We start from the raw sequence: 41068 nt of genomic DNA on the forward strand, positions 1-41068 counted from the left end.
GGAGCAGCTGTACGAGCGCTACGGACGGTTGGACGCGGTCGTCGACCTGACGGACCTCTCCGGTGACGGCACCGGGGAGCCGGTTCCCCTGGCCCGTGAGGCGGCCCGGATCGGGCTGCTCCAGGAGCTGGTCCGTCGCGCCACCGCAGCCGGGCACGAGCTGTCGGTCCTGCACGCCACGCGCGGACGCCAGGCCCTGCGGCACACCGCGCCCCGGGCCCGCGGTGCGGCGATGGCCGGGCTGGTGCGGGCCGTGGGCGCCGAGTACCGGACGGTCCGAGCGGCCTCCGTCGACCTGGACCCGGCGGTCACCGCCCCGGACGCGGTGCTCGCCACGCTGCGCGCCGAGCTCGCCGCGATTCCAAAGACGCCCACCGAGGTGTGCCTGCGCGGCTCGGACCGCCATGTCCCCGGGCCGCTGCAGGTGCTGCCTGCCCGGGCGGGGCGTGTCGAGCTGGACCCCGACCGGGTCTACCTGGTGAGCGGTGGCACCGCGGGCCTGGGTCTCGCCGCCGCCGAACGGCTGGCCGAGCTCGGCGCCCGCAGGCTGGCGCTGTTCGGACGGCGCCCGGTGCCACCGCGCGCCGAGTGGGAGCGGATCACGGCAGCCGCGGACACCACGGGAGACGAGAGCGACCTGCGGATCGCCGAGCTGGCCCGCGCCGTCGGCCGCCTGGAGGCCCGCGGGGTGCGGGTGCTGGTGCACACCGGCCCGCTCACGGACCGCCCCGCCCTGGCCGCGTTCCTCGACCGCGTGCGCGGTGGCCTCGGCCCGGTCGCCGGGGTGCTGCACTGCGCCGGCTCGGTCGACCGCCGGCAGCCCGCGTTCGTCCGGCGCCCGCCGCAGGCCGTCGCGGCCACCTGGGAACCGAAGACGGCCGGGCTGCGGACGCTGGACGAGCTCGTCCGGGTGGACCGCCCGGACTTCTTCGTCCTGTACTCCTCGGTCTCCGCGGTCCTGCCGCCCCTGGGGGTCGGGCTCGGGGACTACGCCGCCGCCAACGCGCACCTGGCGGCCTACGCGGCCGAGCGCAACGCGGCCGAGGGCCCGGGCGGCACCCGCTACCTCTCCATCGCCTGGGGCAGCTGGAGTGGCCTCGGTATGGGCGAGGTCAAGGCCGACGCCTACCGGGCGGCCGGCTTCGGCGCCCTCACCCGCGACACCGGCCTGGCCCTGCTGGAGCAGGTGCTGGCGCAGGGGGTGGACGGGGCGGTGGCGGCCGCCGTACGCCCCGGCCACTTCCCGCCCGCGCCGGATGCCGGAACGGATCACGACGAGAAGAAGGAGCACCAGGTGACGACCTCGGACAGCGCGCCGGGCGCTGCCGTCAGAGCGGCGGTCGAGGAGTTCCTCCTCGACCTCATGGCACAGGAACTGATGCTGCCGAAGGGCGCGGTGACCATGGACGCCCCGTTCGCGGAGCTGGGCGTGGACTCCATCCTGATCGCCGGGATGGTGGGCAGGCTCGAGGAGCTGACGGACGCCCCGCTGGATCCGTCGGTGGTGCTGGAGAATCCCACCGCCGCACGGCTCGCCACCTTCCTGACCAGCCAGTACCCGGACGGCGTCGAACGGTGGGCGGCCGGACGGGGCATCGGCGCGGCCTCTCCGGTGCCCGCCGGTACGGCCACCGTGCCCCGGACGCAGGACGGCCGTACCGCCGACGCGGTGCCCGGGCCCCGGCCGCTGGCCGTCATCGGCATGGCGAGCCGTTTCCCCGGAGCGCCCGACACCGAGGCCTACTGGACCCTGCTGGCCGAGGGCCGCAGCGCGATCCGCGAGGTGCCGGCCTCCCGCTGGAACACCGCCGAGCTGTGCGCACCGGACCGGCGGCCGGGCCGCTCCGTTTCCCGCTGGGGCGGATTCATCGACGGCATCGAGGAGTTCGATCCGGAGCCGTTCGGCATCGCGCCGGAGGACGCCGCGCACGTCGACCCGCTGATCCGGCTCGTGCTGGAGTGCGCCGAGCAGGCGTTCCGCGACGCCGGATACGAGCGCTCCGAGCTGGCCGGCACCCGCACCGGGGTGTTCGCGGCGGTTCAGACGGGCGCCTACGCTCCACGGATCCGCGTTCCGCACCGCAACACAGTCACGGGCCTCAACCAGAACTTCGCGGCCGCCCAGCTCGCCCAGGTCTACGACCTGCGCGGCCCGCACCTCGTGATCGACACCGCGTGCTCGTCGTCGCTGGCCGCGCTGGCCCTGGCCGAACAGTCGCTGCGGCTCGGCGAGTGCGACACGGCGTTGGTCGCCGCGGCCGATCTGCTCCTGGACGAGATGCCGTATCTGAAGCTGAGTGCGTCCGGCGCGCTCTCCCCGGACGCCGAGTGCCGGGTGTTCGACGCGCGGGCCAACGGTCTGGTGCTCGGCGAGGGTGCGGGTGCGCTGCTGCTGAAGCCGCTCGACGCCGCGCTCGCCGACGGCGACCAGGTGTACGCGGTCGTGGAGTCGGTCGCGGTCAACAACGACGGCCGCACCATGGGACTGACGACGCCGAACCCGGACGCCCAGGAGGACGTGGTACGCCGCGCACAGCGGGCCGCGGGAGTCGACCCTGGCGTGATCGGCCTCGTCGAGGCACACGGGACCGGCACGATGATCGGCGACCCGATGGAACTGCGCGCCCTGACCAAGGCGTTCGGAGATGCCGGTGAGCGCACCGGATACTGCGCCGTGGGCAGCGTGAAGTCCAACATCGGGCACACGCTGATAGCCGCCGGCATGGCCGGGCTGCAGAAGGTCGTGCTGGCTCTCAGGAAGCGCAGGATCCCGCCGACCCTGCATTGCGAGACGCCCAACCCCCGCTTCGCCTTCGACCGATCCCCCTTCTACCCGAACACCGAGCTGCGCGACTTCACGCCGATCGACGGTGTCCGCCGCGCCGGCATCAGTGCGTTCGGCTTCGGCGGGGTCAACTGCCACGCCATCCTGCGCGAGCCGACGGCCGCCGAGCTCACGGTCCGGCCCGCCGAGCGGACGAGTCTGCCGCCCGCCGTATTCCGCCGTACCCGCCACTGGGTGGAGCGCGAAACGCACCCGGCCACGGCCCCGTCCGCCCGGCCGTCCCTCGTCCCCGTCTCCCCCGCCGTCCCGGTACCCGCCGCGTCCGCCGCCGACCGCCCGATCCTGCCGCTTGAGGAGTTGAACTGACGATGTCCGACACCCATCGGTCCTTCGACGCGGAAGCCCTGCGCCACGCGCTCGCCGGGCGCCGGTTCGCCACCCAGGTGACCGCACAGGACGCGGCCGTGCGCGACCATCTCGTCCACCGCACCCCCGTGTTGCCCGGTGTCTTCCACCTCGACCTGGTCCTGCGGCTGATCCGCCACCTGGGCGTCGACCCGGCCCTCGTGGAGCTCAGACGCTGTGTGTTCATCCGCCCGCTGATCGCGGTCGGAGAACTCGACCGCCAGCTGGAGGTCACGGCCGGCGAGCCCGGCCCGCGCGGCGGAGTGCCGGTCACGGTCCGCAGCCGTCCGCTGCTGGGCGGCGAGGTCGCCGACGAGAGATGGCAGACCAACTTCCAGGCGGAGATCCACGTCGTGGGTCCCTGGCAGCCACGGCCGGTGCCCGCCGGACGGCTGGAGGCCGCCTCGGGACCGGGCTCACTGGACGCGGACGACCTCTACGCGCTCGCCCGCCAGCTGGACATCGAACACGGCCCGTTCATGAAGGTGCAGGGCCGGGTCGGCGCCGGTGACGGCTTCTCGGTCGCCGACGTCCGCCTGGACCCGAGCGCGGCCGGGGCAATCGAGCACTTCCACGTCCATCCCGTGTTCATGGACTTCTCGGTGCTGGTTCCGTTCCTGCAGTTCCCGGAACCGGTACGCCGCAGCATCGTCCAGCCGTTCATTCCGATCTACGTCGACTCCTTCCGCGCGCGCCGCTCCCTGCAGGCCCGCACGTTGGTGCACTCACCGCGGCTGCCGAACCTCCACGTCGACGACAGCACCCAGGCCGTCGTCGCGGACATCGACCTGTGCACCCCGGACGGGGAGGTCGCGGTCCGCCTCACCGGCTACCGGGCGAAGCGGGTGCGCAGCACGGAGGACATCCGCAAACACGCCGAGGAAGGCGAGCGGCTCGCGGCGACGAAGGCGGCACGGAAGGAAGTGCCGGCGGCCGGTGAGGACGCCCGGCAGCCCGGTGCGTCCTCCGCGCCCGCGGGCGGCCTGACGGCCCTGGTCACCAGGCTGATCGCCGAGCAGACCGGCAACCCGGCCACCACCGTCCACCCCGACCAGAACTTCTACGACGAACTCGGCCTCACCTCCGTCGACCTCCTCACCATCGCCGGAAAACTCGAAACCGCACTGAACACCGAGCTCTACCCCACCCTCCTCTTCGAACACCCCACCATCAGCCAACTCGTCGACCACCTCCACGGCAAAGGCACCCACACCCCCACCGACACCGCACCCACCGCACAGACGCCGACAACCCCCGCCGCACAGACACCGATAGCCCTGCCTGCGCCCCGGGCCGGTTCCGAGCCCCCGGCCGCGCCGGGTGACACCCCCATCGCGATCGTCGGCGTGGCCGGCCGCTACCCGGGCGCACGGACGCTCGACGAGTTCTGGGAGGTGCTGCGCACCGGCCGGGACTGCCTGAGCGACGTACCGGCCGAGCGCTGGGACGTGGACGCCTGGTACGCGCCGGAACCGCGCACGGCGGGACGCTCGTACCTCACGCGCGGCGGTTTCATCGACGACGTCGACCGGTTCGACGCGCTGTTCTTCAACGTCCCGCCCCAGCAGGCGAAGCTGATGGACCCGCATGAGCGGCAGTTCCTGGAGGTGGCCTGGTCCGCGCTGGAGGACGCCGGATACACGCCGGAGTCCCTCTCGGCTGCGGCCCGCGGCCCCGTGGGGGTGTTCGCCGGCTCCATGTGGGCGGACTACCACCTCCACGGCCTGGACAGCGTCCGGGCTGACGGCACCGATGTGGCGCTGAGCTGGCTCGGCGGCATCCCCAACCGGGTCAGCCACGCGTTCGACTTCCGTGGTCCCAGCGTCCTGGTGGACACCGCCTGCTCATCCTCGCTGACGGCCCTGCACCAGGCGTGCGAGGCGATCCGCCGCGGCGAGTGCCGGGCCGCGCTGGTGGGCGGCGTCAGCCTGTCACTGCATCCGTACAAGTATGTCCGCTCGGCGGCCAACGGCCTGCTGGCGAAGGACGGCACCAGCCGTCCCTTCGGCGCCGACGCCTCGGGATACGTCCCGGCGGACGGCGCGGGCGCGCTCGTCGTGCGCCCCCTCGCCGAGGCCGAGGCGGACGGCGACCGGATCCTCGCCGTCGTACGCGGATCTGCCGTGAACCACACCGGCCGCACCCCCGGCTACACGATCACCAGCCTGGAGGCGCAGGGCAGGGTGGTCGGGGAAGCCCTGGCTCGCGCCGGTGTCCCGGCCTCCACCGTGACACTGCTGGAGGCGCACGGTGCGGCGACCGCACTGGGGGACCAGCTGGAGGTCGATGCGCTGACGCGGACCTTCCGCAGGGAGACGGATGCGCGCGGCTTCTGCGCCATCGGCTCGGTGAAGGCGAACATAGGCCACACGGAGGCCGCCGCCGGCCTGGCATCGCTGACCAAGATCCTGCTGTGCCTGCGCCACCGCACCCTGGTGCCGATGCCGCACTCGGAGCGCCCCAACCCCGCCATCGACTTCGCCGCGTCCCCGTTCCGGCTGGTTCGCGCCGAGGAGCCCTGGACACCGGTCACCGATCCGGCGACCGGGCGTGCGGCGCCGCTGCGCGCGGCGGTCAGCGCGTTCGGTTTCGGCGGCGCCAACGCTCATGTCGTCCTGGAGGAGTACGCGCCCGCGCAGTCCCCGCCCGCCGAGCCGGAGACGTCCCCGACCCACCAGGTCGTCGCGCTGTCGGCCCGCACCGGCGAGCAGCTGACGCGCCGGGCGGCCGAGCTGGCGGACGCGCTGCGCGACCGGCCCGCCCCCCGGCTCGCCGACGTCGCGCACACTCTCGCGGTGGGCCGGCGCCATCTGGGCGAGCGGCTCGCGCTCGTCGTCACCTCGACCGCGGAACTGGCCGAGGCGCTGGACGCCTTCACGGCCGGCCGTACGCCGGCGGTACCCCACTTCCGCGGCACGGCTCGGCGAGCCGTCACCGGTGTGCGGCCTTCCTCGGAGCCCCCGGAGGCTGTCGCCGAGGCATGGGCCGGCGGCACGGCCGACGCGCTCGCCCCGGTCCCGGGCGGGCGGCGCATCGCACTGCCCACCTACCCGTTCGGCGGTGAGCGGCACTGGATCGCCCCCGTCGGCGGGCCGCAGGCGACTCCTCCGGCCCCTTCGCCGGCTCCGGAACCGGAACCGGAGCCGGAGCCGGGCGCACGCCCCGGCCCGACGGTCGCCGCCCCCGGTGCGGGTACCGTTCCGCTGCAGGATCTCACCAAGGTCATGCTGTACGAACCCGCCTGGGCGGCACGCCCGGCACCGCACCCCGGCGTGGTGCTCGACGGTGAGACGGTCCTGGTCCTCGACACCTCCGACGCGCGCTGCTCGGCCCTGCGCAGCCGGGTCCGCCCGGTACTCGTCACACCGGGCAGCGGTTTCGCCCGGCTGTCCGCCGACCACTTCACGATCACCCCGGACTCCCTGGAGGACCACAAGGCCCTCCGCGGGACTCTGGAGCAGGAGGGACGCGTGCCGAGCGCGCTCCTGCACCTGTGGCACCTGGACGGGGCGGAACCGGGCGGTGATCCCGGCCGGCCGACCGGACTGCTGTCGGTGTACGCGCTGTGCCAGGCCTGGGCCGTGGGCCGCCGCACCGCCCTGCCCGTCGTCCACGCCTACCACTCCCCCGTGGAGAGCCCGCCGGACGCCTGCGTGGGCGGGCTGGCCCGGGGTCTGCGCCTGGAACAGCCCAAGCTGCCGCTGAGCACCGTCCGGTTCGCCGCACCGCAGAACGATCCGCGATGCACGGCCGACGCACTGCTCGCGGAGGCCTCCGCGCCCGGTGACCTCGAGGTCCGCCACACGGTGGCCGGAGCCCGGGAGGTGCGCGGGTTCGCCCCGACCCGTGCGCTGCCCGCCGGCACACCGCTGGCCCGCCCCGGCGGCACCTACCTGATCAGCGGCGGCACCGGGGGCATCGCCCGCCATGTCGCCCGGCACATGGCACGCGCGGCACAGCCGGACATCGTGCTGTTCGGCCGCTCGCCCGAGTCAGAGGCGCAGCGGGAGTTCCTCGCCGAACTCGTCGCGCTGGGCTCCCGGGCCGCGTACGTCCAGGCCGACGTGACCCGGTTGGACGACGTACGGCGGCTGGTGACGACCTCGGAGGAGCGGTTCGGCACCGTCACCGGCGTGATCCACACCGCGGGCGTGGTCGAGGACGCCCTGCTGATCAACAAGGGGGCGGACTCCGTTCGCCGGGTGCTGGCGCCCAAGCTCGCCGGCGCCCGGAACCTGGATCTGGCGACCGCCGATCGTCCGCTGGACTACCTGGTGCTGTTCTCGTCCACCTCAGCCGTCCTCGGCTCGATCGGCACCACCGACTACACCGCCGCCAACGCCTACCTGGACTCGTTCGCGGCCCGGCGTGAGGAACTGGTGGTCCGGGGCGAGCGCAGCGGGCGCAGTGTCTCGGTCAACTGGCCGCTGTGGGACGAGGGCGGCATGCGCATCAACCCGGCCGTGGAGGCACAGGTACTGGAGAGCACCGGGCTGGTGCCGCTGAAGACGGCTCACGGCCTGGCCGCGCTGAGAGCCGGTCTCACCCACGACGGGCCGCAGCTGGCGGTCTTCGAGGGCGACCGCGCCAAGGTGGAGCGGCTGCTCTCGGTCATCTGGCCCGAACGTGAGCGCACGGCCGTACCGCCCCGGCCCTCCCCCGGCGGCCCCGACCCCACGGACACCGAGGTCGCCGCCGAGCTGGAAGCCATGATCGCCGAGACGGTGACAGGAGTGCTGCCGCAGACCGCCGGGCTGTCCGGAGAACTGGCCGACTGGACCTTCATGGAGCTGGGCCTGTCCTCGGTCGACGTGGTGACCCTCGGTACCCGGCTGGGGCGCCAGCTGGGCGTCGAGATCGTGCCCACCGTCTTCTTCCGGTACACCCGCATACCCGAGCTGGCGGCCCACCTCGCCGACGAGCACGGCGACGCGGTACGCGCCTGGTACAGGTCGTTCCGGGGCGGGGCGCCGGGGGCGGGCCGGGCCGGCACGCCGACCACCGGGAGCACCACGCACACCGGGTCCGGGGACGACGCGCCCCCGTCCGCCGTTACGGTGGCCGAACCCGCCCCGCTGCCGGATCGGTCCGACCGCGACATCGCCGTGATCGGTGTCGCGGGCCGCTTCCCGGGCGCGGCCGGCGTCCAGGAGTTCTGGCAGGCGCTGCTCGCCGGACGCGACCTCGTCCGCGACGTGCCGGCCGACCGCTGGGACCACACCGGGTACCTGGACTCGGAGGGCGCTGCCGGAACCACCGAGTGCCCGGCCGGCGGCTTCGTCGACGACGTGAGCCGGTTCGACGCCGCGTTCTTCGGTATCCCCCGCGCCGAGGCCGAGGCCATGGACCCGCAGCTGCGCCTCCTGCTCGAGGTCATGTACGGCGCGGCGGAGGACGCGGCCGTGCTGCCCGCGCTCCGCGGCAGCGACACCGGTGTCTTCGTCGGCGAGTGCTTCCGTGACTACGAGGGCGAGATGATCGCCCGGGGACGCAGACCCGGCCCGTACGACGCGACCGGCATCGCCACCACAATGGCGGCCAACCGCCCCTCGCACTACTTCGACCTGTCGGGGCCCAGCCTGACCGTCGACACCGCCTGCTCCTCGTCGCTGCACGCGCTGCAGCTGGCGGTGGAGTCGCTGCGTCGCGGCGAGTGCTCCATGGCCTTCGCCGCCGGCGCCAATCTGATGCTCAGCCCGCGTCACTACCTGTCGCTGTCCGGTACGGGCGCCCTGTCGCCCAGCGGCCGCTGCCACGCCTTCGACGAGCGGGCCGACGGCTACGTCCCGGCGGAGGCGGTCGCCGCGGTCCTGCTCAAGCCGCTGTCCGCGGCGCTCGCCGACGGGGACCCGATCCGGGCCGTCGTGAAGGGGGCCGCGGTCGGCCATGGCGGCCACGCGGGCGCCGTCACCGCTCCGAACCCGCAACGGCAGACCGAGCTCATCGAGCGCGCCTGGCGCGATGCCGGTGTCCCGGTGCACACGATGGGCCTGCTGGAGGCACACGGCACCGGCACCAGGCTCGGCGACCCCATCGAGATCGAGGGGGTGCGCGGTGCGCTCACCGGCCGTCCCGCAGGCTCTCCGCCCATCCTCGTCGGGACCGCCAAAGCCCATCTGGGGCATGCCGAGGGCGCCGCGGGCGTCGTCGGCGTCGTCAAGGCGGTGCTGTCCCTGCAGCACGGCCGGATCCCGGCGATGCCCGACTTCCGCGAGGCCAACCCCTACCTGGATCTGAACGGCGGCCCGCTGACGATTCCCATGCGGACCGTCGACTGGCCGGACCGGCCGGGTGTGCCGCGCCGGGCGGGCGTGAGCTCCTTCGGCTTCGGCGGTGCCAACGCCCACGTCGTCCTGGAGGAGGCGCCGCACCGCACCCGCCCGCAGTGGGACGGCACCCGCAGCCTGGTCGTGCCGTTCTCCGCCGCCTCCGCCAAGGACCTGTCGGAGGTGCTGCACCGGCAGCGCACTGCCCTCGACACGCGACCGGACCTCGCGGCTGTGGCCGCGACGCTCCAGCAGGGCCGCGATGCGCTGCCCGCCCGGGTCGCGGTGGTCGCCGCAACGGACCGTGAGCTGCGCACGGAACTGGACACGTTGCTTGCCGACGCCGTCGTGGCCGGAACAGTCCGTGTGGCACCCGGCTCCGACACCGGGGCCGTGGCAGCCGCGCGGCGGTGGGCGGCCGGGGAGTCCGTGGCCTGGACAGCGGACAACGGCGGCGGCGCCGCGCCACGGCTGAATCTGCCCGGGCGTCCGTTCCGGGGGGAACGCTACTGGCTGCGTGAAGCCGAGGAGAGCACCGCACTCACACCCGCGCCCGCCCCCGCAGCACGGACGCCGGTCGGTGCCGCGCCCGGCGCGACGGGTCCGACAGCCCGCGCCCTGTCCTCCGCCCGGACCTTCATGAACGCCTCCGGATACGACGCCGTCGGTGTGCGCCGCGGCCTCGAGCGGCTGGGCGCCGTCGGCTCACGCTTCGCCGCGCTGTCGGTGCGTGAGCACCTGGGCGTCAGCGGCGAGCTGTCCGGCGCCGATGTCCTCGCCGGACTCCCGGCCGTGGAGCCGTACGAGCGCTACGTGGCCCGGCTTGCGGACGTGGTGAGCACCGCGCCGCGTCCGCTGCCCGACGCGGCTGCCGAACGTGCCCTCATCGAGCAGGAGCTCACGGATCTGGTGCTCGACCACCCGGAGGTGTGTGACCTCGTGGCGCTGGCCCGGGCCGTGATCCCGCACATCCCGCGCGTCGTGACGGGCGGCATCCCGGCGCTCGAACTGTACTTCGGAGGAGAGATCGCCGACCTGCTCATCCGCGTCTACCACGGCAATGCCATCGCCGACCACTACAACGCCACGGTCGCGCACCTCGCCGACGGCTATGTGCGCGAGCGCCTGGCACTGAATCCCGGTCGACCGGTACGGATCCTGGAAGTCGGCGCGGGCACGGGAGGCACCACGGTTCCGGTCCTGGACCGGCTGGCCGGGCACGGTTCCGGGGTCGAGTACACCTTCACCGACATCTCCTCCTCCTACTTCCGCCAGGCACGCCGGAGGTTCGCCGACACGGGCGTGCCGATGGTGTTCACCCCGTTCGACCTGGAGGGCGACCCCGCGTCGCAGGGCCTCCGGGAGGGCGCCTACGACCTGCTCATCGCGTCCAACGTGGTCCACGCGACGGCGGACGTAACCCGCTCCGCGGCCCATCTGCGGCGGCTACTGGCCGACGGCGGGTTGCTGCTCCTGAACGAGATCACCTCCAACATCGACTACCAGTTCCTGCTGTTCGGAATGATCCCGAGCTGGTGGACGTGCCGGGACACCGAGCGGATGCCGGGTGCCCCGCTGCTTGCGCAGGAGCGCTGGCAGGAGATCCTGAAGCGGGCCGGTTTCACCGAGAGCTGGGTGCAGACCCATGACAACGGCGTGCCGGACGAGGACGACCAGTGCGTGATCGTGGCCCGCGCGGAGGACGGTGCACCACGCCCCGCCGACGACGCGGCGGCAACCCGGGCGTCCGGACAGCAGTCGCCGTCGGCGGTTCCCGCCGAGCCCACCGCTCCGACGGGCGATCCGGTCACCCCCGAGGCCTCGGTGCGCACCCACGTGCGGGAGGTCGTCGCCTCTTTCCTGTCCGTCCCGGCGGACACGGTCGACGACGACACCTCGTTCACCGATCTGGGTGTCGACTCGCTCGGCACCATCCAGCTGGTGCGGGAGCTTGAGGAGGACTTCGGGAAGCTGCCCAAGGTCCTGCTCTACGAGGCCGGTACGGTCGCCGCGCTCGCCCGGGAACTCACGGCCCGCGCGCCGGAGGCATGCGCTCGTCTGGCACGGGAGGCGGCGCCCGCGTCCGTCCAGCGATCCGCCGTCCCCGCCGCACCGGCGCCCGCCCCGGACGCTTCGTCCGCGGCGGCCGAGCCCGCCGTACAGGGTGACCCCGTCGCCGTCGTCGGCATGGCGGTCCGCGTGCCGGGTGCGCGCACCACGGACGAGCTGTGGCGGAACCTGCTGGCAGGCACCGACCACATGACCGAGATCCCGGCGGACCGCTGGGACTGGCGCCCGCTGCTCGGCGACCCGCACCGTGAACCGGGCAAGACCAACAGCAGGTGGGGTGCCTTCGTCGACGGGGTCACCGAGTTCGACGCCGAGTTCTTCGGGATCTCCGGGCGCGAGGCCGAGGTGATGGATCCGCAGCAGCGGCTGATGCTGCAGACCGCGTGGCATGCGGTGGAGGACGCCGGGCACGCCCCGTCATCACTGCACGGCACCGACACCGGTGTGTTCGTCGGCGCCACATCGCACGACTACACGGCGCACCTGGCCCGGGTCGGCCGCTACCGGGAGCCGTACTCCGTCAACGGCAACGCCAAGACGGTGCTGGCGAACCGCATCTCGTTCGAGCTCGGCCTGCACGGGCCCAGCGAGGCCGTCGACACGGCCTGCTCCAGCTCCCTGACCGCGCTGCACCGTGCGGTGCGGGCCATCGAGGCCGGCGAGTGCCGGGCCGCCCTCGTCGGCGGAGTGCATCTGCTGCTGACGCCCGACATGTACGTCGCACTGGGCCAGATGGGCGCCCTGTCCCCCGACGGCAAGTGCCACGCCTTCGACCGGTCCGCGAACGGTTTCAGCCGGGGCGAAGGAGTCGTCGCGCTGTACCTCAAGCCGCTGTCCCGGGCGCTGGCCGACGGCGACACCGTGCACGCGCTGGTGCGCGGCAGCGGTGTCAACCACGGCGGCCGGGCCCGGTCACTGCCGGTTCCCAATCCGGCCGCGCAGGCCGCGCTGATCTCCCGGGTGCTGCGGGACTCGGACACCGATCCGCACACCGTCGGCTACGTCGAGGCTCACGGCACCGGCACGGAGGTGGGCGACCCGATCGAACTGCGCGGTCTGCGCAAGGCGTTCGCCGAGCGCGCGGGGATCGGCGAGGACGACCGGGTGGACGCCTGGTGCGCGGTGGGCTCCATCAAGTCCAACATGGGCCACCTGGAGGCCGCCGCCGGCCTGGCCGGCGTTGTCAAGGCCGTACTGGCCCTGCGTCACGGGCTGATTCCGCCCAGCATCCACTTCCACGAGGCCAACCCGCTCCTCGACCTCGACGGCAGCCCGTTCCGCATCGCCGACCGGTGTGAGGAGTGGGCCGCGCCCCTCGACGAGCAGGGCAGGCCGCTGCCGCGCAGGGCCGCGGTGAGCTCCATGGGGTTCGGGGGTTCCAACGCCCACGTGGTCTTGGAGGAGTACCCCGAGCACGCCCCACGCACCGCGGCCCCCGCCCCCGGATCCGGCCGGCCGGAGCTGTTCGTACTGTCGGCGCGGACCGAGGACCGGCTGGTGGAGGCGGCGCGGGCGCTGGTGGACCGGCTCGACGGCGACCGGACCGTGACGGCGGCCGAAGTGGCACACACCCTGCGCGTCGGGCGGGACGCCATGGAGTGCCGGCTGGCCGTGGTCGCCGAGGACCTGGCCGGATTCGTCACGGCGCTGCGCTCGTACGTGGCCGGCCGCCCCGCCGGCAGCCTTCTCACCGGCCGGGCCCGGACCACCGGACCGGCCGCGGTGCCCACCGACGACCCTCATGCGCTGGGCCACCGGTGGGTGGAGGGCGGGGCCGGAGCCGAAGCGCTCGTGGCGCTCACCACGCCGGGTGTGCGGCGCGTGGGGCTGCCGGGCTATCCGTTCGCGCCCACGCGCTTCTGGGCGGAGGCCGACAGCCGTGCCGAACGGCCCGCGCCCGCGGCACGGGACGACAACGCCCCGCAGGAACTGATCGCCCTGCTCGATGCCCTGAGCAAGGGCGAACTGACCGTTGACGACGTGGACCTGAGCCTGGTCCGGAACGACGGGATGGAACGATGACACCGAACACCGAAACGGTCCGCCGACTCGTCCTCGAGCGCGTGCGCGCGGGACAGCTCGATCCGGCCGTGGCCGCCCGGCTCCTCGCCCGTGCGGGAGCCTCCACGCCCGAGGCCACCGACGGTGAGCTCGTCGGCTACAGCCCCTGCTGGGAGCCGGCTACCGCACACCCGGCTGCTCGGCCCGCCGTCGCCGCCCGGGATGTGCTGCTGGTCGTGGACGGTGACCGCCCGGGCCTTCCGGCCGGGGTGCGGGTCGTCCGGGTGGGACAGGACCTCGACGACGACACCGCGTCGTGGACGGCCTACCTGAACACCCTGCGCGGGCGGGGCTCGGCACCCCGCGGTCTCGTCTTCGACCTGCCGTCCGAAACCGTCCGGCCAGGCCGGGCTCTCGAGCTCGTGCTCCCCGCACTGCGCGCACTGATCGCCGCCCCGGAGACGGGTGCGACGTCCATCGCGTTCCTCGTCACCGGCCGAGCGCGCCCCGAACTGGCCCCCGCGCTCGGCGCGCTAGCGCAGGTCGCGAACGCCGAGGACCGCCGGCTGCGGGCCGTAGCGGTCGAGGTCCACGAGTTGCCTGCGTGGGCCGGGAGTCCCTTCCATGTCGCCCTGGCCGAGCTGTCCGCGGCCCGGCCGGGACTCGCCGAGGTGCGCCACGGCGCCGAGGGCCGCCAGGTGCGGGTCCTGCGTCCCTCCGGCCCGGCCGTCCGGAGGACGGAATCCGTGTTCCGCGACGGCGGCCGGTACCTGGTCACCGGTGGCGCCAAGGGCATCGGCCTGCGCCTTGCGGCGCTGCTCGCCCGCGATCACCGGGCCCGGCTGGTGCTGACGGGTCGCTCCCGGCCGGACGAGGCGCAGCTGGCCGAGTTCCGCCGCCTTGAACAGGCCGGTGCCCGCGTGGTCTACGTACGCGGGGACATCACCCGCTACGAGGACGCGCGGGAGGCGGTCGACACCGCCCGCCGCGAGTTCGGCGGTCTGGACGGTGTGCTGCACTCTGCGGGCCTGAACGAGGACGCCTACCTGGTGAACAAGGACCCCGGCTCCGCCCGCCGGGTGCTGTCGGTGAAGCTCGACGGCGCGGCGCATCTGGACCGGGCCACCTCGGACCTGCCGCTCGACTTCTTCGTGCTGTTCTCCTCGACGTCGGCCTACTTCGGCGCCCCGGGGCAGGCCGACTACGCCGCCGCCAACCGTGCGATGGGCGCGCTCGCCGCCACCCGGGCCCGGCGTGCGGCGTCAGGTTCGCCGCACGGTGCCTCGGTGGCGGTCGCCTGGCCGCTGTGGGCGGAGGGCGGCATGGAGATCTCCGAGGCGAACCGGTCGGTGCTCAGGGAGATGCAGGGCATGCTCGCGATGCCCACCGACGTGGGCCTGCGCGCCCTGTCGGACGCGATCGCCGCCGCAGACCCCGAGCCCCTCGTGGTGTACGGGCAGCCGCAGCGGATCGATGCCTGGATCACCAGGGTGAACGCCGAGGAAGCCGCGGTGGACGCGGGACCGGCTGCCGGCCAGGGGCCGACGTCCGCAGCGAGCGCCGAGGACCTGCTCCATGCCGCGGAGTCCTATCTGCTGGACCTCGTCACCGAGGCGGCCAGACTGCCCGCCGGGCGGCTCCGCGCCGACCAGGAGTTCTCCACCTTCGGTATCGACTCGATCCTCATCAAGAAGCTCACCGCCGTCCTGGAGGACCGTTTCGGTGAGCTCCCCGTCACGCTCCTCTTCGAGTACCGGACCGTCGCCGAACTGGCCCGCTTCCTCGCGGACCGGCGGGCGGACGCCCTGCGCTCGGTGCTCGGCCTCGACGACGACCGCGCGCCGGAGTCCGCCGCGCCCACGAACGCGACTCCGGCGGCCGCGCCGGGCACGGAACGCTCCACTGCGGGCACTGGCCGTGGTGGCGGCGGTCAACTCGCCGGAGGTCTGCCCCACGACCGGGCGATCGCCGTCGTGGGCATCGGCGGCCGCTATCCGGGCGGTGCGGACCTCGCTCAGTTCTGGGAGTCGCTGTCCGCCGGCGCCGACCTGATCGGTGAGATTCCCGGGGACCGGTGGGACAATTCCCGGTATCTGGCCGCCGAGCGCGGAGCACCCGGCGCGATCACCGGCAAGTGGGGCGGCTTCCTCGACGACGTGGCCCGCTTCGACCCGCTGTTCTTCGCCATCTCCCCGGGTGAGGCTGCCAAGCTCGACCCCAATGAGCGGATCTTCCTGGAGGTCGCCTGGGCCGCTCTGGAGCACGCCGGGTACTCGCGGCGCAGACTGCACGAGACCACCCGCACCGGCGACATCCACTCCGTGGGGGTCTTCGTCGGGGTGACGGGCTCCCAGTACGGGCTGGTCGGCGCAGAGCAGTGGGGGCGCGGGAACAGGGTGTTCGCCCACTCCATGGACTACTCGATCGCCAACCGGCTCAGCTACGTCCTCGACGTGCACGGACCCAGCATGGTTCTCGACACGGCGTGCTCCGGCTCCCTGACCGCACTGCACCTGGCCTGCCGCAGCCTGCTGTCGGGCGAGACGAAGACGGCGATCGCCGGCGGGGTCAACGTCAACATCCATCCGATCAAGTACGCGACGCTCACCGACATGCGGCTGCTGGCCTCCGACGGCCGCTGCCGGGCGTTCGGGGAGGGCGGCGACGGCTTCGTACCGGGCGAGGGCGCGGGAGCGCTGATCCTCAAGAGGCTGTCCGACGCCCTCGCCGACGGCGACCGCGTCCACGCCGTCGTCCGCGGCACCGCCGTGAACCACGGCGGACGCAGCAACGGCTACACCGTGCCCGCTCCGCGTGCCCAGGGCGCGGTCGTCGCCGAGGCGCTGCGTGCCGCCCGCGTCGACGCGCGCACCGTCACGTACGTCGAGGCCCACGGCACCGGCACCGCCCTGGGCGATCCGGTCGAGGTCGAGGGTCTGAAGCGGGCGTTCGCCGAGTACACCGACGACACCGGCTTCTGCGCGATCGGGTCGGTGAAGTCCAACGTCGGACACCTGGAGGCGGCGGCCGGCGTGTGCGGCGTCACCAAGGTGGTGCTGCAGTTCGCACACCGCACCCTCGTCCCGACGCTGCACAGCGACCCGGTCAACCCCAAGCTGAACCTCCAGGCCACGCCCTTCCGTCCGCAGCGGGCCACCGAGCCCTGGCGGACACCGGAGGGAGTGCCCCGCCGTGCCGCGGTCAGCTCCTTCGGTGCCGGCGGCGCCAACGGCCACGTGGTCCTGGAGGAGTGGACCGGCCCGCAGGGCTCCCCGGACGACGGTCTGCCGTATGCGGTGGGCCTGTCGGCGCGGACACCGGAGCAGTTGCGCCGGGTCGCCGAGCGGCTCGTCACGGATCTCACCCGTGACGGGGACCGTTCCCTGCGCGACATCGCCTTCACCCTCCTGACGGGCCGCGACGAGTGGGACCACCGGCTGGCGGTCGTTGCCGCCTCGGTGGAGGAGCTGAACCGCCTGCTGCGCAGCCACCTCGCCGGTGAGACGGCAGCGACCGTCCGCACCGGCCGCGCGTCCCAGGCCGAACCGCCCGGGAACGTGCGGCGGTTGCTGGCCGAGCGCCGCTGGGAGGAGCTGGCCGACGCCTGGGTCGCGGGCGCGCGTGTCGACTGGCGGGAGGCGTTCCGCGACGGCCCGCTTCCCGTCCCGGTGCCGCTGCCGTCCTATCCCTTCGGCGGCAGGCGCTACTGGGTGGACCTGGTCGACGGACCGGCTCCCGGCGAGGCTCCGCAGGAGCCGCTGGTGCTCCGCCGCACCGACCCGGTGGTCCGCGACCACACCGTCCTCGGTCGGCCCGTGGTCGCCGGAGTGGTTCAGCTGGGGCTGGCCCGCACCGCGGCTCGCCTCACCGACGTGCCCGTGGTGTTCGAGAACGTGCGCTGGCGGGTTCCGCTGGAGGTCGAAGGCGGCGAACTCGCGGTGGCGGTCCGCTTCGGGAGCGACGGTACGGCCTACGAAGTGCGGGATCCGACCACGGGGACCGTGCACTCCACCGGCACGCTGGCCGGGGGCGGGGCGGAACCGCTCGGCCGCATCGACGTCGGCGCGGTACGCGCCCGCTGCCCGCACCGCGCCGACGCCACCGAGGTGTACGGTCGGGCGGAGGCTGCGGGACTGTGCTACGGGCCGCTGTTCCGCGGGCTCGCCACCCTGTACCGCGGGGACGGCGAGGCACTGGCGGAGCTGCGCCAGCCGGAAGCCGACGCGCCGGCGTGGGCGGTGGAGGCCGCCATGACGGACAGCGCCCTGCACGCCGTACAGGGAGTCCTGCCCGAGGACGAGGACAGGGCCGTCCTGCCCGCCTCGGTGTCCCGGATCACCGTCGGGGGCCTGGCCAGGGAGGCACGTTACGCCCGGGCCGAGCTCGTCGCGCTGGACGCGGGACGCGGCACCGCACGGGTGAACGTCGCCCTGGCCGCTGCCGACGGGACCGTGCTGGCCCGCTTCGAAGGGCTGCGCGTCGCGCGTCCGGTCACCCGGTCCGAGCCGGCGGCGCGGGCGGCGAACACCCGGCGGCCGGAGGAGGCCGTGCCGCTGTACCGTCCCGTATGGCGCCCGGTGCCCGTCGAGCAGCCGACCGAGCCGCCGGACGGCGGCCCGGTCCTCGTCCTGGGCACCGCGCACGACCACGGCCTGGGCACCGCACTGACCGAGCACCACCGTGCGGCCGGGCATCCGGTCCGGCACGTGCTGCTGGAGGACATCGCGCCCTCGGCCCGGGCCTACGGCCGGATCCTGACGGAGGCCGGCGCCCCGGGCACCATCTGGTTCCTCGGCGGCGTGGAGGAGCGGCTGTACTCGGCCGACGACCTGGAACAGCTCGACACGGCAATCGACCGGGGCCCTGTCGCCCTCTTCCACCTGTTCAAGGCCCTGGACACGCAGCGCGCCCGGGCCGGTACGCGCCTGCACGTGGTGACGTCCGGCACGCAGCAGACCGACCCGGCCCTGCCGGTACGCAACCCGTTCGCCGCCGGCCTGCCGGGACTCGTCGCCTCCGCCTCCCGTGAGCTGGGCTTCCTCTCCCTCAGCTGCGTCGACGTCGCCCGTGAGGACCTGCTGCGGGCCGCCCGGCTCGGCGACTGGGCCACGCTCGTGACGCAGTTGGCCCAGGAGCCTGCCGCCCGTCCGGCGCACCCGGCCGCCCTGGTCGGCGGAGTGCGGTACGCACAGATACTCGAGCGCATCGACGTCCGCGCCGTCGGCGGCGCAGAGCCGCCGCTGCGTCAGGGCGGCCGCTACCTGGTCACGGGGGGCGCCGGCGGCCTGGGCACGGTCGTCGCCGAGCACCTGGCCCAGGAGTACGGCGCCCGCGTCCTGCTCACCGGCCGCCGGCCGCCGGAGCAGTTGTCCGAGCGGGTGCGGGCCCTGCTGTCGGCCCGGCCCGGCCAGGTCGTCTACGTCTCCGCCGACGTCACCGACGAGGCCGGCCTGCGCTCGGCCGTGGCGCGGATGCGCGACGCCTGGGGCGGCGTGGACGGCGTCGTGCACTCCGCGTTCGTCCTCAACGACCGCACGCTGTCACGGATGGACGAGGAAACGCTGCGCTCGTCGTTCGGCCCGAAGGCGTACGGCACGGTCGTACTGCACCGCGTTCTGGCCGACGAACCGCTCGACTTCTTCGCCGTGTTCTCGTCCGCGATCTCGCACAACGGCAACGCGGGGCAGGCCAACTACTCCGCCGCCTCCACACTCCAGGACGCCTACGGCCGCTTCCTGGCCGCCCGCCTGAACCGGCCCGTGCACGTCTTCAACTGGGGCCTGTGGGGGGAGAGCGGATCGGTCGCCACCGAGGACTACCGCACTCAGGTCGCTGCCCGGCTCGGTGTCGAACCGATCAGCGATGCTGCAGGCCTCGAAGCGTTCCGGCAGGTGCTCACCGGGCCGGCCGTGCAGGTCGCCCCGGTCCGGATCGCCGGTCGGGGTGACGAGCCCGTGCGCGGCCCGCTCGCCGTCTCCCGCGGGGCGTCCGAGGCGGTGCGCGTGGCCGAGGCGACGGCACGCGGGCGGGCCGCCGACGACGCACGGCTGACCGGTGCGCGGTTCTTCGACGCGCTGGAACCGTACGCCCGCCTGCTGCTGCGCGACGCCTTCCTCGGCCACGGCGGCTGGCCGGAGCCGGGCACCACCGTGACGCGGGAGGACCTCATCCTCCGCCTGGGCGTCGAGCCCGTCCAGGAGCGGCTGCTGGACGCCGCGCTGTTCGCCCTGACCCGCGGTGGGCACCTCGTCCGGAACACGGACGGGACCCTGACGGTGCCCACCGGCGAGCCCGAGGTGCCGGACCCGGCCGCCACCGCTGCCCTGCACGACCGGCTGGTCTCGGAGTATCCGCACGCCACCGCACTGGCCGAGCTGCTGCGCGAGTGCACCGAGGCGCTGCCGGAGGTGCTCTGCGGTCGGCGCGGCGGTCTGTCGGTGCTCTTCCCGGGCGGCAGTGACCACAAGGTGGCACCGCTCTACCACGACGACCCGCGCTCGGAGCACTTCAACGCCGTCTGCGCCGCCGCCGTCGCCGCCTACGCCGGCCGTCGGCTGGAGGAAGGGGCGGGTCGGCTGCGATTGCTGGAGGTCGGCGCGGGGACCGGAGGCACCAGCCGCCCTGTCCTCGATGCGCTGCAGCCGTTCGGCGACCGCTTCGACTACGCGTTCACGGACCTGTCCCCCGGTCTGGTGCGCAAGGCCCGCGAGCGGTTCTCCGGTGCGTATCCGCAGGCGCGCTTCTCGGTCCTCGACATTACGCGCGATCCGGTGGCGCAAGGATTCGAGGAGGGCGCGTACGACGTGGTCCTGGCGGCAAACGTCCTGCATGCCACGCCCGACGTGCGCCACAACGTACGCGCGGCGGCGCGGCTGCTGCGCCCCGGCGGGCTGCTGGTGGTCAACGAGGGCACGCGTGTCCTGGACGCCGTCACCATGATCTTCGGTCTGACCGATGGCTGGTGGGCGTACGACGACGCGGAGCTGCGGCAGGCCCACTCACCGCTGCTGACGCCCGGCTCCTGGCGGTCGGTCCTGCTGGACGCGGGGCTGCGCGGGGTACGGGTCGTCGGAACGCCGGGGCCGGACGACGCGGCCGCCGGCCAACACGTGCTGCTGGCCGAGCGCGACGAGTGGCCCGTGCCGGAGCCGTGCCTTCCGGAACCGGCCGGACGTCCGACGACCCCGGAGCTGGAGCCGGAGCCGGAGCCGGATTCGGCGGCCGTCCCGCCTCAGGCACCCCCGCGGGACCTGTCGCAGGTCGCGACGGACTATCTCACACGCGTCTTCGCCGACGTCCTCAAACTCGAGGAGGGCGAGTTCGACCCGGTGGCACCACTGTCGTCGTACGGCACCGACTCCCTCGTCGGCATGGAGGTCGCCGACCGCATCGAGGCGGACCTCGGGCCCATCCCGCGCTCGGTCCCCTTCGAGTCGACATCCCTGAGCGGCGTCGTCGAGGCCCTCCTGAACGACCCGGCGCAGCCGCTGGCCCGCCTGGTCGACTCCAGCACGCCGACGGTTCCCACCCGGCGCCGGGCCGAGGCCGCACAGCCGACGCCGCCTCCCGCGTCCCCGGCGGCTGGCACGGGCAAGGAGCTGCGGGCGGCCGACGGGGATCCCGTCGCGATCGTCGGTGTCTCCGGCCGGTTCCCGGGTGCCGACACGCTCGACGCCCTGTGGGAGCACCTGTGCGAGGAACGGCGCGCTGTCACGGAGGTTCCCGGTGAGAGGTGGGATCCGGAAGGCGCGGACCCCACGGGCCGCTGGGGCGCCTTCCTCGACGGCGTGGAGGCGTTCGACCCGCTGCTGTTCCGGATGTCCCCCCGGGATGCCGAACGCACCGACCCGCAGGAGCGGCTGTTCCTGGAGGCAGTCTGGACCGCGCTGGAGGACGCGGGGGCGACTCGCGCGCAGTTGGAGCGGTCCGCCCGCACCACGGCCGGCACCGGCGTCGGTGTGTTCGTCGGCCTGATGCACAACCCCTACCAGGTGCTGGCCGCCGAACTGCGCGGCGCGGGCTCCGACGCCCACGCGCACTCCTTCCACTGGTCCGTGGCCAACCGCGCCTCGCACACCTTCGGGTTCACCGGTCCGAGCCTGGCCGTCGACACCGCGTGCTCGTCGGCTCTGACGGCGCTGCACCTGGCGTGCGAGGCCGTACGGCACGGCGACTGCGGCGCGGCCGTGGCCGGCGGGGTGAACCTGCTCCTCGACCCGTCCCACCACACCGCTCTCGCGGCGATGAAGATGCTCTCGCCGGACGGACACAGCCGCTCCTTCGACCGGGACGCCGACGGCATGGTGCCCGGCGAGGGCGTGGGCGCGGTGGTCCTCAAGCCGCTCTCGGCGGCCCTGCGGGACGGCGACCGCGTCCACGGGCTGGTGCTCGGCTCCGCGGTCAACGCCAACGGCACGACCGAGAGCATGGTCACGCCCAGCGCCGAAGCCCAGGAGGAACTGCTTCGACGGGCCCTCGCCCGCGCCGGGGTCGGTCCGGAGGCGGTGCACTACGTGGAGGCGCAGGCGACGGGATCGTCCCTGGCCGATCCGGTCGAGGCCACTGTACTGGCCAGGGTGTTCGGCGGACACGGCACGGCCGTCGGGTCCGTCAAGCCGTCACTCGGGCATCTGGAGGCGGCGTCGGGAATGGCGCAGCTGGCCAAGGTGCTGCTCCAGATGCGGCACGGCGAGCTGAGCGCCACGCTCGACTGCGTCCAGCCCGTCGACGTGTTCGACGGGCGCACCCTGCGCCTGGTGCGCGGGCGGGAGCCGTGGCCGGCCGACGTGCCCCCGGAGAAACGCGTCGCGGCTGTCAGTTCGTTCGGTGCCGGAGGCGCCAACGCTCACGTCCTGCTGGCCGGCCCACCGGCTCCGGCGCGGGCGGCCACCCCGCAGGACGGACCGCGTCTGGTGCTCCTGTCGGCCCGCCGCAAGGAGCAGTTGCACCTGCTCACAAGGCGGTTGCGGGACCACCTGGCAGCGCTGGGCGACGCCGCTCCGGCACTGGCGGACGTGGCGCGCACGCTGGCGGCGGGACGGCAGCCGCTCGGCCGGAGGCTGGCCGTCGTGGCACACGACATCCGGGAGCTCGTGTCCCTGCTGGGCCGCCATCTGGCCGGTGAGGACATGCCGTCGGTTCACACGGGGCACGCGCCCGCCGACGCGGACGCGGAGTTCACCGTCCCCGCCGACGAGGAAAAAACCCTGAACGAGGCCGCGGCGGCCTGGGTGCGCGGCGCGCGGCTGGCCGGTGCCGATACGGCGCTGGGTCTCGCCGACGGACGGATCGTGTCACTTCCCGGCTACCCCTTCGCCCGGACCGTGCACCGCCTGCCCGCGGAGACGGCGGCCCGGGCCGCCGAACCGGTCGGCGCGGCGGACTTCGCGGAGACGGCGGCCCCCCGCTCGCCGGCCACCGACCGCCCGACGCACGTACCGGCTCCCGCCGCCGTGCCTTTGGCCCGGCAGCCCGAGAAGACCTCAGACCTGGAGGAGAACCACGTGTCACAGACTATCGGCCACCCCGCGCCCGAAGCCGTGGAGCACATACGGACGACCGTGGTGGACGCGGTAGCGGCGGTGCTGGGGGTGGGCCCCGAGGACATAGGCCTGGACGAACACCTGAGCGACTTCGGCTTCGACTCGGTGACGGTCATCGAGCTGGCCGACCGGGTCAACGCCGCACTCGACACCGGCCTCAGCCCGGCCGACCTGTACGGCTTCCGCAACGTCGCCGCGCTGGTGGACGCGCTGGCCGGACAGGCCGCCCCCGTGGCACCCGCCGCGCCGGAGCCGGCTCCCCCGGTGGAGGCGGTGGTCCGGCCGGCGACTTCCCCGCACCGGACGCACCCGGGTGGGGAGCCGGCGGCCCTGCCCCGCCTGGCGCCCGAGTTCCCGGCTGACGGCCGGGAGCCTGTCGCCATCGTCGGCATGGCCGGTTCCTTCCCCGGTTCGCCAGACCTGCGGACCTACTGGGCCAACCTGCTCGCCGGGCGCGACCTGGTCGGCGAGATCCCCGCGGAGCGTTTCGACTGGCGCGACATCTACGGCGACCCGCGGACCGATCCGGACAAGGTCCCCTCTCGCTGGGGCGGATTCGTGGCCGACGCCGACCGGTTCGACCCGGATTTCTTCCGCATCTCGCCGCGTGAGGCGAAGCTGATGGACCCGCAGCACCGGCTGTTCCTGCAGACCGTGTGGCGGACCGTCGAGGACGCGGGCCACGACCCCGATTCCCTGGCCGGCAGCGACACCGGTGTGTTCGTCGGCTGCGGCTCCACCGAGTACGCGACCCTGCTGCTGCGGTCCGGCGTCGAGATCGACGGCCAGCTGGCCACCGGCAACGCGCACAGCGTCCTCGCCAACCGCGTCTCGTTCCTGCTGGACCTGCGCGGTCCGAGCGAGCCGGTGGACACCGCCTGCTCCTCCAGCCTGGTCGCGGTGCACCGGGCGGTTCGGGCGATCCAGGACGGCGAGTGCTCGGCGGCCATCGCCGGCGGGGTGAACCTGACCCTGACCCCCACCGGCTACCTGGCTTTCGGCAAGTCGGGCATGCTCGCCGCGGACGGGCACTGCAAGACCTTCGACCACCGTGCCGACGGCTACGTGCGCGGCGAGGGTGTCGGTGCGGTTCTCCTCAAGCCCCTGTCGGCGGCGCTGCGCGACGGTGACACGGTGTACGCGCTGATCCGCGGCACGGCCGTCAACCACGGCGGCCGCGCGGCGTCGCTGACCGCCCCCAACTCCGAGTCACAGGCGGCCGTCGTCACCGCGGCACACCGGCACGGCGGCACGGACGCCTCGCTCGTCGGCTATGTGGAGGCGCACGGCACCGGCACGGCACTGGGCGACCCCGTGGAACTGAACGGCCTCACCCGGGCGTTCCGTGAGCTGGGAGTGGCCCGGGACAAGGGTCAGTTCATCGGGCTCGGCAGCGTCAAGACCAACGTCGGGCATCTGGAGACGGCAGCGGGCATCGCCGGCCTCATCAAGACCGTGTTGGCGATCCGCCACCGCATGCTCCCGCCGACCCTGCACATCGAGCGGCCCAATCCCCTGCTGAACCTGGCGGACAGCCCCTTCCACCTGATCGGCTCGGCCCATCCCTGGGACCGCCCGCGCACCACCTCGGGGGCCGAGGCACCGCGACTGGCCGGGGTGAGCTCGTTCGGCTTCGGCGGGGTCAACGCCCACGTGGTCGTCGAGGAGTTCGTGGACCCGCGTCCGGCCACGGGCCACTGCGGGGTGCCGCAGCTCTTCGTCCTCAGTGCCCGGACCGACGAGCGGTTGAAGGACTACGCGACGCTGTTCGCCGACCACCTCGACCGGGCGGTGGTGGGGGGCGGCGCAGCCGTCGACGGTCACGCGCTCGCCCGCACGCTCCAGAGCGGGCGCCCCGCGCTGGAGCGCCGGCTGGCCGTGGTGGCCGGCTCGGTGGCCGAACTGGCCACCGCACTCCGGGCGTTCGCATCCGGTGAGCAGTGCGGCACCACGCTTCACTCGACCCCGGCCACACCGGACCGCACCGCCTCCGGCCTGCTCGACCAGGACGACCGGGACCGGGTGCTGGAACTCGCGAGGGCCGGCGATCTCGGCAAGGCGGCGGCGCTGTGGGTGCGGGGCGCGGACATCGACTGGTCGGTGCTGCACGACGGCACGCCGTGGCGCAGACTCGCCGGCCTGCCGACCTACCCGTTCGCCCGTGAGCGGCACTGGCTGCCCCCGGTTCCGTCCCGGAAACCGGTCACTTCCGGCGGTGCCCAGGTCCCCGCGGCGCCGTCGGCCGCCCCCGCCCCGGTCACGCCGGTCCCCCACCCCGCTCCGCCGCCGGCTCCCTCCGTGGCCGCTGCCCGGGCGAACGGCGCTGCTCCGTACAACGGCACCGCACCCGTCGGCGAAAGTACGCCGGTGCCCACGACGCCCTCCCGGCCCGCGGCACCGTCCCTTCCCGCACAGCCGACGTCCGCCACGGCGACCGGTGCCGCGGGCACCTCGTCGGGCGAGCGGACGTCCGGGACCGACGGCGACGGCGGCCTGGCCGCACAGGTGCGCGTTCTGCTCGCCGAGGGCATCGGCCTGGCGCCGGAAGCGGTGGACCCCGAGCGCGACCTGGCCGCGTACGGCGTCGACTCGATCTCCGCCCTGCGGATCATGCAGCGGCTGCAGGCGGCGTTCGGCGACCACATCCCGATGGCGGCGATCTTCGAGTGCACCACACTCAACAGCCTGGTCCAGCACCTCGTCGACGAGTACGGCGTCTTGCCCGACGGCACCTCCGGCGTCCTGCCGGCCTCATCCGGCGGCCCGGCGGAGACGGTCGGCGAGCCTGCCGCCGGGCCGGAGACGGCCGTCGTCCCTTTCGGCGGTGACGCCCCGGGCGCCCCCCTGTACGGACTGCCCGGCGCCACCGGCGAACTGACCTGGCTGCTGCACCTCCGTGCCTGGCTCGGTGCCGAAGGACCGGTCCGCGGCGTCGAGTTCACCTCGCCCGCGCCGCATGACACCAACAACGGGCACGGCTTGACCGAGCTCGCCGAAGCCTGCGCCCGCACCATCACCGCGGACCGCCCGCAGGGCCCGTACCGGCTGGCCGGGCACTCGGTCGCCGCCCGCCTCGCGGTCGAAACCGCCCGCATCCTCTCCGACGTCGGTCACGAGGTCACCCAACTGGTCCTGCTGGACGCGCCCGAGCCGGACACGGCCCACGCCGAGGACGCCGTGGCCGATGTGCGGGCCGTGGCGGAGCAGTTCGCCGCCGTGTGGTCGGGCAGGCCGCTGACCGCGACCGGTACCTGGCCGGACCGCGGATCGGCGCTCCGGTCGGCCGCGGAGTCCCTCTCGGCGCTGCCCGGGATCCCGCTGCGCGGCACGGATCTCGCCGAGCGGCTGGCCTTCGCGGCCGGCTGGCGGGGCGCGCTGCGCCGGGCGGCCGGAGACACCGCGGTGCGCCCGCTGCCCCTCGCCGGCCGTACCGCCGTGCTGGCCTCCCCGGACGCCCGGTCCTGGGACCGGGCACTGGTACCGCCGCCGGTCCTGCTGGATCCGGTGCCAGCGCCCGGCGGAACCGTGTCCCGCGAGGGAGCGGCCCACCTGGCCGCGCGCGGCACCGTGGCGGCCGGCGGGCCACCGGCGCGCCCGGAGATCACCGACCGTGAGATCCGCACCACGTCCGCGGAGGACCGTCACTTCCTGGTACCGATCAACCGCAGCGGCGACAAGACGCCGTCGTTCTGGGTGCACCACCTCTTCGGCGACGTCAGCTACTGCATATACCTGTCGCGCTACCTCGGCATGGACCACCCGCTGTACGGCCTGGAGCAGCTCGATTCGGATCTGAGGTTCACCGAGTTCGAGTCCATCGAGGCCATGGCGGCCCGGTACGTCGCGGAGATCTGCGAGGAGCACCCCGACGGTCCCTACGTGCTCGGCGGCGCCTCCTTCGGCGGCATCCTCGCCTTCGAGATGGCGCGCCAGCTCGTGGAGGCGGGCCGGGAGGTGGCGCACCTGTACCTGGTGGACGCGCTGCTGCCGGGCACCGGCGCCTGGAACGGCGTCGACAACACGGTGATCACCGAAGAGAACCAGGACGCGGTGACGCTGATGCTGATCGGCAACTCGGCCTCCCAGCTGTGGAAGGCCGACCCGACGCTGACCATCAACGAGTTGATGGGGCTGGGCAGTGACGAGGCCATCGACCACGTCACACGGCACATCGTCGAGGGCTCACCTGCCCAGCTCGCGCCGGACGAGGTCCACCGCCTGGTCCGCACCCGCTTCGCCCTCCTCGACCTCAACGGCAAGTTGCTGCTGGAGTACGAGGCCCGCCCGTTCGCCCGCCCGGTGCCGACGACGGTGTTCCACGCGACCAAGGGCTTCTCGGCCGCCGAGAACCCGTACGGCATGCCTGCCATCGGCCGGGACGACTCCGACACCACCAACGGGCTCGGCTCGCTCGCCGGGGACGACGTGACCGTCCACGATCTGGACGCGGACCACTTCACGATCGTCCTCGAGGACAACCTGCGCGCCATCGCCGAGGTCGTGACCCGCACCCTGCCCGCCCTCACTCCGAACGGACCGCGCTCATGACCGACTTCAGCGTGTACTTCTTCTCCTCCAACGACCGCAACGGCTTCGGGGACCGGTACCGGTTCATCCTCGACGTCGCCCGGTACATCGACGACAGGGGTTTCAAGGCCATCTGGACTCCGGAGCGGCACTTCCAGGAGTTCGGCGGCAGCTTCCCCAACCCCTCCGTGTTCAGCGCCGCCCTGGCCGCCACGACGGAGAACCTCCATCTGCGGGCCGGCAGCGTCGTCCTGCCGCACCACCATCCGGTGCGGGTCGCCGAGGAGTGGGCACTGGTCGACCAGCTCTCCGGCGGGCGCGTCGGCATCTGCCTGGCCACCGGCTGGCACAAGGGAGACTTCGTCTTCCATCCCGACCTGTACGACACGCGCCGCGAGTACACCTTCGGTCACATCGAGACGCTGCGCGCGCTGTGGCGCGGGGAGCAGGTCGCCTTCCCCGGCCCGGACGGGCAGACCCTGAAGGTGCGCACCTATCCGCGGCCCCACCAGCCGGAGCTGCCGCTGTGGCTGGTGCACACCTCCAACCCCCAGACCTGGCTGCAGGCCGGCCGCTCCGGCCTCAACATCCTGACCCTGCTGGACAGCTGGGAGCGCCTGGAGGAGAACGTCTCGGCCTACCGCAAGGCCCGGGCCGAGGCCGGTCTCGACCCGGCGTCCGGCATCGTCACGGTCGGCCTGCACACGTTCGTCGGCGACGACGAGGCGGAGGTGAAGCGGATCGTGCACGATCCCGTCCGCAGCTACCTCTCCTCGTTCGTCGCTCAGAAGCGCAACGACGCCGCCGTGGACGGCGAGTCCCCGACGATGAGCGACGCCGAGCAGAAGGCGCTCGTCGACATCGCGGCGGAGGACTTCTACCAGCGCCGCTCCCTGCTCGGCACACCCGACAAGTGCGCGCGGGTGGTGCAACGGCTCGGCGACATCGGGGTCGGTGAGATCGCCTGTCTGATCGACTTCGGGGTGCCGTTCGACACGGTGCTGGGCATGCTGCCCACGCTCGACGAGCTGCGGGCCCGGTTCGCCGCGCCCGCGTCGGCTCCCGCCCCGACGGCGCCCCCGGAACCCGACGACGCCCTGTCCTGGTACTACGCCCGTCCGTGACACCCGTCCCGGTCCGGTGCCGGCGGCCTCCCGCCGCCGGCGCCACTCCCTCCCCTGGAGTGCTCATGACCACGGCCCTGTCCGACTTCGACCGCTGGGTCCTGCGCCCCGCCCCGCGCACCGCGCCTCTGCTCCGGCTCGTCTGCGTCCCGTACGCCGGTGGTGGCACCGCCGCGTTCCAAGGCTGGAGCGACCTGCTGCCGGACACCGTCGAGCCCTGGTTCCTCAGACTGCCCGGGCGCGAGTCCCGCTTCCGCGAGGAACCGCGCACCGACGTGCCGGTCCTGGTCAAGGAGGCAGCGGCCGTCCTCGGCCCCGCGCTGGACGGTCCGTACGCCCTGTTCGGCCACAGCCTGGGCGCGCTGATCGCCTTCGAGCTCGCCCGCGAGCTGCGCCGCTCCCACCGCAGGGAGCCCGTCCATCTCGCGGTGTCCGCCCGCTCGGCCCCGCACCTTCCTCTCCGGCACACCGTGATCCACCAACTGCCCGACGACCTGCTCCTGAAGGCGCTGGACCAGCGCTTCAACGCCATCCCGCCCGCCATCCGTGATGACCCCCAGCTGCGCGCCCTGTACCTGCCGGTGCTGCGCGCCGACGTCACGCTGCTGGAGACGTACGCCCACACAACCGCGGACCCACTGTCCTGTCCGGTCACGGCGTACGGAGGCGAGGACGACCCCGAGTTCGGTCCCGGGGAGCTGGAGGGCTGGCACCAGCACACCGCCGCCCGCTTCCGTCTGCGCACCTTCCCCGGCGGCCATTTCTTCCTCAACCACCGCCGCGCCGAACTGGTCGCGGACATCGTGGAGGATCTGTACGGTGCGATGATCCCGTGATGCACGGAGGTGTCGCCCGCGGCGGGACGCCCCGGGTGCCCGCCGCGGGAACCGCCGGACGCACCGGACGGTGTGCTCGGCACGGCATGCCGGACCGGGGCCGGCAGATGCTCAGCGGCGTGGCCGCCCGTCCGCGGCACGGTTCCGGACGGCGGCCCCTGCCCTCGCCTGCCGCGGCCCGCACCGTTCCCCGGCCGACCTCACCGGTCGTCCCGGCCGATGCCCCGGCGTGTGCCGGGGCGTGCGCAGCCGACGAGCGCGACACCTCGGAGCCGGTCCGGCCGGGCCCGAAGCGGGGCCGGCCCCGTCGGGGCCGCCGCGTCAGTCGTCCTTCACGCGCGGCACCGGTATCAGGGAAGCGGCCGCGGCCTTGTTCACCGCATCCAGCCGGGAGACAGCGCCGAGCTTGCGGTACACGTTGCGCAGATGGCGTTTGACGGTTCCCTCGGCGATGTTCAGCCGGTTTGCTATCTGGGAGTTGCTCAGGGCCTCCGCGGTCAGGGCGAGGACTTCCCGTTCGCGGTCCGACAGGATGTCGCCGGGGCCCTGCTCCACCCGGCTGAGGCCCTGCTGGGACACGGAGAGGATCACATGGCCGGGTCCGCGGTCGACGACGACGCTGTGGATCGCCGAGACCAGCTCGTGCCGTGTCGATCCCTTGACGAGGTAGGCGCTGGCTCCCAGGGCGAGCAGTTCCCGGGCGAGGACGACGTCGTCGTGCATGGTGAGCACGACGACCCGGGAGTGGGGCGAGACCTGGCGAAGGCGGGGAATGGTCTCCCGGACGCCCTGCCCCGGCATCTCGACGTCCAGGATGACGACGTCGGGGCGGAGCCTGGCCGCCTTCTCGCACGCGTCCTCCCCGCTGTGGGCCTCCCCCGTGACGTCGATCCCCTGCGCAGCGGTGAGGATCTCGATCACGCCCTCCCGGAAGAGAGTGTGATCGTCGGCCATCAGGACCCTGATCGGTCTACGTACAGTCTCCACTCGCGTCCCCCTTCAGCGGTACGAAGACCAGAATGCGCGTGCCACAGCCCGGCTGCGATTCGACGGTGACGCTGCCGCCGAGGAGCTCGGCCCGCTCCCTCATGGAGAGCATGCCGCCGTGTCCGCGGGGCGCCGTCGCCACGAGATCGAATCCGACGCCGTCGTCCTCCACCGCGGCCCGCACCTCGCCGGGCGCCACGTGCACCTCGACGGTGACCAGCGCCGCCCGCGCATGCCGCACGGCGTTGCGCTGGGCTTCGCGGATGATCAGAAAGAGCTCCTCAGCCGCTCCGGGCGGCAGCCATGCTTCGTCTCCCGTCACCGTGACCCGTACCTCGGCCGCGCGCTCCCCCATGCCCTCGAGGTCCTGGGTCAGCGCGGTGCGCAGTGAGGCGGTGTCTATCCGGTGGCGCAGGCCGGCCATCACGTCTCGCAGGCTGCTCAGCGACTCCCGCACGGTGGTGCGGGCGGCCTGCAGTTTCTCCCGGGCGAGTTCGGGGCAGTCCTGCTCGTACACCTCGTGCAGCTCGAACCAGTTGAGCGCGCTGCCGAGGTGGCCGGCCACCTCGTCGTGCAGCTCGCGCGCGACGCGCTGGCGTTCGTCGTTGTGCGCGTTGCGTATGCGTTCCAGCAGGTAGCCGATGTGGGTCACGGACCGGGCCGTGTGGCGGGCCACGATCTGCCGGTGGAGGAGGGAGAAAAGAACGGCCGCCTCCGCTCCCCTGGGCCGTATGCTCTCGGGCTCGTCCATGAGGACGACCAGCACCGCGTCGAACAGCGCGGTGGCGGCGCGCCCCGACTCGACGGGGTGGGTGCGCGGGCCGCCGGGATCGGGGCTGTCCGTCCCCAGGTGATCCGTACCGTGCGGGATGTAGGTTCCGCGGTGCAACTCGGCGATCACATGGGCAAGGACGCGCCGCGCCTCGGTGAGATAGTGATCGACGCTCCCCTCCTCCCTTAACAGGGCGGAGTCGGTACTGTGCAGCGTTGCCCGGTAGGCGGTGAGAATCTCGTCCGTCCGGCGTTCGAGCACGGCGGCAGCGGTGCTGCCCATGGCCTGACCCGCCCCCACTGAAGACACCCCCCGTCGACCGGGCGCCCTCCCGGTCCGTACCTATGTCCGGACCCCGGGGAGTATATCGAGCACTCGGTCGAGTGACGTCAGGAAATGTCAAGCTCGAACAGCGGAGGGACCCGTACCCCGAAAGACACATGCCCCGGTACCTCCCTGGACCCGAGGACCTCGCCCACCGTTGATACCGGCCGACCGCCTTTATTAAATGGGACCGGCAAAGCTTCTCAACTGTTCCTTCGGCTCGGATTCTGTCAGCGGGGGAGGGCACCCATCGATGAACATCCTGATCGTCGAGGACGACGACGGCATGGCGGAAGCGCTCGGTGACGCACTGGGAGCCCACGGCTTCCGCACCCATCGCGTCGGGACCGGCGAGGAGGCTCTGACCCACCTCCCGCACGCCGATCTCGTCCTGCTCGACCTCGGTCTGCCGGACCTGGACGGCCACGAGGTGTGCCGACGCATCCGCGAGGTGGCGTACGTCCCGGTCATCGCACTCACCGGCCGGACCGGGGAACTCGACCGGGTCATGGCTCTGCACATGGGCGCGGACGACTTCGTCGCCAAACCCTTCAGCCGCCATGAACTGGTGGCCCGGATCCGGGCCGTCTTCCGCCGGGCAGGGGGCTACGCCCTCCACGGGGCGAGCCCGGCAGCCTCGCCCGCCGCCGCGTCGCTTTCCGGCTTTTCCCACGTCCCCGCCCAGCCTCCGGCACCGACCACGGGCGCGGCGGCGCCGGAGGCCCTTCCGGGGACGGCCGCGTCCGCCCCCACTCCTGCGTCCCCCCCGCTGCGGGCGTCCTGCCCGGAAGACGCGCCGCGCGCGGAACAGCGCTCCGCACAGGCCGCTCTGGCGGCCGGCCCGATCCAGCTGGACCCGCGCACCCGCAAGGTGTACGTGCGTGGCAAGGAGATACGCATCACCCGCAAGGAATTCGACCTCCTGACGGTGCTCATGGAGGACCCCGGGACCGTGGTGCAGCGCCAGGAGATCATGTCGCGGGTGTGGGACGAGAATTGGTACGGCTCCACCCGCACGCTCGATGTTCACGTGGGCTCGCTGCGTTCCAAGCTCGGCAACACCAAGTGGATCGAGACCGTACGCGGAGTCGGTTACCGGCTGTCGGTGCCGGCGGCCGCACATGTCTGAGACAGGACCTGCCGCGATGACCATCAGTCCGACCACCCTTGCGCCCGTTCCGGCACCGCCCCTCCTCCGAGCGGGATCCCATACGGTGGCCGCGGCGGCCGCCCACCAGGTGCGCGGCCCGCTGTCCTCCGTACGCCTCCGGCTGGAGCTCGTCCTCGACAGGCTCCCCCGGACCCCCACACCGGCGCGAGAGGAGATTCACGGTGTTCTGCGCGAGGTGGAACGTCTCTCCCAGGTGCTGGAGCAGGTCCTGGCCTGGAGCAGCATGGCGCAGGAGGCCGAAACGCCCGTGGAGACGGTCGACGCCCTCGGCGCCGCCGCAGCCCGGGTGGACGCCTGGCACGCCCCGGCCTCGGCCCGCGGCGTGCGGCTCTGTCTGGACGGCGTCGCGGTCACCGGAGCACAGGTCCCCGGGGCCCTGGAGCAGTGTCTGGACGTGTTCCTGGACAACGCCCTCCATGTCACACCGGACGGTGGTGAGGTCGCCGTCACGGTGCGATCGGCCCCCCGTCAGGTTCGTGTGGAGGTCTGCGACCAGGGCCCGGGGATGACGGAGAAGGAGATCGCACGTGCCGGGGAGCCGTTCTGGCGGGGCGGTGCGGGACGTGTCCGCAGGGGAACGGGACTCGGCCTGACCATCGCAGCGGCTCTGCTGTCCGCCTCGGGCGGGCGCCTTGAGCTGGGCCGCTCGCCGGCAGGCGGACTCCGGGCGGTCGCGGTGCTTCCTTGCGCGGCGTGACAGGGGACGTGCCCCTGAGCGTTGTCACCGCAACGACAGCGGGATGTCCTTCCGGCGGGCGGCGATGACGAGAAGCACCGTGACGAACAGCGCCCCACCGCCGACCGGCAGACAGGTGGCCGTCCCGTCGCCGCCCGCTTCCGCGACCGCCCACACGATCTTCCCCAAGGCCGCCGCATCGAAGATGACGATCCCCCAGCCGAGCGAACGATGCCACAGTGCCGCGCAGAATCCCGCGAGCATCAGGGGTGCCAGGCAGAGCATCAGGGCCTGGAAGGGCCCCGGATGAGCGAGGAATGCCCGCTCCATGTCCAGCACACCCTGGATCCGCGGGTCGGGGCTCTCCGGTGCGGGGAACCAGAAGAAGCTCGTCAACAGGGCGACCAGGGTGAGTGCCAGTCCCCATCCCTTGCGGCACCAGGCGAAATAGGCGAGCGGCAGGAAGAACAACGGCCTGATGTACCAGCTCAGTGGATTGGCGTGACGCGACCAGGCCCAGCGCAGCAGGTCGAACAGGTGGTCGGAGACGGACTCCATGGTGCTCCCGGACGACGGACTTCCTCGGTGGCACCGGGGAGAACCGCCCTTCGCCCCGCCGTGTCACGGGCGAGGCGAAGGGCGAATCCATGTGCGAGGGCTTGTCGCGCGGACTTCGGCACGCACCGCAGCCGGACCGTGCGGCGCGGGCGCTGCTGCGGCGGTCACCCGACCAGGACCGCAGCCGAGCCAGGCGGGAGCCGCTCGCGGCGATCACCACGCGGCAGCACCGCGTAACCGACCGGTCCCTGCCTCGCTCCCACCGGTATGCGGCGGCAGCGGGGCCGCGGCGCCGTGGGGTGCTCTCCCCGCACCTCGGCCGCCCTCCCCGGGGGTGTAGGAGGGCGGCCGAGTGTCATGGGCCCCTGAACGCCGGTCAGACGTTCAGGTCGCGGTTCCTGAACCGGGCCAGGCCCGCTCCGAACAGCACCGCGGGGGCGACGACCAGTACGAGCATGGCGGGGTCGAAACCCTCTCGCAGCGGACTGCCGCCGAGGTAGTAGTGGAAGGCGGACAGGTACTTCAGCGGCTCGATCGCCTCGGACTGCGACGCCAGGGCGTTGATCACGAAGGAGAAGGCGCCGTAACCGGCGGTCACGCCGAGCGTGAGCGTGCGGCGGCCCGTGATCGCGCCGGTCGCGAAGGCCACCGCCGCGAAGGTGATGACGAGGAAGGCCAGGCCGACGACCGTGACCAGCAGGTTGCCGAAGGCGACCCCCATGTCCAGCGCCGAGCTGAGCAACGCCAGTTCGAGCAGGACGATCAGCGAGAACCCCGCGACCGCCAGACATGTCGCCGCGAATCGCTGCACCAGCAGCCGGCCTCGGTCGATCGGCTGGGCGAGATAGAGGTCGAGCAGGCCCGTTTCCTCCTCCCCCGCGACCGACTTGGAGCCCGTGATCGTTGCGTAGGCCAGAAGGAGCAGCGGCACGATCATGCCGAGGACCGTGGCACGCAGGAAGCCGGGCCCGGTCGCCAGGTCGTCGAACGCCAGGGCCTTCTGGAAGCCGCTGGGGTCCTCGGAGGCCCTGTCGGGGTCAAAGCTCGACGTGTACATCAGGGTGACCAGAGCCAGTCCGGCCGCCCAGAAGGTCAGGCCGCGACGCTGGTCACGCAGTGCCTTCCCGAAGACGGCGAGCGGTTCAGCGGACACCGTGCATCTCCTCCTCGGACTCCTGCGCATAGGCGTGCAGGAAGATTTCCTCAAGATCGGGCTCCTCGCACACCAGGCTGACCACGGTGTGCCGTGCGGCCACCTTGACGAGCGCGTCGGCCGCGCCGTCGAGCGTGCAACTGAGCGTGTTGGCTTGCACCTTGACGTCCCGAACGCCGGACAGGGCGGAGAAGTGGCGCGGGTCCACCGGATCCGCGAACCGGATCTCCACCCGGCGCTGCGCCTGCTCCAGCAGCGTGTCGACGTCGGAGACCGAGATCAGCTTGCCGCCGCGGATGATGGCCACCCGGTCCCCGACGTGCTGAACCTCGGACAGGATGTGGGAGGACATCAGCACGGTCTGCCCGTTCTGCTTGGCCTCGCGCACCATGGTCAGGAACTCCTGCTGGACCAGCGGGTCCAGACCGGTCGTGGGCTCGTCCAGAATGAGCAGGTCGGGCTGGTGCATGAAGGCCTGGATGATGCCGACCTTCTGCTTGTTGCCCTTGGACAGGTTGTGGACGGGCCTCTTGAGATCCACGTTCAGCCGCTCGGCGAGCGACAGGATCGTGGCCTTCTGCACGCCGCCGCGAACCCGGGCCAGGAACTCCAGGAGCTCCAGACCGCTACCTCGTCCGGCCAGTGGCAGTTCGCCCGGAAGGTATCCGATGCGCCGACGGAGTTCACTGCCGCCCTCGCGCGGACTCTTGCCGAAGACTTCGATTCGGCCCGAGGTGGGACGGATCAGGTCGAGCAGCAGCCGGATGGTCGTGGTCTTGCCCGCACCGTTGGGACCGAGATAGCCGAACACTTCCCCCTGGTTGATGCTCAGCGATAGTCCGTCCAGGGCTTTGTGCTTCCCGTAGGACTTACTGAGTCCTTCGGTCAGCGCCACAGGTGTCATGCTGCATCCGCTCCTTCTTCTCTTGCTCCCAGCGACTCCACACGAGGGGCATCTCACGCTCCAGCCACTCGTAGAAGTCGTACATCTCCTGCAGGCGCCGGCTCCGTACCGGTGGCTCGTCCGCCAGCAACTCCAGACCGCGTGCGGTCACCCGCTTGAACTCGCCGTACCTGGAGGCTTGGGTCATGGCGTGCTCAATCCAGGCATGAGGGTTGATGCGATAGCGGTCCCCGCGCTCCCCCGGCCTGCGGAACCGCTCGACAAGCTGGCTGGGCACCAGATGCCGCAGCGCCGTACTGATCGAACTGACGCTGACCGAGAGGGCCCGGGCGATCTGGCCGAGCGTCTGCTCGGCCGGATCGCAGATCAGCAGCCAGCCGATGGCCCGTCCGGACATCCGGATCAGGCCCTGCTGTTCGAACTGCAGGGCAACAGCCTCGACGAACTCCAGCTCCTCGGACGTGGCCGTCGTTCCCGTCACCAACCTTCACCCCCTTTGGCTTGTTCAGAATACACTGAACAAACAGCACGTACTAGTGGTTCTACCGGTGCTATGAGTGTGAAACCTTGCGCAGAGACGGCGCACCTTTCGAAACTATCGGCTCAGCACTCCCTGCCAACTACGCTGACCTGCGAATACGCCGAAGGGAGTGGGGGCGCGCTACCTCTTTCGGGACACCGCGCCCGCCGTCCGTTGTCCCGTCTCGGCGACCGTCCCGACCATCGGTGCGACGGGAACCAACCACGCCCCGAACGGGAGAACCGCATGTCTTCTCGGCTCTTCACCTCGGAGTCCGTGACCGAGGGCCATCCGGACAAGATCGCCGACCGCATCAGTGACACCGTTCTCGACGCCATCCTCACCCAGGACCCCCGGGCGCGGGTGGCGGTGGAAACCCTGATCACCACAGGGCAGGTGCACGTGGCAGGGGAGGTCACGACCAGCGCCTACGCCGACATTCCCACGCTGGTGCGCGATGCGGTGCTCGACATCGGCTACGACTCCTCCGCGAAGGGCTTCGACGGCGCCTCCTGCGGGGTGTCGGTGTCCATCGGCGCCCAGTCGCCAGACATCGCGCAGGGTGTCGACACCGCGTACGAGCAGCGCGTCGAGGGCGCCGCCGAGGAGAAGGAGGGGGAGCTGAGCCGGCAGGGCGCCGGCGACCAGGGCCTGATGTTCGGCTACGCCACGGACGAGACGCCGGAGCTGATGCCCCTGCCCATCAGCCTCGCCCACCGGCTCTCCCGCCGTCTGGCCGAGGTCCGCAGGAACGGGACCGTCCCCTACCTGCGCCCGGACGGCAAGACCCAGGTCACCATCGAGTACCAGGGCAGCAGGCCGATCCGGCTCGACACCGTCGTCGTCTCCTCGCAGCACGCCTCCGACATCGACCTGGGTTCACTTCTGCTCCCCGACATCCGTGAGCAGGTCGTCGAGCACACGTTCAAGGAGCTCACCGAGAGCGGCCTCAACCTGGAGACGGACGGCTACCGGCTGCTGGTCAACCCCACCGGCCGGTTCGAGATCGGCGGGCCGATGGGCGACGCGGGCCTGACCGGCCGGAAGATCATCATCGACACCTACGGCGGCATGGCCCGCCACGGCGGCGGCGCGTTCTCCGGCAAGGACCCCTCCAAGGTGGACCGCTCGGCCGCCTACGCGATGCGCTGGGTGGCCAAGAACGTGGTGGCCGCCGGGCTGGCCTCGCGGTGCGAGGTGCAGGTGGCGTACGCGATCGGCAAGGCCGAGCCGGTGGGCCTGTTCGTGGAGACCTTCGGCACCCACACCGTCGAGGTGGAGAAGATCGAGCAGGCCATCTCCGAGGTCTTCGACCTGCGCCCGGCCGCCCTCATCCGCGACCTGGACCTGCTGCGCCCGATCTACGCGGCCACGGCCGCCTACGGCCACTTCGGCCGCGAGCTGCCCGACTTCACCTGGGAGCGCACCGACCGCACCGACGCGCTCCGCACCGCCGCCGGCCTGTAGGACAGACGCGCCCGCGTCCACCCCACCGCCAAGAGGACGTCTCATGAGCATCGTCGACCAGAGGAAGGCGGCCCATCCGCTGCACGCCTTCACCGTGGTACCGCCTCCCGCGTCCGCCTCACCCCCGCACGGCACGACGTCGGCCCCCTCCGAACCCCGTCGCCCGACCCTGCGGGAACAGGTTACGGAGCTGGAAGGTCTGCGCGAGCGGATACGCCGCGGCCCGAGCGCCAGGGCCACCGAGGCACAGCACGCCAAGGGCAAGCTGACGGCGCGGGAACGCCTGGAGCTCCTCTTCGACGGAGGGATGTTCACCGAGGTGGAGCCCTGGCGCCGGCACCGTGCGACCGGGTTCGGCATCGAGACGAAACGGCCGCACACCGACGGGGTCGTCATCGGCTGGGGACGGGTGGACGGCCGCCGGGTCTTCGCCTACGCCCATGACTTCCGCATCTTCGGCGGCGCGCTCGGCGAAGCCCACGCGCAGAAGATTCACAAGATCATGGACCTCGCGGAGGCCGCGGGCGCGCCTCTGGTCGGGCTGTGCGACGGTGCCGGCGCCCGCATACAGGAGGGCGTCACCGCTCTCGCCGGATACGGCGGGATCTTCCGACGCAACGTCCGCAACTCCGGTGTCATCCCGCAGATCAGCGTCGTACTGGGACCGTGCGCCGGGGGCGCCGCCTACTCCCCCGCCCTGACCGACTTCGTGTTCATGGTGCGCGGCACCTCCCAGATGTTCATCACCGGCCCTGATGTCGTCCAGGCCGTGACCGGCGAGGAGATCACCCACGACGGGCTCGGCGGCGCCGATGTGCACGCCGCCGCCTCCGGGGTGGCCTCGTTCCTCCACGACGACGAGGAGAGCTGTCTCGCCGAGGTCCGCTACCTGCTCTCCCTGCTGCCCTCGAACAACCGGGAGCTGCCCCCCGCGGCTCCCGCCGACGACCCCGCCGACCGGCGCTGCGACGCCCTGCTGGACCTGGTCCCGACCGACCCGAACCAGTCCTACGACATGCGCGGGGTGATCGAGGAAATCGTCGACCACGGAGAGTACCTGGAGGTTCACGAGGGCTGGGCCACCAACGTCCTGTGCGTGCTCGCACGTCTGGACGGACAGGTCGTCGGCATCGTGGCCAACCAGCCCTCGAGCCTGGCCGGGGTACTGGACATCCATGCGTCGGAGAAGGCCGCGCGGTTCGTCCAGATGTGTGACGCCTTCAACATCCCGCTCGTCACCCTGATCGATGTACCCGGCTTCCTGCCCGGCGTGGGCCAGGAGCACGGCGGAGTGATCCGACACGGCGCCAAGCTGCTGTACGCGTACTGCAACGCGACCGTGCCCCGCATGTCCGTGGTCCTGCGCAAGGCGTACGGCGGCGCGTACATCGTCATGGACTCACGTTCCATCGGCACCGATCTGGCCCTTGCCTGGCCGACCAACGAGATCGCCGTCATGGGGGCCGAGGGTGCCGCCAATGTGGTGTTCCGCCGTGAGATCGCCGCGTCCGACGACCCGGCCCGAACCCGTACCGAACGGATCGCCGAGTACCTGCGGGAGCTGATGCACCCGTACTACGCCGCGGAGCGAGGCCTCGTCGACGATGTCATCGACCCGGCCGAGACCCGTACCCGGCTCATCGACGGGCTGTGGGCGCTCAGAGCCAAGCACGCCCCGCTGCCCAGCCGCAAGCACGGGAACCAACCACAGTGAACGGCGCCATACGGGTACTGCACGGCCATCCCACCTCCGCGGAACTGGCCGCCGTGACAGCGGTCCTGCTCGCCTTGGCGGCGCGCGACGAGGGAGCCCTCCGCTCCGCCCTGGAACAGCCATCGGCGGGGTGGGCACTGCGCCAAGGAGCACACCACGCCGCCGGCTCCTGGATCTCCGTGCCGCGTCCGATGTGGCAACCGTCCGACTGACCCGCGCCGCCCCGACCTCAGGTTCAAGGAGAAACGCCGTGCGCATCGCCGTGACCGGTTCGATCGCGACCGACCATTTGTTGGTCTTCCCAGGCTGCTTCACCGATCAGCTCATCGCGGAACAGCTCGACCGCGTCTCACTGTCCTTCCTTGCCGACCGGCTCGAGGTACGGCGTGGCGGCGTCGGGGCCAATATCGCCTTCGGTCTCGCCCGGCTCGGTCTGCGCCCCGTCCTGGTGGGCGCCGCGGGGGCCGACTTCGCCGACTACGGGGCCAGGCTGCAGGCAGCCGGTGTGAACACGTCCGCCGTGCGGATCAGCGAGACGTTGCACACCGCACGCTTCATGTGCACCACCGACTCGGACCAGAACCAGATAGCCACCTTCTACGCGGGTGCCATGGCCGAGGCACGGCACATCGACCTCACTGACGTCCGACAGACCTCCGACGGCCTAGACCTTGTTCTGGTGGGGGCGGACGACCCCGGCGCCATGCTGCGGCACACCGTGACGGCGCACGATCTGGACATCGATGTGGCGGCAGATCCGTCGCAGCAACTCGCCCGCCTCGATGCCGGCCAGGTCAAGCGCCTGGTGGACGGAGCTCGGTGGCTGTTCACGAACGAGTACGAGGCGGCACTGCTCCAAGAACGCACCGGCTGGGGAGAGTCCGCCGTCCTGCGGCGGGTCGGCACCTGGGTCGTCACGCGCGGAGCCGACGGCGTGTCCATCCTGTCGGCCCACACCCCTCGGCTGGACGTCCCCGCCGTGCCGTCCGAGGCGATCGTCGACCCGACCGGTGTGGGCGACGCCTTCCGCGCTGGCTTCCTGGCCGGCGTGGCCCGGGAGCTGCCGTACAAGCGGGCCGCCCAACTCGGCTGCGCACTGGCCACCGTGGTCCTGGAGTCGGTCGGCACCCAGGAGTACAAGCTGCTGCCCGGAGAGCTCCTCGCTCGTATCGACCGCGCCTACGGCCACACGGCGGCCCGGGCCGTCGAGCCGCTTCTGGCGAGTGCGGCATGAACGGCGAGCAGTCGGCGCGTGTGTCCGCGTTG

At 72.6% G+C, this 41068-nt stretch carries 17 protein-coding genes (1 of these 17 only partly in view); 11 read left to right on the plus strand and 6 right to left on the minus strand.

What is annotated here, in order from left to right; translation table 11 throughout:
- The 5 genes from V1L54_RS13305 to V1L54_RS13325 all read left to right on the plus strand — a co-directional run.
- Positions 1-3151, plus strand: the end of a protein-coding gene (locus tag V1L54_RS13305) for an SDR family NAD(P)-dependent oxidoreductase (RefSeq protein WP_330118182.1). Its footprint begins 9632 nt before the window's first position; 3151 of the gene's 12783 nt are visible here — the last part of the coding sequence; its start codon lies beyond the left edge, outside the window; its stop codon occupies positions 3149-3151.
- Between the two features lie 2 nt (positions 3152-3153).
- Complete coding sequence (locus V1L54_RS13310) at positions 3154-13548, plus strand: SDR family NAD(P)-dependent oxidoreductase (RefSeq protein WP_330118183.1); 10395 nt, start codon at positions 3154-3156, stop codon at positions 13546-13548.
- Complete coding sequence (locus tag V1L54_RS13315) at positions 13545-27617, plus strand: SDR family NAD(P)-dependent oxidoreductase (protein WP_330118184.1); 14073 nt, start codon at positions 13545-13547, stop codon at positions 27615-27617. Before V1L54_RS13310 ends, V1L54_RS13315 begins: the two co-directional genes overlap by 4 nt.
- Entirely contained in the window at positions 27614-28720 is a 1107-nt protein-coding gene (locus V1L54_RS13320) for a MupA/Atu3671 family FMN-dependent luciferase-like monooxygenase (protein ID WP_330118185.1), read from the plus strand. The genes V1L54_RS13315 and V1L54_RS13320 overlap by 4 nt, the downstream gene beginning before the upstream one ends.
- A gap of 65 nt (positions 28721-28785) precedes the next feature.
- The gene (locus tag V1L54_RS13325) at positions 28786-29556 is read left to right on the plus strand and encodes a thioesterase II family protein (protein ID WP_330118186.1); all 771 of its coding nucleotides are present in this window, start codon (positions 28786-28788) and stop codon (positions 29554-29556) included.
- Positions 29557-29877: 321 nt separating this feature from the next.
- Here the strand turns inward: V1L54_RS13325 and V1L54_RS13330 are convergent, their stop codons facing one another.
- Complete coding sequence (locus V1L54_RS13330) at positions 29878-30510, minus strand: response regulator (RefSeq protein WP_330118187.1); 633 nt, start codon at positions 30508-30510, stop codon at positions 29878-29880.
- 16 nt (positions 30511-30526) lie between these two features.
- Complete coding sequence (locus V1L54_RS13335; protein WP_330118188.1) at positions 30527-31597, minus strand: sensor histidine kinase; 1071 nt, start codon at positions 31595-31597, stop codon at positions 30527-30529.
- A gap of 295 nt (positions 31598-31892) precedes the next feature.
- Between V1L54_RS13335 and V1L54_RS13340 the strand changes: the two genes are divergently transcribed.
- Both V1L54_RS13340 and V1L54_RS13345 read left to right on the plus strand, forming a co-directional pair.
- Positions 31893-32768: a response regulator transcription factor gene (locus V1L54_RS13340; protein ID WP_330118189.1), complete on the plus strand. Its 876-nt coding sequence runs from the start codon at positions 31893-31895 to the stop codon at positions 32766-32768.
- Positions 32769-32853: 85 nt separating this feature from the next.
- Complete coding sequence (locus V1L54_RS13345) at positions 32854-33507, plus strand: sensor histidine kinase (protein ID WP_330118190.1); 654 nt, start codon at positions 32854-32856, stop codon at positions 33505-33507.
- A 24-nt stretch (positions 33508-33531) separates the two neighbouring features.
- On the opposite strand, the gene V1L54_RS13350 is transcribed toward V1L54_RS13345, so the two are convergent.
- From V1L54_RS13350 to V1L54_RS13365, 4 genes are all read right to left on the minus strand, one after another.
- On the minus strand, positions 33532-34044 hold the full coding sequence (locus V1L54_RS13350; RefSeq protein WP_330118191.1) for a hypothetical protein: 513 nt from the start codon (positions 34042-34044) through the stop codon (positions 33532-33534).
- A 376-nt stretch (positions 34045-34420) separates the two neighbouring features.
- On the minus strand, positions 34421-35197 hold the full coding sequence (locus tag V1L54_RS13355) for an ABC transporter permease subunit (protein ID WP_330118192.1): 777 nt from the start codon (positions 35195-35197) through the stop codon (positions 34421-34423).
- On the minus strand, positions 35187-36101 hold the full coding sequence (locus V1L54_RS13360; RefSeq protein ID WP_330118193.1) for an ABC transporter ATP-binding protein: 915 nt from the start codon (positions 36099-36101) through the stop codon (positions 35187-35189). Before V1L54_RS13360 ends, V1L54_RS13355 begins: the two co-directional genes overlap by 11 nt.
- Positions 36067-36582 carry a GbsR/MarR family transcriptional regulator gene (locus tag V1L54_RS13365; RefSeq protein ID WP_330118194.1) on the minus strand — a complete coding sequence of 172 codons (516 nt, stop codon included), beginning with the start codon at positions 36580-36582 and terminating at the stop codon, positions 36067-36069. Before V1L54_RS13365 ends, V1L54_RS13360 begins: the two co-directional genes overlap by 35 nt.
- A gap of 285 nt (positions 36583-36867) precedes the next feature.
- Here V1L54_RS13365 and metK point away from each other — a divergent pair, with 285 nt between their 5' ends.
- From metK to V1L54_RS13385, 4 genes are read left to right on the plus strand one after another with little or no spacing between them, the layout of a single operon-like run.
- Positions 36868-38088: a methionine adenosyltransferase gene (gene metK, locus V1L54_RS13370; RefSeq protein WP_330118195.1), complete on the plus strand. Its 1221-nt coding sequence runs from the start codon at positions 36868-36870 to the stop codon at positions 38086-38088.
- Positions 38089-38131: 43 nt separating this feature from the next.
- A complete protein-coding gene (locus V1L54_RS13375; protein ID WP_330118196.1) occupies positions 38132-39802 on the plus strand; it encodes an acyl-CoA carboxylase subunit beta in 1671 nt (556 codons plus the stop codon).
- Complete coding sequence (locus V1L54_RS13380) at positions 39799-40014, plus strand: acyl-CoA carboxylase subunit epsilon (protein WP_330118197.1); 216 nt, start codon at positions 39799-39801, stop codon at positions 40012-40014. The genes V1L54_RS13375 and V1L54_RS13380 overlap by 4 nt, the downstream gene beginning before the upstream one ends.
- 38 nt (positions 40015-40052) lie before the next feature.
- Positions 40053-41036: a carbohydrate kinase family protein gene (locus tag V1L54_RS13385; RefSeq protein WP_330118198.1), complete on the plus strand. Its 984-nt coding sequence runs from the start codon at positions 40053-40055 to the stop codon at positions 41034-41036.
- Positions 41037-41068 lie beyond the last annotated feature (32 nt).

The sequence above is a fragment of the Streptomyces rubellus genome (assembly GCF_036323805.1).
Classification (GTDB): Bacteria; Actinomycetota; Actinomycetes; order Streptomycetales; family Streptomycetaceae; genus Streptomyces.

Excerpts from the sequence above, each read along its gene's own strand:
- V1L54_RS13360 (WP_330118193.1), bottom strand. The coding sequence starts at position 36,101 with ATGACACCTGTGGCGCTGACCGAAGGACTCAGTAAGTCCTACGGGAAG.
- V1L54_RS13310 (WP_330118183.1), top strand. The coding sequence starts at position 3,154 with ATGTCCGACACCCATCGGTCCTTCGACGCGGAAGCCCTGCGCCACGCG.
- V1L54_RS13375 (WP_330118196.1), top strand. The coding sequence starts at position 38,132 with ATGAGCATCGTCGACCAGAGGAAGGCGGCCCATCCGCTGCACGCCTTC.
- V1L54_RS13315 (WP_330118184.1), top strand. The coding sequence starts at position 13,545 with ATGACACCGAACACCGAAACGGTCCGCCGACTCGTCCTCGAGCGCGTG.
- V1L54_RS13325 (WP_330118186.1), top strand. The coding sequence starts at position 28,786 with ATGACCACGGCCCTGTCCGACTTCGACCGCTGGGTCCTGCGCCCCGCC.
- V1L54_RS13335 (WP_330118188.1), bottom strand. The coding sequence starts at position 31,597 with ATGGGCAGCACCGCTGCCGCCGTGCTCGAACGCCGGACGGACGAGATT.
- V1L54_RS13320 (WP_330118185.1), top strand. The coding sequence starts at position 27,614 with ATGACCGACTTCAGCGTGTACTTCTTCTCCTCCAACGACCGCAACGGC.
- V1L54_RS13330 (WP_330118187.1), bottom strand. The coding sequence starts at position 30,510 with ATGGCCGACGATCACACTCTCTTCCGGGAGGGCGTGATCGAGATCCTC.
- V1L54_RS13340 (WP_330118189.1), top strand. The coding sequence starts at position 31,893 with ATGAACATCCTGATCGTCGAGGACGACGACGGCATGGCGGAAGCGCTC.
- metK (WP_330118195.1), top strand. The coding sequence starts at position 36,868 with ATGTCTTCTCGGCTCTTCACCTCGGAGTCCGTGACCGAGGGCCATCCG.
- V1L54_RS13350 (WP_330118191.1), bottom strand. The coding sequence starts at position 34,044 with ATGGAGTCCGTCTCCGACCACCTGTTCGACCTGCTGCGCTGGGCCTGG.